The sequence below is a fragment of the Pseudomonas fluorescens genome (assembly GCF_002837185.1).
Taxonomy (GTDB): domain Bacteria; phylum Pseudomonadota; class Gammaproteobacteria; order Pseudomonadales; family Pseudomonadaceae; genus Aquipseudomonas; species Aquipseudomonas fluorescens_AM.
The window spans coordinates 1-41480 of record NZ_KZ478027.1; the positions used below are offsets into that span (position 1 = coordinate 1).

Here is a 41480-nt window from a genome sequence, read left to right on the forward strand (position 1 = left end):
ACGCCCTTGGGCATGCCGGTGGAACCGGAGGTGTAGATCACGTAGGCGAGGTTGTCACCGTCGAGCGCGACGTTCGGCGCGCTGTTGCTCAAGTGCGCCCATTGCTCGGTACGATCAATGGCCAGGGTCTCCAGCCCATCGGGAACCGGCAGTTGCGCCAGGGCGCGGGTATGGCTGAGCAGCAGTTGCGCGCGGCTGTCCTGCATCATGTACAGCAGGCGATCACGCGGGTATTCGATGTCCAGCGGCACGTACACGCCACCGGCCTTCAGCACCGCGAGGAACGCCACCATGATCTCGGCACTGCGCGGCATGGCAATCGCCACGCGCACTTCCGGGCCGACGCCACGGGCAATCAGTGCGTGGGCCAGGCGGTTGGCCTGGGTGTCGAGCTCAGCGTAACTGAGGGTTTGCGCATCGAACTTCACCGCCACCGCATCCGGAGTCTCCCGGGCACGGTCGGCGACCAACTCATGCACCAGCCGCTGGGACGGGTAGCCGGCATCGGTGCAGTTCCACAGTTGCAGGATGTGCTGCTGCTCGTCCTGATCCAACACGCGCAACTGGCCGATGGCTTGAGTCTGATCGGCCACCATCGCCTGCAACAGGTTCTGCCAATGCCCGGCCATGCGCGCGATGGTGGCGGGCGCAAACAGGTCGGTGGCATAGCTCAGGGAGGCATGCAGCGCCGTCGGGCTTTCTTCCACGTCCAGCGCCAGGTCGAACTGGGCCACGCCGTCATCCCAGCCCAGGACCTCGATGTGCAGGTCGGTCAGTTGCTGCAACTGACGCTCGGCGGACGTTACGCGGTGGTTGAACAGCACCTGGAACAACGGGCTCAGGCTGAGGCTGCGTTCCGGATGCAGTGCTTGCACCAACTGTTCGAACGGCAGGTCCTGATGGGCCTGGGCGTCCAGGGAGCGCTGGCGCACCTGGCGCAGCAGTTGCTCGACGCTCATCTGCCCGTGAAGGTCGGCCTTGAGCACTTGGGTGTTGACGAAGAAACCAATCAGACCCTCGGTTTCCAGGCGGTTGCGGTTGGCAACCGGCACGCCGACGCGCACGTCTTCCTGGCCACTGTAGCGATGCAACAGCGCCTGGTAGGACGCCAACAACACCATCGGCAAGGTGACGCCGGCGTTGCGGGCCAGGGTGCGCAGGCCTTCCAGCAGACCTGGCGCCAAGTCGATGCCCAGGCGCGCACCGCGATGGCTTGGCAACGCCGGGCGCGGGAAGTCGAACGGCAGCTCCAGCACCGGCTGCTCGCCGCCCAACTGTTCACGCCAATAGGCCAGTTGACGCGTTTGCTCGCCGGCCTCCATCCAGTTGCGCTGCCATACGGCATAGTCGGCGTACTGGATCGGCAACGCCGGCAGATCGGGGGTGTGACCCTGGCTGAACGCGGCGTACAGCTGCACCAGTTCTTCGACCATCAATTGCATCGACCAGCCATCGGAGACGATGTGGTGCTGCACCAGCACCAGCACGTGGTCGTCCTCGGCCAGGCGCAACAACGTGACCCGCAACAGCGGCCCGCGCAGTAAATCGAAGGGGCGTGCGACCTCGGCGGCGACGGTAGCCTTGAGGTCGGCATACTCGCAGGCGCCCCGGTCGATCTCGATCCGGCCGACCGCTTCGATGACCTGCACCGCGCCCGTGGCCTCCTGGCGCAGGTGAGTGCGCAGGCTTTCATGGCGGGCCAACAAGGTGTCGAAACTGCGCTGCAGTGCGACCTGGTCCAGTGGGCCCTGTAGACGCAAGGCACTGGGGATGTGGTAAGCGGCGCTGTGCGGGTCCAGTTGCCAGAGGAACCATTGACGCTCCTGGGCATAGGACAACGGCAAGGGGTGCGTACGGTCAGCCTTGAGCAGCGCCGGTGCGGTGCTGCCCTCCTCGCCCAGAGCGCGCACGAAATCGCCGAGCAAGGGCTGCTCGAACAGGGTCTTGAGCGCGACTTCCAGCGCCAGCGCCTGACGCACCCGCGACACCACCCGCGTGGCCAGCAGGGAGTGCCCACCCAGCTCGAAGAAATGATCGTCGAGGCCGACCTGCGGCACCTCCAGCACCTCGGCCCAGATCGCCGCGACCTGTTGTTCGCGCGCGGTCACGGGCGCCAGGTGCCCCTTGTGCAACTGCCCGGCATCGACCTTGGGCAAGGCCTTGCGGTCAAGCTTGCCGTTGGGAGTCAGCGGCAGGCGCTCGAGGACCAGCAAGTGCGACGGCACCATGTAATCCGGCAGCCGCTCGCGCAGCGCGGCTTTGCAGGCCTGTGAATCCACCGTCGTGGTGGTCACCAGGTAGGCGATCAAGCGGTCGTTGTCCGCCAGCACCACGGCTTCACGCACACCTGGGTACTCACGCAGGCAGGCTTCGATTTCACCCAGCTCGATACGGAAGCCGCGCACCTTGACCTGATGGTCGACGCGGCCGATGTACTCGACCACGCCGTCTGCGCGGTAACGCGCCAGGTCGCCGGTGCGGTACAGGCGTGCGCCAGGCGCGCCAAACGGGTCCGGTACAAAACGCTCGGCGGTGAGCGCCGGCCGCGCGTGATAACCACGCGCCAGGCCGACCCCGCCGATCAGCAGCTCGCCGGCCGCGCCCTGCGGGCAGGGGGTAAGCCCGGCATTGAGGATGAACAGCGAGGTATTGGCGATGGGCCGTCCGACAAAAGGCTGCGCCTCGTGCAAGCGATGGGCCGCCGACCAGATGGTGGTTTCCGTCGGCCCGTAGAGGTTCCACACCGGGCCTTGCAGATCGAGCAGGCGCCGGGCCAGGTCAGCCGGCAGCGCTTCGCCGCCGCACAGGCACTGGATACCGCGCAGCAGGTGCGCACGCGGGCTGTCGAGCAGCATGCGCCAGGTCGACGGCGTGGCCTGCAGCACGCTGGCTGCCTGGCCGTGGGCGAGGTCGAGGATGGCTTCCGGGTCGGAGGCCACGGCCTGCTCGCTCAACAGCACCGTCGCGCCGACACTCAGCGGCACATAAAGCTCCAGGGCGAAGATGTCGAATGAGAACGTGGTCAACGACAACAGGCGCGCAGCGCCGCCAATGGACAAGGTATCGGCCATGCCGCAGGTAAAGCTGCACAACGCCTGGTGCCGCACCATCACGCCTTTGGGCGTGCCGGTGGAGCCGGAGGTGTAGATGACGTAGGCCAGGTGCTGCGGCGTAATGTCTACCTGCGGATTGTGTGCGTCACCGTCGCAGTCGTCGGTCAGCAACACCTGCAGGTCTTGGGGCTGCAGGAGACGATCGCGCAAATGCGCCTGGGTCAGCAGCACCCGGGCATCGCTGTCTTCGAGCATGAACGCCAGGCGGTCCGCCGGGAACTGCGGATCAAGCGGCACATAGGCGCCGCCGGCCTTGAGGGTCGCCAGCAGGCCGACCACCATGTCCAGCGAGCGCTCCACATGCACCGCCACCAGCACATCGGGGCCGACGCCCGCCGCGATCAACCGGTGCGCCAGGCGATTGGCCCGGCGGTTGAGTTCGGCGTAGCTCAGGCTGACATCATTGAAGCGCAGTGCGATGGCATCCGGGCGGGCGAGCGCTTGCGCCTCGAACACCTGGTGCACGCACTGTTCGCGCGGGTAATCGGCTGGCGTGTGGTTCCACGCCTCCACCATCTGCTGCCACTGCGGCGCACTGAGCATCGCCAGCTCGTCGAGCGCCTGTGACTCATCGCGCACCACGGCGCGCAGCAGGTTATGCCAATGCCCGGCCAGGCGTTCCACGGTCGCCGGCTCGAACAGGTCGGTGGCGTACGTCAGCGACGCCCACAGGCCATCTTCGGACTCTTCGGTTTCCAGGTTCAGGTCGAACTGAGTGGTGTGGGCGGCCCAGTCCAGCGCCTGCAATGCCAGGCCCTGCACGTGCACGGGGCCAGCGCGCAGGCTGTCCTGATGGTTGAACATCACCTGGAACAGCGGGTTATGGCTCAGGCTGCGCTCGGGCTGCAAGGCTTCCACCAGTTGCTCGAATGGCAAGTCCTGATGCGCCTGGGCCTCGAGGGCGCGCTCCTTGACCTGGGCCAGCAACTGCGCGAAAGGCATTTGCCCGTGCAGCTCGGCCTGCATGACCTGGGTATTGACGAAGAAACCCACCAGCCGTTCGGTTTCCAGGCGCGTGCGGTTGGCGATCGGCACGCCGACACGGATCTCGGACTGACCGCTGTAGCGATGCAGCACGGTCTGGAACGAGGCCAGCAACAGCATGAACAAGGTCACGTCCTGACGCTGGGCCAACGCCTTGAGTTCGGCCACCAGCGGGCTGTCCAGATGGATCTTCTGGCGCGCGCCGCGATGGCTTTGCACCGCCGGGCGCGGATGGTCCAGAGGCAGCTCCAGCACCGGGTGTTCACTGCCCAGGCGCGCGCACCAGTAATCGAGCTGGCGCTGTTTTTCCCCGGCCGCCATCCAGTCACGCTGCCATTGGGCATAGTCGGCGTACTGGACCGGCAACGCCGGCAATGCGCAGTCGCCCTGGTAGAGCGCCACCAGCTCATCGACCATCACGTGCATCGACCAACCGTCGGAGATGATGTGATGCTGAGTGACCACCAGCACATGATGCTGCGCCGCCACTTCCAGCAATTTGATGCGCATCAGCGGGCCACTGCGCAGGTCGAAGGGGCGCTGGATTTCCTCGACCACCGCCTGTTCGATCGCCCTCACATCGACGCGCTGGCGCTCGATGGTCACTGCCAGCGCTGGATGGATGACTTGCAAGGTCTGCTCGCCCTGTTCCACAAAGGTGGTGCGCAGCGGCTCATGGCGTTGTACCAGGGCCTGGAACGCGTGTTCCAGCGCGGCGATGTCCAGCTGACCGCGCAGGTGCAGGGCGGTGGGAACGTGATAGGCCGCGCTGGCGGGGTCCAGTTGCCAGAGGAACCATTGGCGTTCCTGGGCGAAGGACAACGCCAGCGGCCCGCCGCGTTCAATAGCCACCAACGGCTGCGCCGTGCTCATCTGCAACGCCGCACAGGCGTCGGCAAACGCGTGCAGGGTCGGCTGTTCGAACAGCGTACGCAATGGCACTTCCAGGTTGAGCGCATGCCGTACCCGGGAGATCACCTGGGTGGCCAGCAACGAGTGGCCGCCGCGCTCGAAGAAGTGATCCTCCAGGCCGACCTGCTCAACCTGCAACACCGCCTGCCAGATCGCCGCCAACTGGCTCTGCAGCGCGGTTTGTGGCGAAACGTAGGCCTGGGTGTACGGGTTCAGGTCCGGCGCCGGCAGTGCGCGGCGGTCAAGCTTGCCGTTGTTGTTCAACGGCAAGGCATCGAGCACCACCCACTGCCCGGGCACCATGTACTCCGGCAGCGACTGACGCAAACGGGCCGCCAGGGCCTGTGTGTCCAAGGCGATGCCCTCAGCGGGCACCACGTATGCCACCAACTGCGTGCCCGTTGCGCTCGGCAGCGCCAGTGCTGCCGCTTCACGCACCTGCGGCAAGGCTTGCAGGCCGGCCTCGATTTCGCCGATTTCGATACGCAAGCCGCGAATCTTCACCTGATGGTCGATACGCCCGACGTACTCCAGCGCACCCGCCTCGTTGTAACGGGCCAGGTCGCCACTGCGGTAGAGCCGCGCACCGGGGACGGCGGAAAACGGGTCGGGCAGGAAGCGCTCGGCGGTCAGCGCCGGGCGGTCGAAATAGCGCTGGGCCAGGCCGGCTTCGGCGCCGATGCACAATTCGCCCACGCCATCGGTCGCCAGCAATTGGAAACTGCTGTCGAGCACGTAGAGCGAACGCCCTTCAATCGCGTGCCCGATCGGCACACCGAACGCGTCGCTGGCATCATGCAGTTGGCACGCGTGCACGCTGGACACCACTGTCGCCTCGGTCGGCCCATACGTGTTGACCAGCCGCACAGCGCCCAATCCGGCGGCATGCCAGGCGCGCAGGCCTTCGACGGACATCGCTTCACCGCCCACATGCACCTGGCGCAACTGGCCCAGGGCGCGACGGTCCATGGCGCATTCCTTGGCCAGCAGGTACCAGTAAGCGGCGGGCAAGTCGGCCAGGGTCACGCCCTGTTCGACGATCTCCCGCGCCAGTTGCCCGGCGTCCCACAGGTCATCGCCACGCATGATCAGCGCCGCGCCCACGCACAGCGGCGGGTAGCACTGTTCGACAAAGCCGTCGAAGCTGAAGGTCGCGAACTGCAGCACGCGGTCCTGTGCGCTCAACTGGCTGTACACCACGGCGCTGTCGCAGAACTGGCCGAGGGCGGCATGGTCGATGGCCACGCCTTTGGGCTGGCCAGTGGAGCCGGAGGTGTAGATCACGTACGCCAGGTCCGCCGCTGCGGCGTGATTCGGCGGATTGGTTGCCGGGCAGTCGGCCAACTCAACACCTGTGGCGCTGAACTCGACACGGGTCAGCCCGGCCGGCAACGGCACATCGGTCAGCAAGCCGGTTTCGCTGAGCAGCAGGTCCAGGCGACTGTCCGCGAGCATGTAGGCCAGGCGCTCGGTGGGGTATTTCGGGTCCAGCGGCACATAGGCCGCGCCGCTCTTGAGCACCGCCAGCAGGCTGACGATCAGTTGCGGACCGCGCCGCGACGCCAGGCCCACGCGCTGGCCGGGGCCGACGCCCAGTTCCAGCAGGCGGTGGGCCAGGCGGTTGGCTCGTGCGTTGAGCTGGGCGTAGCTCAAGCGTTCGCTGCCGGCCTGCACCGCCAGTGCGTCCGGCGTGGCCTGGGCCTGGGCAGCAATGCGCTCATGGGCGTGTTGATCACGTCGGGCGGTGGCGGGCAACTGGCTGAGGGCAAGCACATCGCGCTGCGCGGTGGCGTCAAGCAGGCGCAGATTGCCCAGGGGGATGTGAGCGTCGGCCAGCAGTTGCGCCAGCAGATGCTGCAGGTTGTCCCCCAGCCGCGTGACCTGAGACGCGCTGAACTGCGCACGGTCGTAGCTGAACTCCAGGCGCAGGCCGGTGCCCAGTTCGATACCAAGGGTCAATGGGTAATGGGTGCGCTCATGGTTATGCAGCGGCCCGAAGGTCAGGCCGGCCGGCGCGCCTTGTTTCAGGGCTTCGGCCACCGGGAAGTTTTCAAACACCAGCAGCGTATCGAACAGCGCGGCGCCTTGCTGGCCGGCCCAGCCTTGGATGTCGTAGAGCGGCACATGCTCGTGATCACGCAGGCTGAGGTTCTGCGCCTGCAACTGGCTGAGCCAACTGGCGGCCGACTGCGCCGGCGAGGCGGCGCTGATGATCGGCAAGGTATTGATGAACAGGCCCAACTGCTGCTCGATCCCCGGCAACGGCGCGGAACGCCCGGCCACGGTGGCGCCGAACGCCACGCAAGCCTGCCCGGTGTAGCGTTGCAGCAGCAGGCTCCAGGCACCCTGCAACAGGGTATTGAGGGTCACCTTGTGCTGGCGGGCGAACTCACCGAGGTTATGAGTGAAGTGACTGCCCAACACGACGTGATGCTCCGCAGTACCCGAACCTTCAACCGGCGCGCGCAGCGCTTGGGCCAATCGCGTCGGCGCCTGCAATGGCGCCAGCTCGGCTTTCCAGAATGCTTCGCCGTTGCCTTGCTGTTGCAGCCAGCCCAGGTAATCGCGAAATTGCCCGAGCGGTGCAGGCACGGTCTGGGCCGCATAATGAGCAAGCACTTCGCCGAGCAATTGAGCGTTGCTCCAGCCATCCATGAGGATGTGGTGGCTGGTGAAAATCAGGTGCCAGGTCGTTCCCGCACCACGCACCAGCCTCAAGCGAAACAGCGGCGCGGCGTTGAGTTCGAAGCCGCGCTCACGCTCGGCGTTGGCCAGGGCATCGAAATCGGCATGGGCGTCTTCAATCACTTGCAGTTGCAGGTCGACCTGGCGCTGGATCACCTGATGCGCGCTGTCCAGGCCCAGCCAATGGAAGCTGCTGCGCAGGATGTCGTGGCGGTCCAGCGCGGCCTGCCAGGCGCGCCCGAACGCGAGCAGATCGAGACCGTCGATGTCCAGCCGCAACTGGTTGATATAGGCCTGGGCCTCGGGCTCCAACAGCGTGTGGAACAGCATGCCCTGCTGCATCGGCGACAGCGGGTAAACATCCGCGATGGCCGGCCCGGCCACCGGCAATGCATCCAGTTGCGCTTGGGTGACGCGTGCCAGGGGGAAATCCGCTGGCGTGACCTGCCCGGCCGGCGTGGCACAGCAATGTTCGATCAGAGCCTTGAGTTCAGTGGCGTATTCATCCGCCAGGCGCTGGATGGTCGAGGTGTCGAACATCTCGCGACTGAAGCCCCACTGCAAGGCCAACTCACCGCCATACACCTGCCCTTCCACCGTCAGCCAGTTGGCCAGCGGCGCCTCAGGGTCCTGAGCCTGGCCACTGCCCTCGCCGGCCGGCACGAACAGCGCCGACTCATCGAACTGGCGGTCGAACTGGCCCAGGTAATTGAAGGTAATGCGTGGTGCCGCCAGCCCGGCCAGGGATTCGCGGACTTGCGGCGCGCCGAGGTAGCGCAGCAGGCCATAGCCCAGGCCCTTGTCGGGGACGGCGCGCAGTTGCTCCTTGACCGCCTTGATTGCGCCGGACAGCTCGCCATCGGCTTGCAGGCGCAGCGGAAACAGGCTGGTGAACCAGCCGACGGTGCGGGTCAGGTCGATGCCATCGAACAGGTCTTCGCGACCATGCCCCTCCAATTCGATCAGCGCGGCGGGTTGACCGCTCCAACGACTGACCACCCGCGCCAGGGCGGTGAGCAACAGGTCGTTGACCTGGGTGCGATAGGCCGCCGGCGCCTCTTGCAGCAACTGGCGCGTGTGCTCGGCATCGAGGCGCGTTTCCAGCTTGGCCCCCAGGCGATTTTGCAGGCCGCCCTCCGGGTGATCGCACGGCAACTCGGCATCGATCGATTGCGCCTGCCAGTACGACAGTTGGTGATCGAGGGCCTGCGCATGGGCTTGCAGCCGCTGCGCCCAGTGCTGGTAGGCACTGGTCTTTGCCGGCAACGTCTGTTCGCGATAAGCCTGTTGCAGGTCTTCCAGCAGGATGCGCCAGGACACCCCGTCCACCACCAGATGGTGCACCACCAACAGCAAACGCTGGGTACCGTCGGCCATGTCGACCAGAACCGCGCGCAGCAGCGGGCCCTGCTCCAGATCGAGGCTGCGCTGGGCCTCATCGCACAGCGCGGCCAAGTCGGCGTCGCTGCCGGCACGCGCCTGCCACAACACTGATGCGCCGACCTGCGCGGCGTGATGCTGCTGCCAACCCTCGGCCTGCGCCACGAAGCGCAGGCGCAGGGCATCGTGATGCTGGATCAATTGCATCACCGCCGCGTCGAGCCGGGCGGACTCCAGGGTGTCACGCGGGGTCAATAGCAATGACTGGTTCCAATGCTGACGCGCCGGGATCGCCTGAGCGAAAAAGCCCTGCTGCACCGGCGTCAGGATGACCTCACCGCTGACCGGGCCTTGATCGATAGCGCTCAGTTGATCGAAGCTCGCCACCATCGCCAGGCTGCGGATGCTCTGGTACTGGAACAGGTCGCGCGGGCTGAGGCGGATACCGGCCTGGCGGGCACGGCTGACCACCTGGATGGAAATGATCGAATCGCCGCCCAGTTCGAAAAAGTTGTCATCCAGGCCGACGGCCTCGATGCCTAACACGCTGCTCCAGATCGCGGCCAAGGCTTGTTGCAGGGCGTTTTGCGGAGCGGCGAACGCCTGCTGCGGCGCAGCGTCCGGCAGCGGCAGCGCCTTGCGGTCGAGCTTGCCGTTGGCGGTCACCGGCAGCTTGGCCAGCGTGATGAAATGGGTCGGCACCATGTATTCCGGCAGGCTGCCGAGCAGCCATGCCTTGAGGTCGCCAGGGGCATCGCCTTCAAGGACCAGATAAGCCACCAACTGCTTGCCGCCGTGTACCAGGACGACGGCTTCGCGCACCTGCGGGTGCTGCATCAGGCGCGTTTCGATCTCGCCCAGTTCGATGCGCAAACCGCGCAGCTTGACCTGGTGGTCGAGGCGGCCGAGGTATTCGATCACCCCGTCGGCGCGCTGACGCACACGGTCACCGGTCCGGTACAGGCGCTCGCCGGCCACGAATGGGCTCGGCACGAAGCGCTCGGCGGTCAGCGCCGGGCGGCGATGGTAACTGCGCGCCAGCCCGGTGCCGCCCAGGTACAGCTCGCCCGAGACACCGGCCGGTACCGGATTGAGCTGGGCATCGAGCACGTAGGTGCCGAGGTTGGCAATCGGCCGGCCAATGGGCACGCTGTCGGCGCCCTCGTCGATGCAGGTCCAGTGGGTCACATCGATGGCGGCTTCGGTCGGGCCGTAGAGGTTGTACAAGGCCGCATTCGCCAGCTTGGCGAACACCTGGCGCTGCGCGTCCAACGGCAACGCTTCGCCGCTGCAGACAATCCGCTTGAGGCTGGCGCAAGCGTCTACGCCTGGCTCATGGATGAACGCCTGCAACATGGACGGCACGAAGTGCACGGTGGTGATGGCGTGCCGCTCGATGGTCTCGATCAGACGTGCCGGCTCACGGTGCTCCCCCGGCGCGGCGACCACCAGGCGCGCGCCGGTCATCAGCGGCCAGAAAAACTCCCACACCGAAACGTCGAAGCTGAACGGCGTTTTCTGCAGCACCGCGTCGCTGCCATCGAGTGCATAGGCCTGCTGCATCCAGCACAGACGGTTGACCAGCGCACGATGGCTGTTACCCGCGCCCTTGGGCTTGCCGGTGGAGCCGGAGGTGTAGATCACATAGGCCAGGTTCAACCCATGAAGAGTGACGTTCGGGGACGCGGTGCTGTAGGCGTCGAGCCAGTCGGCCGGCTGATCCAGGGCAATCACCTGGATCCCTGCGGTCGGCAGTCGCGCCAACAGGTTTTGCTGGCTGAGCAGCAGCGTGATGCCGCTGTCTTCGATCATGTAGGCCAGGCGCTCCCCAGGGTATTCAGGGTCCAGCGGGACGTAGGCGCCGCCTGCCTTGAGGGTGGCCAACAGGCCCACGACCATGTCGATGGAACGCTCGGTACAGATACCCACCAGCCCGTCCGGGCCGACGCCTCGCTCGCGTAATGCATGGGCCAATTGGTTGGCGCGCGCGTCAAGCTGGGCATAGGTCAGGGCGACCTCACCGAATACCAGCGCTGGCGCATCCGGCGTGCGTTGGGCCTGGTCTTCAATCAGGTGATGGATCGCGCGTTCGGTTGGGTACGGCCGGGCTGTCTGGTTCCAGGCCTTGACCAGCCCCTGCTGCTCTTGAGCGCCCAGCATCGGCAGCTCGCCGATGCGCTGTTCACCGTCCGCCACCATCGCCTGCAACAAGCTGATCCAATGGCGGGCCATGCGCTGGATGGAAGGCGCGTCGAACAGGTCGTTGGCGTACGTCAGCGCGGCATGCAAGGTGCCTGATTTTTCATAGGTGTCGAGGGTAAGGTCGAACTGCGTGGTGCGACCTTGCCATTCCACCAGGGCCAGTTCCAGGCCGGAGGCGGTGCTGACGGAGGCGATATCCGCCACCAGCGGCTGATGGTTGTACATCACCTGGAACAGCGGCGTATGGCTCAGGCTACGCTCGACTTTCAAGGCTTCCACCAAGCGCTCGAAGGGCAATTCCTGATGAGCCTGGGCACCCAGGGCGTGTTCCTTGATGCTTTGCAGCAGTTCGGCGACACGGGTTTGCCCGGTCAGCTCGGTGCGCAGCACCTGGGTATTGACGAAGAAACCGATCAGCCCTTCGACTTCAGTGCGATTGCGGTTGGCGATGGGCACGCCGACGCGGATATCGCCCTGCCCCGTGTAGCGATGCAGCAGCACATTGAACGCGCCGAGCAGCAGCATGAACAAGGTGACGTTGTGCTTTTGCGCGCACGTGCGCAGTTGCGTGGCCAGCGCCGGGTCGACCTCGAAAGTGTGTCGCGTGCCCTGATAACTGGGCATGGCCGGTCGTGGACGGTCAGTCGGCAGCTCCAGCACCGGGTGTTCATCGCCCAGGCGCGCCTGCCAGTATTGCAGCTGGCGCGCCTGCTCGCCGGCTTCCAGCCAGCGGCGCTGCCAGAGGGCGTAGTCGCTGTACTGGATCGCCAGTGCAGGCAGTTGCGGCGCCTCGTTGCGTTCATGGGCATCGTAAAAACGGATGAACTCGTCAATCAACACATTCATCGACCAGCCGTCGGAGACGATGTGGTGCAAGGTCAGCAGCAACACGTGCTCGTGTGCATCGAGCCTGAGTAGCTGCACGCGCAGCAGCGGGCCGTGTTCCAGGTCGAACGGCAACAGCGACTGACGCGTTGCTGCCGCGTTGACTGCCTGCTCACGGTCACCAGGTGCCAAGGTGCTGAGGTCCAGGTGCTCGACTACCCGTGACGGTTCGATGGAGACCTGGACCAGACGCTCATCCGCCTGCCGCTGAAACACCGTGCGCAAGGTTTCGTGGCGCGCCACCAGGCTGGCGAACGCCTGATCCAGGGCGTCCAGGCTCAGCGCCCCCTTCAAGCGTACGGCGCCGGGCAAGTTATAGGCGCCGCTTTGCGGGTCCAACTGCCAGAGAAACCACATGCGTTGCTGCGCGTAGGACAGCGCCTGGCGATCCTCTGCCTCCACCCCCGCCGGAATCGGAAACCGGGAAAAATCCACGCCTTCTTTCTGCAGGGCCTGCAGGAACACTTGGCGTTTTTCCAGGGGCAACCCGATAAACCGGCGAGCAAGTTTCAAGGAGTCTTCAGCATTCATTTGTTGGAGTCCGGAGCAATAGGCAGGAAGCACAAAGGCACGTCGTCCCTATAAAACGAACCGCAAAGGGAAAAATTAGCGAGGAGTGAGGGGCTGAAGGCGAGGTGTCATCAAGGGTTACATCAATCTCAAGAAAGACCCACCAGACCGAGCTAGCATTGACGCACACCACTTTTTGCAACTACATTTAGTTACACGCAGGGAACGCCGTGTCCAAAAATGAAAAGCTGCTCGCCAAACTGCTCAACGAGCACATGGCATTCACCTGGTCTGAACTCGTAGTGCTGTTACGCCGACTGGGCTACACACAGATTGAAGGGGCTGGAAGCCGGGTCAAATTCGATATCGGCGACCCCAGTGCACTGATCACCCTGCACAAGCCTCACCCCGGCAACGAACTGAAACACTACATTCGGCGCCAAATCATCGAACAATTGAAATCAGGAGAACTGATTCAGTGAACAACCAGCTGAAACACAAAGGTTACATCGGCTCCATCGAAGCCAGCCTCGAAGACAACTGCCTGTTCGGCAAAATCCTGTTCATCAAGGCATTGGTGAGCTACGAAGGCAAAACCGTCGCCGAATTGGACGCAGCCTTCAGAGAGGCGGTGGACGATTACCTCGCAACCTGCCAGGCCCTGGGGCAAACACCGGAAAAGCCTTGCAAGGGCTCCTTCAACGTACGCGTCGGCCATGACCTGCACTTGGCTGCAGCCTTGGCGGCGAACCGTAAGAAAGTGACGTTGAACGACCTGACACGCCAAGCGCTGAATGAGTTTCTACAACATCATTGCCCGGCGATTGGCTGACTACCCAACCGCCGATACCCCAGCACAGCCGAAGCCAACACCACCAGCCCCGCCGCCAGCGCCACCCAGAACCCGCTGGCGGCGCCAGCGTGGTCAATCATCCAGCCCGAGCTTGCGGCGCCAATGGCCACGCCAATGCTCAGACCGGTGATCAGCCAGGTCATGCCTTCGGTGAGGCGGCTCGGTGGGACCACCTGCTCCACCAGCGCCATGGACACGATCAGGGTTGGGGCGAAGAACAGACCGGAGATAAAGATCGCCACGGCCAGACCCGGAATATCGGTCACCCACAGCAACGGCAATGTCGTCAACGCCGTGGCCACGCCGCAGAACAGAAACTGTCGGGGCAACGAGGCCTTGAGCTTGAGCGTGCCGAAAGCCAGGCCGGCCAGGCAGGAGCCGATGGCGTACACCGATAGCACGATACTCGCCGCTGCGGGTTGGCCCTGATGCTGGGCAAAGGCAACGCTGACCACATCCACCACACCGACAATCACCCCCATGGCCAGCAACAGGGTCATCAGGATCAGCACCGAAGGCGAGGCAATCAGCCAGCGCCCATGGTGGTCGTGGTGTGGATGCACCGGCGGTTCGGTCTCGCGCTGCAGCACGAAAGTGGTCACGCCCACCGCCAGCAACAGCGCCGCCACCAAAGGCCCGGCCTCGGCAAACAGCACCACGCTCAGACCGACCGAAATGGGCGGGCCGATGATAAAGCACACCTCATCGAGCACCGACTCCAGGGCGAAAGCGGTTTGCAGCCTGGGCTGACCGCGGTACAACTCGGTCCAGCGCGCCCGCACCATGGCCGACATGTTGGGCATGCAGCCGGCCAGCGCGGCGAACAGGAACAACGTCCAGTTCGGCGCCTGCAAACGCGTGCACAGCAGTACCATCAACAACGCGCCACCACCGATCAGCGCGGCGATAGGCAGCACCCTGCCCTGGCCGTATCGATCCACCAGACGTGATACCTGCGGTGCACAAAGTGCCGTGGCCAACGCGAATACCGCCGCCACCGCGCCCGCCAAGCCATAACCGCCATGCACCTGCGAGAGCATGGTGATCAGGCCGATACCCGTCATGGAGATCGGCATGCGTGCCAGCATGCCCGCCAGGACAAATGCGCGAGCGCCAGGCACCTGGAACAATGCGGCGTAGGGATTTGCCATTGATGAAGCGCCTTCTCTCCTTGGATGGGGCAACCTTGTATCACACCAGCCGCTTGATCTGCTTATGCCGCCATACCAACCGGTAATAGGCCGTCTGCAACACCAGCATCGCCAGGTAAGTCACCGGAAACGCCATCCACACCCCTTCCAGGCCAAAGTGCGCATTGAACAGGTACGCCACCGGCAATTCCACGCACAGCACACAGAAAATCGAGATGGCGACCGGCATCAACACCACGCCGCTGGCGCGCATGATGCCGCCGATCACGGCCTGGAAGCCAAACACCAGGATGCTCCACAGCATGATGTGCAACAGGTGCTCGGCGTTGACGCGCGCGGCGGCGTCGGTGATGAACAGACCCAGCAGCCAATGCGACAACCCATAGCCGAGCACGATCAGGCCACCGGTGAGAACGGTGTTGATCAACAGCCCGGTGCGCAGGATCGGCCCGATGCGCTCCAGGCGCCCGGCGCCAATGGCCTGCGCCCCCAGGATCGAGGCGGTGATGGCAATCGACAGCGCCGGAAACTGCACGTAATTGACGATCTGCGTCACCGCGCCGTACGCCGCCGTTGCCTGGGAACCATGGCCGTTGACCAGCGCCAGGATGACCAATTCGGACAACGACAGCACCACCATCTGCAAGCCGGTAGGCAAACCGATGCGCAGGACCTTGCCGAGGATCGCCCGGTCCAGGCGCAGGGCCGCGAGCATGTCGCGATCCGGCGCCATCACGTGGTGCTTGTGACGCAGGCGCAGCATCAGGAACAGCATCGCCAGGGCATTCCCCGCCAGCCCGGCGTACGCCGCACTCTGGATGCCCATGGGCGGCAGGCCGATCCAACCGCGGATCAGCGCCGGCGTCAGCAACAAGCCCACCAGCGTCGACACCATCAGCGCCAACAACGGCGAGACCGTGTCGCTGACGCCGCGCAGCAGCTGGGTATAAAGGATAAACACCAGCAGCAGCGGCATGATCAGCATCATCACCTGGGCATAATCCACCGCATCGTCCAGCACATCGACGGGGGTTCCCAAGGCCTGCAACGCAGGGCGCGCAAACAGCCCCCCCAGTACGGCCGCGAGCACGCCTATCAGTGCGCCAAGGGTCAGCGTGGCGCCGGTGATCACCTTGACCAGTCCCGTCTCCCGGGCGCCCCAGGCCTGGCCGATCAACACCGAGGCGCCGGCACCCAAGCCAATCACCAGGGCAATGAAGAAAAAGACGACGGGGAACATGCCCGACACCGCCGCCAGCGCGTGGGTACCGAGCATCTGCCCAACGTAGATGCCGTTGAGCGTACCGGAGAAGCTTTGCAGGAAGTTGGAGAGCACCATCGGTGCCAGAAAGAATAAATAAACCTGCCACAACGGTCGTTGCTGGGTGACTTGCATGATGATCCGGGGCCTTGAATGCCGGTAGTTTTCGTCAACTGCTTGAGTGTATTGGCGCCGGCGCCGATGGCTGCCTCCTGACTGACAGGAAACAGCCTTCAGCGATCAGTCGACGCTACTCGCCCGCAGAGGCGCAAAGATTACCAGCAAACGCGTCAGCGCAAGAATTGAATCACACGAACGACTTTTTCTGGAGCATATAGTCGATATTAGCCATATCAAAACGCTGGTCTTCGTAACCGACGCCCCCTTTACTGTTGGTGCCGATATCCAGCTCTCGCAGCAGTCCCGGGCGGTTGAGCAACTCAAACGCCACTTCACGTGCTTGCGGGCTGAATGTTCGGTCGGACGGGACGAGACCTGCCGCCTCTTTGAGCTCGTTGACGTTACTGTAATTGTCATCCCCGCCGGCGGTAAACTGTCTGAAATTGTCCTTCACCGCCTGAAGAAGTCCTTCGTCGCTGACAGTGCGGTACTGACTCGATGCATCACCCAGATCCTGCCGAGAGATAGCGCCGTCGAGCTTGCCACTGCGCCCCTGGTCCAGGGTCTTGAACAAATCACCTCGTTCCATCAATTCCTGAGCAACCAACATATCCGCCTGACTGACAGGCCGCCCGCCCTGGGTATACCCCGAAGCCGCAGCGCTCAGTGACGCGTCAGTGATTCCCCCCGACACGGGGTCTTGCAGGGCGCCGAAATGAGAAAGCACCTTGGCCGAGAACGATTCGTCACTGTCATTGGCATAGGGTCGACCACCGGCCATCAACGGGCTCCATTGCTGGTTACCTTGCGCGCCCATATAAGACGGCGGTTGCGATGCATACGCGCGCATCTGGGGCTGCTGCGACTGCCAGCCTTCCATGCCTCGCGGCCCACCGGATGCAGGTTGCGCGTTAAACTGGGGAGAAAATTGCTGATTTATTCTTTGCTGTTGCATTGCGCCGTTGTAACGCCCTGAAAACCCATTGCCGGGCTGTTGCATCGCGCCGTTGTAATTCCCTGAAAACCCGTTGCCCGGCTGTTGCATCGCGCCGTTGTAATTCCCTGAAAACCCGTTGCCTGGCTGTTGCATCGCGCCGTTATTCCCCACAGCGAACCGATTGCCTGACATTGGGGAATACCCACTTGCCTCTTGCTGAGACAACTGACCGATAGCGAGCTGCATATCCTCGCGGTTAATCAGGCCATCTTCCTGAGCGCCATTTTGAACACCATCAAACAGGCTTGCGAGGCCGGGCCGACCCAATATATCCCTGGCAAGCAACGTCATCTGGTCATCATAACCGCCGTTTCCCAATGGACGATTGGCCACATCAGCCAGTGAGTCTCGCGACGCGAAAGAAGTTCCAGGCGATGTGAAATACTCGAAGTTTTGACGCAGCAAATCTGCAACGGCCGAATGGGAATAATTGCTGGTCATTGCGCCGGGCATGTTCTCCATCGCATTGCGCCCATTCCCCGCTGACGAGAAATCGTAGTTCTGCGCGGGCGGAGGCGAATAGAACGGTTGGTTCAAGTAAGTATTCATCATGGCAACACCTCATGTCTTGGACGTGACAACGGCCTGACCAAACCAACAAGCGCTCGGTTCAGCTGCCTTTTGGTGGCAACTGAAAACAGTGCAGTTCCAAACAGACATAGGGTTTTCTCGCATCAGAATTGGACTACTCATCCCCCCCTGCGAGGGCCGGCGACGTGCAGGATCAAACGGATTGATCTGCGGCCCGATCGCCACCGCCGTTGCGCTGAACACGCAGCTCTAACAGCGTCTGGCGCATCTCGCGGTGGCGTTCGGTATTGAGCAGAAGCAATCCGCACAGCGGACATACGATACCCAGCGAATAGGCCAAGGTATGGGGATGGTACTGAAGGGTCGGTACCACCAGCATCAGACACATCACAAAATAGCCTGCCAGGACAATGCCCGCCCAATGCCGCCCGCATACCATCATGACATTGGAAAACACTGCAACAGTCGCCAACGCGGCCAGACTCCACCCTGACATCTGCGCGTTGAGCGACGGGTCGAGCCTGCGCAGACAGGTCGAATCATCCAATACCGTCACCAGGATGCCTGACACAATCGCCATGGCCGTTGTGCCGACAACCACTGCCAGGTAGCGGCGCAAAACGCTGGCGATTGAATCACGCGCTTTCAGTACGCTGGAAGCCATTCCCTTGATCCTGAACTCAATGAAAGTTCAGAGCGTAAAGAATCCCTATCCTTAAGGAATGTAGGGAAAATTCCATTTCACGGCGGGACACTTCCTGATATGGCTTCCAGCCCGCGCCTACTGCGGGGCAATCGGCAGCGCGCGTTTATGCGCTGTCTGGCCGTACGCCGCCTCGATAATCGCCCTCCCCCGCTCGCTAACCGGCTCGCCCATCAGGTACGCGTCGATCTCTGCGTACGAGCATCCATAGGCATCTTCATCGAGTTTCCCCGGTGCCAGTTCTTCAAGATCCGCAGTCGGCGGTTTTTGCACCAGGTTCGCCGGCGCGCCGAGGGCACTGGCAAGCAAGCGCACCTGGGATTTGGTCAGGCCGGACAACGGTGCCAGGTCGCAGGCGCCGTCGCCGAATTTAGTGAAGAAACCCATCAGCGCTTCGGCCGCCTGGTCGGTGCCGACCACCAGGCCATTGTGCAGGTTGGCAACCGCATACTGCGCGACCATGCGCGCGCGGGCCTTGACATTGCCCTTGATGAAATCGCGTTGTGCGGCACTGGCTTGTGGCGCGGCCAGGCTGGCCATCAGGCCGTCGACACTGGCGGCGATGTCCAATGTGTCGATATGGTCCGGCAGGATAAAATCCAGGGAGGCCTGGGCATCCTGTTCGTCGCCCTGGGTTTTATAGGGCAGGCGCATGGCGATAAAGCGTGCGGCGTAGCCTTCGTCGCGCAGTTGCTGCACTGCCAGCTGGCACAGGCGGCCTGCGAGCAAGGAGTCGACACCGCCGCTGATACCCAGCACCAGCGCCTTGCAGCCAGAAGCGCGCAACGAACGCTTGATGAAATCGATGCGCCGTTGAATTTCCCGAGGCTCGCCACCTGTGACCAGCGAGCGGTCGACGTTCAGCTCACGGGCGATCCGTTCTTGAGTGTGCATGTCATACCTCCACGCTACCAACGTTGAATACCTGTGCCGCGTATTGCAAAAACGACGGGTCTTCGCAGACGTTCTTGACCGGGTCATCGGAAAATTTCACGACCGGCTCACCGTGTACCCGCACCAGCTTCATTACGATGCTCAGTGGCTCCACGCCGTCCACATCACAGGCAAGGCTGGTGCCCATGCCAAAGCCGAACCGGGCCTTGCCGCGGATATGCCGCAGGATCGGCAGGCATTTTTCGAAATTCAGACCATCGGAGAACATAAGGTCTTTGGTCATGGGGTCGATACCGAGTTCCTTATATCTGGCCAGGACCTTGTCGGCCCACACGATGGGGTCGCCGGAGTCCTGGCGCAGACCGTCGTAGAGCTTGGCGAAGTACAGGTCGAAATCCTTGAGGAAGAAATCGGTGCTGATGCAATCGGTCAGGGCCATACCAAGCCGGCCACGGTACTCACGCACCCAGTTTTCCAGTGCGGCGTTCTGGCTTTCGCGCAAACGCCCCAGTTGCTGGTGCACCATCAGCCATTGATGGGCCATGGTGCCGATCAGCGGCAAGTCGAATTCATAGGCCAGGTGTGCGTTGCTGGTACCGAGGAACTGGCCGGGGAAGTCGCGGCGCATGATGTCCACCACTTCGCGCTGGGCCTTGAATGACAGGCGCCGGCGCGTGGAAAAGTCGGAGACGCGCAGGTCGGCGAGCTCATCACGGCTGAGGTTTTTCTCCAGCCAGTCGAACTTCTGGTAGAGCTTGCGGGTGACGTCTTCGAGGGTGACGTCGGGGTACTTGTCGCGGTTGCGCAGCTCGCTGACCAGCGCCAGTACCGGTTGCTCGAACATGATGCAGTGCAGCATCGGGCCGATCACCCGGATGTTCAATTGCCCGTCCACTTCACTGACGTGGATATAACGCAGGTTGAAGCGAAACAGCCCGAGGAAGCGCTCGTAATCCGGCGTGAGGTATTCGCGAAAGCGCGGGTTGAACAGGAAGCGCAGCTCGCCTTCACGCATCTGCAGGCCGGCAAGCTTTTCCAGCTCGGCGCGCAACGACGGGATCAGATGGCCGAGTTTTTCCCTGGAGCGGACGATGAAGTTGTATTCCACGTCCACATTGGGGTGCTGGTGCAGCACCGCCTGCATCATGGTGAAGGTGTAGTAATCGGTGTCGAGCAAGCCCTGGATCACCGGGGACTCGTTGTCATAGGCGCTTTCCATGGTGGATCTCCTTAACGCGTGGCCATCGCGGCCAGTTCTTCGCGGGTGCGGCTGATGGCAGCACCGGCCTTGAGCAACTCATTGACGGCCTGTGCACCGCCCTCCTCAGTGATGCCTCGACACGCCGGCAGGTGCAGCACCACCTGCAGCCCGGCCTTGAGCAGTTGCAAGGCGGTGGTCTTGACGCAATAGTCCAGGGCCAGACCACCGACAAGCACGCGGACGATACCCTGGGCCTTGAGGTATTCAATGACGCCGGTCGACAGTTTGTCGTGCAGATCGTGGTAGCAGGCGCCGTAGGGGTGCAGGTCGGGCTCGACGCCCTTCCAGACGAAGTAGTCGTAGTCATAGGGGCTGGGCAGTTCAGCCAGCAAGGTGAAGCCCTCGGTTCCCGGCACGCAGTGGCTGACCCAGGTGACATCGGCGTGAGCCAGGCCGGTGGGTTGCAGCATCTGGCTGTGCTGCGCGACCACCCAGGGCGCCTGCGGCGTGTGGGCGTCCTTGCTGCCGATGCGTCGCCCGGCGAGGCTGGCCATGTAGTTGAGTTCGGTGCCGATCAGATGGCCGCCGGCGACGGGCAATTCGTCGGGGCACAACGGCGTGAAACTCTTCTGGGCATCCACATCGAATGAAGCAATGGCGGTTTTCGCGAGGGTCATGGTGATTCTCCGGTGGCCTGGAAACAAAAGTACACGTCATGTACTTTCATGGCAACAGGTATTTTCATGACTGCCTCAGTTCGAGTACATGACATATCTGTCCGAAGCGTTAGACTAGGTGCCTACGTTGTAAGAAGGACGTCACATGCCATTGAGCCCCTACCTGCACACCGTCGACTTGTGCGTCGTGTGTTACTCCCGTGCCTGCGGGGAATTGAAGCTGTTGCTCAACAAGCGCGATGCCGAGCCCTTTGCCGGACACTGGGCATTGCCGGGTGTGGTGGTCAATGGCGATGTGCAGGACCTGAGCCTGCAGGATGCGGTGGAGCGGCTTCGCTCCAGTGACAAGGTCGGCCTCGATCTGGTCTGGAACGAACAGGTGGGCACCGTGGGCGATGCATTTCGCGACCCGCGCTGCTGGTCATCGTCCACTTACTACCTGGGGATCGTGGCCGAAGAAGTCGCGCTGGGCGGCCATCAGGCCTGGTATTCGTTGAATGCGGTAGCCGATGGCAGTATCAAGTTACCGTTTGATCACAACAGCCTTGTGGCGGCCGTGCAGGAGCGATTGTTTTCCAAATCGCTGTACAGCAGCCTGCCGTTGATGTTCCTGGGGCGTGAGTTCAGCGCACCGGAGGCGACTACGATTTTTTCTTTGGTGCTCGCCCGGCCGGTGCTCAAGACCAGTATCCGCCAGCGCTTGCTGAAACTGACCGAGGCCGGGTATCTGCGTGAAACCGGGCGCAAAAAGCAGGGTGAAGGCGGCCGGCCCCAGGCGACGGTGGACATGTTGAAGCCAGGAGAGATCTACTTCTTTGATCGCAGCTTTGCCGAATGACCTGAACAACGCATATCTACGGTGGGGCTGCTTGTCCGCTCCCACCGTGTTGATGGGTGCACGCCGCTAGTTCATCCAATTGCCGCCATCGACGTTGTAGGTCTGTGCGACGACATAGTCAGCTTCTTTCGACGCCAAAAAGATCGCCATGCCGGTCAGGTCTTCCGCCGTGCCCATGCGCCCGTAAGGCACCTCGTCCCCTACCCGTTTCTTCTTCTCGCCCGGCGCCAGGCCTTCATGCCTGGCGAACAGTGCATCCACCCCATCCCAGTGCTCACCGTCCACCACGCCCGGGGCGATGGCATTGACATTGATGCCCTGCCTGATCAGGTTCAACCCCGCCGATTGCGTCAGGCTGATCACCGCCGCCTTGGTCGCGCAATACACCGCCACCAGCGCCTCGCCGCGTCGTCCGGCCTGGCTGGCCATGTTGATGATCTTGCCGCCGTGGCCCTGGCGGATCATCTGCCGCGCGGCGGCCTGCAAGGTAAACAGCGTACCGGCGACGTTGATCGAAAACAGCCGTTCATAGCTGTCGCGAGTGATGTCGACGATGGGTGCCAGGTCGAAGAGTGCTGCGTTATTGATCAGAATATCCAGCTTGCCGGCACGGGCGACCACGGCGCCGATCGCCGCCTCGATGGAGGCCTGGTCGGTGACGTCCATTGCCACCGCGTAAGCCTGGGGGCCCAGTTCGCCAGCCGTCTGCTCGGCGCGCTGCAGGTTGATATCGGCAATGGCGACGGTCGCGCCTTCCCGGATATAGGCCTGGGCAAACGCGCGACCAATGCCGCGCGCCGATCCAGTGATCAGTGCGCTTTTACCTTCAAGTCGTTTCATGGCGATGTCCTCTGCAATCATGTCGGATTCCTGCCGGGACGATTACAGCAGTTGGAGCCGACCTCTCACAAACGCACCGCACACGCCCGACCGGTACTTTTTTAACCGACCTCAAGCGTGCAAAAAAGTATCAGTGCCAGATAGCACCGTGGGTAGCGCCGAGCCTGCCAAGGCGCGTATTTTGGCGGTTATCCAACATACAAGAGGCAGCCACATGCCCCTCCGCGCTCCCCTGTTCGAGCAACGCCGCGCCGAACGTGAAGTGATCCTGCCAGAGCCGCAGCACTGCTTTCGCTGGTTCGAGCATGACTATCCGATGGAGTTGGCGCGCTGGAATCACCACCCCGAATTCGAAATCCACCTGATCCGCCACGGCAGCGGCAAGCTGGTGGCCGGCGACTATATTGGTGCATTCGGTGCCGGGCATGTCGCGTTGATCGGTCCCGACCTGCCCCACGACTGGATTGGCGACCTGGCACCCGGCGAGTGCCAGCGCGGTCGTGACGTGGTGCTGCAATTTGACGGCGCCGCCCTTCTTGCCCTGCGCGAGGCCCTGCCGGAACTCGGCGACCTGCAGCCGCTGTTTGAACAGGCGCGACGCGGCCTTGAGTTCAAGCACGAAACAGCGGCGCAGGCGGCCCGGCTGATGGAAGCCATCGGCAACGCCCAGGGCCTGCACCGCCTGGTGCTGTTCCTGCAACTGCTCGACACCCTCAAGAACGCCCCGCCCCGACAGATCAAGGTCCTGGCCAGCCCGCGCTACGCCCCGACCCTGGACCCGCGCAGCGCCGACCGCATCAATCAGGCCTTCGACTACCTCATGCGTGAACTGAGCGGCGATGTGCGCCTGTCGGACATCGCCCGGCAACTGGAAATGAGCGAACCGGGCTTCTCGCGCTTTTTCAAACGCAATACCGGCCATGGTTTTATCGAGCTGATGCGCAAATTTCGCGTACAGCGCGCCTGCCGGTTATTGCTGCAAAGCGACAGGTCGGTGGCGGACATCTGTTTTGAAGTGGGCTACGCCAACCTGTCCAATTTCAACCGGCATTTTCGGATCGAGATGAACCAGACGCCGAGTGAATATCGGCGCGACACCGGCGCCACTTGGTCAGCCACCTCAAATAAATGACACCCAGGCATTTTCTGATCATAAGGACGGTTATTTCGGCCTTTTTCCAGCCGATTCAGGCGATTGACTAAAGTTGGTACAGCCTGTGCAAACGTTTGCGGAACGAACTTGGCCACCAGGTTCACCTCGCCCGAGCAATCGGGTTCAAACCGCGTACGAATAGGGATTTTCAATGCACCCCACCTCAACGCCTAGCGCTTGCTTCGGTGTTTCCTTGCTACTGGCCGCCGTTACGGGACTACTCAGTGCACCCATTTTGGCGCACGACCAACCTTCGGATGACTCGGCACAGGGCGAAACCCTCAGCCCCGAGGCCAGCCCGCCGGCGAAAAAAGGCGCTTACCTGTCCGAATGGTTCAACCAGGACCTGACGCTGATCGGCAGCAAGGACATCAGCTTCGGCCCCAAGCCCCAGGACGACGTCTACCTGGAATACGAGTATTTCGGCCGCAAGGGGCCGTTCGAGCTGTACGGCTACATCGACGTGCCAAAGATCCTCGGCATCGGTAACAGTAACGACAAAGGCGCGTGGGACCATGGCTCGCCCGTGTTCATGGAACACGAGCCACGTATCTCCATCGACTACCTGGCCGGTCGCAGCCTGGCGATCGGGCCGTTCAAGGAATGGTATGTGGCGTTCGACTGGATCTACGACCACGGCAGCAACAAAGAGAATCGCGCCAACACCCTGTACAGCGGCCTTGGCACCGACATCGACACCCACTCGCGGGTCAACCTGTCGGCTAACTTCTACGGGCGCTACCAGTGGGAAAACTACGGCGCCAGTAACGAGTATTCCTGGGACGGCTATCGCGCGCAGATGAAATACATCGTGCCCATCGGCAAGTTCGATAACGGTGCCTCGCTGACCTACATCGGCTTCACCAACTATGATTTCGGCTCGGACCTGCACAAGGACAACCCGGCGCGCACCGCCAATTCCCTGGTGGCAACCAACGTATTGCTCTACTCATTCACCCACCTGCGCTTCACCCTGGTCGGCCGTTACTTTCACAACGGCGGCAACTGGGAGGACGGCAGCGAGTTGAATTTCGGCGAAGGCAACTTTCGCGCCCGTTCCGACGGCTGGGGTTACTACGCCGGCGTGGGCTACCAATTCTGATCAAGGAGCTGCAGATGAAGACTTTTACCCGCCTCTCGATTGCTGCAGGCCTCGCCCTGCTGCCCCACGTGGTGCTGGCGGACAGCGCTGCGCCGATCAAACCCAAGGTGATGCTGATCACCATGTTCGCCCCCGAAGCGCAAACCTGGATCGAGCGCCTGGAACTCAAACAGGAGGTACGCGTGCCCGGCTTGTCCGCCGAGTACCCGGCGATTCGCTGCAACACCCAGGACGTGTGCCTGCTGGTGACCGGCATGGGCCAGACCAACGCCGCCGCCTCCACCCTGGCCCTGGCCCTGTCGCCCAAATTCGACCTGCGCCAGAGTTATTTCCTGATCGCCGGGATTGCCGGTATCAGCCCCCGGCACGGCACGATCGGCACGGCCGCCTGGGCGCATTACCTGGTGGAATTCGGGACACAATGGGAGCTGGATTCGCGGGATGCGCCCAAGGATTGGCCGACGGGTTATATCGGCATCAACACCAAGGGGCCCAATGAAAAACCGCCGCTGGACTACAAGACCGAAGTCTTCGAGCTCAACCCAAAGCTTCAGGCCAAGGCGTTTGCCTTGTCGCACAAGGTCGAGTTGACTGAAAGCAAAGAGTCCGCCGCCTGGCGCAAGCACTACCCCGCCGCCCCGGCCAATCAACCGCCCCAGGTCACACGCTGCGACACCCTGGCGGGCAACACCTGGTTCTCCGGCACCCGCCTGAGCGAACGCGCCGAGGTGTGGACCAAACTGCTCACGGACAACAAGGGCGAATACTGCACGACGCAGCAGGAAGACAACTCCACCTACGAAGCGCTGTTGCGCGCCAGTCGCGAAGGGCTGGTGGATATCCAGCGCCTGGCGGTGGTGCGCGCAGGCTCCGACTTTGATCGCCCGTACCCGGGCTACAGCGAAGTGGACAACCTGCTCAAGTACGCCGATCAGGGTGGGTTTGTACCGGCGCTGGAGAACCTGTACCGCACGGGGAATCCGCTGGTACAGGCGATCCTGAACAACTGGTCGGCTTGGGAAAAAGGCGTTCCAGAGGCCTGATACAGCTCAAAATGTGGGAGGAGGCTTGCTCCCGATAGCGGTGCATCAGTCAGTACGTGGTTGGCTGATCACCGCTATCGGGGGGCACGGGCCTGCTGATCAATCAGCTCAGGCGTTGGCAGACGATTTGGCGCATTCGCAACCCGTCGCCGCCGCGCAAGGTTCACCGTGCGCATGATGCTCGGCGCAGCCCTGGCAGCAATAGCCCTTACCGTCCTTCATTACCGCGTCGACGCCCAGTACGCATTTGCAGTGTGGGCAGGCACAGGTTTGATCCGGCATGGTCAGACTCCTTCTTCATGGTCGTCACGGCGCGGCGAATGCCACACCTTAAACAGTGACTCCAGGTGCGGCGCCAAGGTTCAGCGCCGTCAGTCAGCCTGGCGTGTATTGCTGCGATACATGAACACCAGGGCCAGGGCCAGGCACAGCATCGCCACGATCCGGCTGCCGGACAATTCGATCGCAGGGTTGCCCAGCCAGCCGAAATTGTCGATCAGCATGCCCATGCCCAATTGCCCCACGATCACCGCCACCGTGGCAACCGCCGTACCGACCACAGGCACCGCGCCGACCATCACCATCATGTACACCACGCCAAACAGGGCGCCGGTCAACTGCCACTTCGGCACCTCCAGCAGGCTGACCGCCTGGGCGGGCTCGAAGAAAAAAATCAGCAGCGCAGTGGTGAGCGCACCAACCGCAAAGGTCAGCAGGCTGCTGCGCAACACCCCGACGGTCTGGCCAAGACGGCCGTTGATGGCAGCCTGCACGCTCAATACCGCACCCGCGGCGACCACCACGACCAACAACAGAATCAGATTCATCGCCTTACCCTCGTGCAATCAGAACAAGTGCCGCCACAATCAACGCCAAGGCTATCCAGCGCTCCACATTGACTCGCTTGCGCGCCGTGCCGAACCAGCCGAAATGGTCGATCAGCACGCTCTTGCCTACCTGTCCGGACAGGATCGCAATCATCGTCATGGCCACGCCGATATGAGGCGTGGCCAGGGTCAGCACCACCACGTACATCGGCCCCAGGAAACCGCCGATCAACTGCCAGCGCGGCAGTTGCGTGAACCCCGGGCCCTTTTGCGGGCCGCTGAACAGCAACAGCAGAAACAGGATCGCCGAACCGACGCCAAAGATGCTCAACGTGGCCCACAAATGCCCGACCTGCACCCCCAACGGCCCGAGCAAACCGGCCTCCACCGACAGGCCCATGCCTGCCAGGATGACCAACGGCAGCAATAGCAGCCGAAGAATGTTGCGCTTCGGCCTGGACTGTGCCGTATCTGCGATGGAACTTGCCTGCATACATCACCCGCGCTTGAAGAAGAAAACAGGGGCGCATTATCCGGTGGTCGAGCTGTGCGATAAATGGCAGCATGCAGACAACACCTTTGCGAATAACGCACAGCATGGAGCCACGATGCAGGGTTTGAACGAGTTGAGTTTCAAGGCGCTGCGCCTGTTCGTCGCGGTATTGGACCATGGCAGCTTTTCTGAGGTGGCCCGCCGCGAAGGCCTCGCGCCCTCGTCCATCTCCCGGCAGATCCAGCTCATGGAGCATGCCCTCGGCCAGCAGTTGCTGTACCGCCACACCCGCGCCGTCAGCCCCACCGAAGCCGGACGCCTGCTCGGGCGCCACGCCAGGCTGGTGCTCGAACAACTGGAGACGGCGAGCCAGGCCCTGCAGGAGCAGGACAGCGAGCCCAGCGGACTGGTGCGCATCAATGCGCCCATGGTGTTCGGCCAGCGTCACCTTTCGCCGTGGCTGGGAGAACTGTGCCGGCGCTATCCGAAGCTGCAACTGGACATCCAGCAAACCGACACCTTCGTCGACCCGCTGCAGGACGGCACCGACCTGCTGTTTCGCATCGGCGTACTCAACGATTCCAGCATGCAGGCGCGGATCTTCGCACCGCAACGCTTTCGCCTCGCCGCCAGCCCCGCCTACCTGGCGCGGCACGGTACGCCGCGTCATCCCGACGAACTGGCCAATCACCAATGCCTGGCCTACAAGGGCATCAAAGGCCAGGAGCGCTGGTTCTTCCTTCGCGACCAGGGCGACTGGAACGCCTACAGCGTCAAAGGCCCGATCACCGGCAACCACGCCGACACCCTGACCCACGCCGCCGAACAGGGCCTGGGGCTGGTGGTGTTTCCGTCCTGGCTGATCGGCGAAGGCCTGCGCGCCGGCACCTTGCAGGCGGTGCTGACGGAATACGAGGTGGCAACCACCCTGGAGCCCCAGCAAATCGCAGCGTTATGGCCGGGCAGCCGCAGGCTGTCGCTCAAGGTGCGGACGGTGATCGATTATTTTGTGGAGTGTTTCGGGACGGTGCCGTATTGGGATCGGTGAGTGAACGAGCGGCTTGAGCACGTGGTTCAGCCGTTTTTAATAGCTCACGTAGTTTTGGCTATATTTGGCCAAAGCACGGGCGCGCAATGGCGTAGCTTGTTCCCATCGGTAAGTCCAAAGCGCGGCGAATCGGCGCGATGAAATGCCGCCGATGTTTATGTGAGCGCGGCGACATTCTGGTCTAGGTCATGGCCCAGCAGCACACAGGTCACTCAGAACACCCACTGCCCAATCAACCACGCATTCGCCCCGCTGATTACCGCAAATAAAAACCACGCCAGCATCCGTGTGGGCAGGCGGTTTACGAACGGCCCCATCAGTTGCTTGTCGCCGGTCATGCGGATCAGCGGGTATAGCGCGAAGGGCAACTGCAGGCTGAGGACCACCTGGCTCAGAATCAGCAGCTTGCCGATGGCGTCGTCGCCCATCAGCCACACCCCGAGAAATGCCGGGATCAGCGCCAGCCCACGGGTGATCAGGCGACGTTGCCAGCACGGGATGCGCAGGTTCAGGTAACCCTCCATGATCACCTGCCCGGCGATCGTGCCGGTAAAGGTCGAGCTTTGGCCCGAGGCCAGCAAGGCGATGCCGAACAGGATGCTGGCAAACGCGCCGCCCACCAGCGGGTCGAGCAGATGATAGGCGTCCTGGATCTCCACCACGTCGGTATGGCCGGTCTTGTAGAACGCTGCAGCCGCCAGCACCAGGATGGCCGCGTTGACCAGCAGGGCCAGGGCCAGCGAGCCAATGGTGTCGATGCGGGCCAGCTTGACCGCATCCTGTTTGCTGGCCAGGTCCTTGCCGATCAGGCGGGTCTGCACAATGGAAGTGTGCAGGTAGAGGTTGTGCGGCATCACGGTCGCACCGAGGATGCCGATGGCCAGGTACAGCGGCGCGGCATCGCTGATGGCGGACAGGGATGGGGTGAATCCACTGAACACGTCCGGCCAGTAGGGTTTGATCAACACCAGTTCGATGAAAAAACACACGCCGATGGTTGCAACCAGCGCCAGCATGATTGCTTCCAGGCGGCGGAAACCACGGTTCTGCAGGGCCAGGATCAACAGCGTATCAAAGGCGGTGATGACGATACCGGTGGTCAGCGACACACCGAGCAGCAGGTGAAACGCCAGGGCGCAGCCGAGCACTTCGGCGAGGTCGGTGGCGATGATGGAGATTTCCGCCAACGCCCACTGGGTGCGCGCCGAGCGCTTGCTGTAGCGCTCGCGGCACAGTTGCGCCAGGTCCTTGCCGGTCGCGATACCCAGCCGCGAGCACAGGCACTGCACCGCCATCCCCGCCAGGCTCGCCAGCAACACTACAAATAACAGGCTGTAGCCATAGCGCGACCCGGCTTCGATGGCGGTGGCCCAGTTGCCGGGGTCCATGTAGCCGATGGAGATCAACAGGCCGGGGCCGGCGAACATCAGCACGCGCTTGAAAAACGACGCCTTGGGGTCGACGGCAACGGAGCCGGCCACTTCCGGCGGGCAGAAGGGGGCGGTAGCAATTTTCGGCAGGCTGAATTTCACGCGGTATCCCAGGCAAACACACAAGTCAGGACGCCAGCTTAGCAGTCCGATGCGACCGTGCGCATCACCGTCTCCCGGGGCAAGTCAAACGTTTCAACCACTTGCACCACCAGGTCCAGCTCCTGATTCAACGCCTCACGTTCCAGACGCTGGCGAATTACGCCGACCACCAGCACCGCCAGGGTTGTGATCGAATAAGCCGGCCCGGAGAATGCCCGTACGCCGCTGACCAGCAACATCGCGGCCGCCACCGCCTGGCCCACCACCGGAATTGCCGAGGCGGCACCGCGTCGCACAATAAACCCGGTAAGCCCGGCCAATGCCGTGCCGCTCAAGGCGGCGGTGGCCGAACCGCCAACGTTGAACCGCGTGAACAGGCCTTTCTCTTTCTGCATCGCGGCCTGGAGTTCGGCGTCGAACGCCTGGCGGTCGGCGGCGTTGAGTTTGCCCTGGTACTGCTCGATCAGTGTTTGCGCAACCTGCGCTTCGATATCCGCAAGGGCAACGCTGGCAAGGGCATCGTCGAACTTGATGCCCAAGCGTTGCGCCACCGCTTCGGCGATCTGGCGATAGGCCACGCCGTGACCACGGCCCAGGTTCATAAAACTGTCGCCGCCCATGCGCTGCAACTCGATGGCGAGCTTGCGCGGTTCGCGCACACTGGCATCAATCGAGGCGCTGTGCTTTTGTGCCATCAACTGCGCGAGAAACTTCAACTCATCCGGCCGCGCCTGCGCCAGGATCGGAAACAAGTCCGCGTCGTCTTCGGCAAAGCGCACTTCACGGCTGCGCAGGTCGGCGCGGATCAGGCCCCGGCGCTCCTGCAACAGGTCGGTGTACTGCACCACTGTTTTCAATTGCGGCCAGTAGGCGGCATGGTCGAAGCTGGCCAAGTGAACATTGGTGACCTTGGCTTTCAGGGCCGGCGTCACTGCAATGGCATAGCGGCCGATGCAACGCTCGGTGTCCGGCTTCATTGCCAGTGCCCAGTCCTTACTGGAATGGCAATTGATCACCCGCCCCTTGAGCGATGCCGTCACCGCCTCCCAAGGGCTCGACGTACAGATCGCCCCGCCCATCAGCAACAGATTGTTCAACGGCAGTTCATGCGCGACTTCAGGGCTGGCCAGCATGCTCTTGACCACGATCCGCGCACCCAGGGAGTGACCGATAAGATTGATTTGCCGCACCTGCAGCGATTCGGCATGCAGGTACCTCGCCAGCTCGGGCAACAAGGTCCTGGCCACTTCATCGACACGCGCCTCGACACTTTTGTAATGGTCGAGAAAGTAAGCAATCGCCTTGCCCACCCCCACCGTCGCCGCGCCCAGGCCACCCCCGCCAAGCATCGAGGCGATCACCTCCCTGAAGGGTGCAAACAGGTTTTCCAGAAAGTGCCCGGCCGGCCAGAACAACATCAGGTTGGTCGAGCCTTCAATGCCCGCCAGTTGCGCCTTGAAGCCAGCCAACTGTTGCTGGCTGAAAAATGCCGAATAACCGTGAACATAGAGATTGAGCACATCCCCCTGAGGCTCGCCGCAGAGGACGAACGTAGGCTTGCGGGTGCGGTGCATTTCATCCCACTGGTGCTGCATGGGCCGGTGACTCCTGGTGGCAAGGGGCGGCCATGGTAACAAAGCGCACATCAAGCCGAGATGAAAACACCGTGCATCGCCATGCAGATTTTGTTCAGCACGCGAAGTTATCAGCGCCCTGTTAAACCGGGTAGCCCAGGCATACGTTGACCTTCGCATCAAAAATACAAGTTTCAAAATGTAAAAACGCGTTCTAATAGCGCCCTCGCCTATCAAGGCGTCAGCAGTTGATTCAAGTAGACAATGGAGTTCGCAATGCCCCATGAAGGCAACCTGTTACAAGCAGCCGTGGTGTTCCTGTTCGCCGCCGTGCTGGCCGTGCCATTGGCCAAGCGCCTGCAACTGGGCGCGGTGCTGGGCTACCTATTCGCCGGCGTGATCATCGGCCCCTCGGTATTGGGCCTGATCGGCAACCCGCAAAGCGTGGCGCAGTTCTCCGAATTGGGCGTGGTGCTGCTGCTGTTCATCATCGGCCTGGAGCTTTCGCCCAAACGCTTATGGGTGATGCGCAAGGCGGTATTCGGTGTCGGCCTGGCCCAGGTGCTGCTCACCGGGCTGGTCATGGGCGTAGTGGCGCTGTGGCTGTTTGGCCAGTCATGGAATAGCGCGATTGTGCTGGGTCTGGGCCTGGCACTGTCCTCCACCGCGTTCGGCCTGCAAAGCCTGGCCGAGCGCAAGGAACTCAACCAACCCCATGGGCGCCTGGCCTTTGCGATCCTGTTGTTCCAGGACATCGCGGCAATCCCCTTGATCGCCATGGTGCCGCTGCTGGCCGGCAGCGATCATCCGGCCAGCGAAGCCCAAGGCGTGCAGCACGTCTTGCAGATTCTGGGCAGCATTGCCGTGGTGATCATCGGCGGGCGCTACCTGTTGCGCCCGGTGTTTCGCATTGTTGCCAAGACCGGCCTGCGCGAAGTGTCCACCGCCACCGCGCTGCTGGTGGTGATCGGCACCGCCTGGTTGATGGAGCTGGTGGGGGTGTCGATGGCCCTCGGCGCTTTTCTCGCCGGGCTGCTGCTGGCGGACTCCGAATACCGTCACGAACTGGAATCCCAGATCGAACCCTTCAAGGGCCTGCTGCTGGGTCTGTTTTTTATCAGCGTGGGCATGGGCGCCAACCTCAGCCTGCTGCTCAGCACACCGCTGGTGGTGATCGGGCTGACCTTGCTGTTGATCGGGCTGAAACTGCCGCTGCTGTACGCCGTAGGGCGCATGGCGGGTGAGCTCAATCGTGAAAGCGCCCTGCGCCTGGGTGTGGTGCTGGCGGCCGGTGGTGAGTTTGCCTTCGTGGTGTTCAAGATTGGTCGCGACCAAGGCCTGTTCGAGCCGCACCTGTATGACGTGCTGGTGCTCACCATCACCCTGTCCATGGCCGTGACACCGCTGCTGCTGTTGGTGTGCCCAAAGCTGTTCAGGCCCAAGGTCAAGCCGGTGGACGTACCCGAGGAATACCGCGCCATCGAAGGCGATGCACCGCGCGTCGTGATTGCCGGCATGGGCCGGATGGGCCAGATCGTCGCGCGCATCCTGCGTGCGCAGAACGTCTCGTTCATCGCCCTGGACACCTCGGTGGAAACCATCGAACTGACCCGCAGCTTCGGCGGCATGCCGGTGTTCTACGGCGACCCGCAGCGCCCGGAAATCCTGCATGCGGCCAAGGTCGACCAGGCGGAGTTCTTCGTGATCGCCATGGATGACCCGGAGATCAACATCAAGACCGCCGAACTGGTGCGCAACCTCTACCCGCACATGAAGATCATCGCCCGCGCGCGTAACCGCCAGCACGTACACCGCCTGGTGGATCTGGACGCCTCACCGGTGCGTGAAACCTTTTACTCCAGCCTGGAGATGAGCCGCCGCACCCTGGTGGGCCTCGGTTTGAGCCAGGCCCAGGCCGATGCACGCATCGACCGTTTCAGGGCCCATGACCAGCAGGTCCTCGCCGCACAGCATGCGGTGTACGACGATGCGGCCAAAGTCATGCAGACCGCCCAGGAAGCCCGTACCGAACTGGCGCGCCTGTTTGAGATGGACAGGCTTCAAGAAGAGTCCGACAAGGTGTGAGGCTGCAGGTGAACGATCTTGCGATTTTTCTGACAGAATACGCCGCAATTTCGTTCATCTCTGGAGCGCTTCATGGCCACGTTCACCAAGACCGCACTGCTGCTGGCCCTCGCGCTTACCGCCGGCAGCGTATGGGCAGCCTCCAAGGCGACCACGCAAACCATCTCCACCCTGGGCGGCAAGTTCACCTTCAACCTGCCCAAGGCCTACACCGCCGACGCCCTGCCCGCTGGTAAAGCCGATGATGGCACCGCCGATACCCAGGGCACCCTGTATGCCAACGCCACCACGAAAAGTGTGGTGATCGTCGCCGAAACCGTGCGTAACGATGGGGTAGCCATCAAGGATAACGACCCGCAGTTCCTCGATGGCGCCGTTGCCGACTTCGTCAAGAACCAGAGCGCCGCCCTGCCCGACTTCAAGAAGCAAAACGAGAAAAAACTCACCTACAAGGGCCTCGGCCTGCGGCAGGTCGACAGCACCGCCACCCAGGGCGGCGGCAAGACGTTGAGCTCCACCTTTCTCGGCGGTTCGGGCAATCAGTTGCTGGTGATCCAGGCGATTTCGCGGGCGGATGATGTGAAGGGGCATGCCGCGCTGGTGAAGCAGATTACCGGCGGCAAGTAAGCCAATTTCCCAAGCAACACAACACCAATGTGGGAGGGGGCTTGCCCCCGATAGCGGTGAATCAGTCGATACATCCGTGACTGAAATACCGCCATCGGGGGCAAGCCCCCTCCCACATTTTCAACTGCGTTTCACTGCATACTTTTCTCTAGCCAGGCTTTCAGGTCCTGGACTTCGGCCTCGCTGATCGTATGGTTCATCCCCGGATACCCATGAAATTCCGGCTTCAATCCCAACCCCTCGAGCACCTCATTCGCCCGCGTTCCCGAGGCATAAGGCAGTGCCTGGTCCAATGTGCCATGGCCGATAAAGATGGCCAGCTTGCCCAACGCCGCATCCGGCTTTAGCTGGGCCTTGAGTACCGGCAACACACTGCCGCTCAGGGCCGCGATGCCACGCATCAACTCGGGCCTGCGCAAACCCACCTCATAGGACATGATCGCCCCCTGGCTGAACCCGACCAGGAACACACGATCACTCATGGTGTGGTACTTGGCGGTGGCCTTGACCACAAAGTCTTCAATCAGCCTGGCGCTGCTGTGCAGATCGGCCGTCACTCCATCGTAATCCCCGTCACCGGGGGTCTTGGTGAACCAGCGATAGCCACGTGGCTCCACCGGCATCGGCGCACGCACCGACAGGTAGGTCCAGGTGGAAGGCAGCGCATCCTTGATGCCGAACAGGTCTTCCTCGTTGCTGCCAAAGCCATGCAGGAAAATCACCAGCGGTTGGTTGCGTGCATCGCCCTGGGTTTGCTCCAGGTACGACAGCGGCAAGTCGGTGTGCAGTACCGAATCCGCCTGGGCGACACCGGCCAGCAAGGTCAGGGTGAGAGCGAGCAATTTGAGCATAGGAACGGTCCCTCAGGGTTTGCGCAACAAATAGGTGTCCATGATCCAGCCATTGGCGAGCCGCGCAGCCTTGCGCACCCGTTGGATGTCTTGCGCCACGTCAGCCACTTTGCCGCTGATCAGGATTTCGTCCGGCGTGCCCAGGTAGGCGCCCCAGTAGATATCCAGGTCCTGATCCGCCACGCTGCGGTAGGAATCTTCGGCATCGAGCATCACCACCAGGGTGTCGGCATCACTCGCCTGCCCCGCCGCCAGGCGCCGCCCGGTGGTGATTTCGACGGACTTGCCGATCCGGTTCAACGGCACTTTATGCCGGGCCGCCAAGGCCTGCACGCTGGTAATGCCGGGGATCACCTCGAACTCGAACTCACAGCGGCCGTCGGCCAGGATCGCCTGCAGGATGCGAATGGTGCTGTCGTACAACGCCGGGTCACCCCAGGCCAGAAACGCGCCCACTTCGCCGTCGGCCATTTCCTCGTTGATCATACGCTCGAAGGTGTGCTGCTTGTCGCGGTTGAGGTCCCGCACGGCGGTGGTGTAGTCAATATCACCGCGCGTGCGCTCAGGGCATTGAGCCTCGACGAAGCGATAGCCGGGCTCGGTGATGTAGGTCTCGCAGATTTCACGCCGCAGGTCGATCAGCTTGTCCTTGCTCTGGCCCTTGTCCATCAGGAAAAACACGTCGGTGCGGTTCAGCGCCTTTACGGCCTGCATCGTGATGTAGTCGGGGTTGCCGGCGCCGATGCCGATGATCAGGATGCGTTTCATGGGTTGCTCTCATTGCGGGGCGTGGATTTTGCCATGACCTGGGCCTCAGGCGTGAGTTTCCAGGCGCAGGCGCCAGCGCGCATTGAAGCGCAACTCGGTACAAGACAGCGGCTCAACGTCGATCAGATAGAACATCGAGAACGGACACCGCATGACGTACAGCAGCGCGGCGCGGATAACGAACGGATGGGTGATGGCCAGCACGTGACCGGGTTGGCTCTCGAGGGACTTGATCCATTGCCCGACCCGCGCGCACAGCTGATCCACCGACTCGCCGCCATGCGGTGCACGGGCGCCGTCGGTGAGCCAGGCGTTCAATTCATCGCTGTTCAGGTGGCGCACAGCCTGGCCTTTCCAGTGCCCAAGGTCCAGGTCGCGCAGGGCCTGTTCGATGTTCGGCTGCGCGCCGAACAACGCCGCCGTCTGCCGGGTACGCGCCTCCGGCCCGCACACCAGGCGCGCAGCCTTGGGGTAACGACCTGCCAGAGACCGTTCCGCGCCTTGCCAGTCCATGAGCAGCGACTCGTCATCGGCAAAGCATGCCTGTTTCTGCGCCGCCGTGGCCGCATGGCAGATCAGGGTCAAACGGGTAGCCTGCACGCAATACACTCCGCCGGGATGAGGCTGCCAAGCCTGGCGCAGTTAACGCGTCGATGCAACGCCCGACCACCGTACCAATCAGGCCAATGCCGCCCCGGCGGGCGCCGTCACCGGGCTGCCGCTGGCCACGAAGTCCTCTTTGCGCAGCAGCACCAGCGCAATCAACGACACCACCCCGGTCGCCACATAAAAGTACCAGGGCGAGGTAATGTCGCCGGTCACCTTGATCAGCCAGGTGGAAATCAACGGCGCGCTGCCGCCAAACACCGCAACCGGCACGTTGTACGCCACGGCGATCCCAGTGGAGCGGATGCGCGTGGGCAGCAGTTCGCTCATCAGCGCATAGGTGGACGAAGCATACAGGCCGAACAGAATCGCCACCGCCATCAACGGCGCGAAGAAGGTTGCCGGCGTGGCGGTCGGTGCCATCTTGAACAGCCAGAACATCGCCAGGGTCGCCAGCGTGCCGATCACCATCAGGAACGGCTTACGCCCATATTTATCGGTGAAGGCGCCGCCGAACGGCATGACGAACGCCGCAGAAAAACTGGCGACGAACACATAGAGCAACGTGGTGCCGCTGTCGAACTTGAGGATCTTGGCCATGTAAGTCGAGGCAAAGGTCAGCACCAGATAAAAGATCGAGCTGTGCAGGGTGATGATGAAGAACACCAGGGCAACCGCGCGTTTCCATTGCCAGACTTCGCGCAGGGGTGCGCGAGAAGTTTGCCCGGCGCGTTGCAGGGCAAGGAACTCGGGGCTGTCTTCGAGCTTGAGGCGGATGTACATGGAAATGAAGCCCAAGGGCGCGGCGATCAGGAACGGCACGCGCCAGGCCCATTCCTGCATCGTGTCGGCGCCCAGCACCCAGGTCATGCCGTTGGCCACGGCGCCGCCCAGCAACAGGCCAAGCACGGCGGTAACCATCAACCAGCAGGTGGCAAAGCCGCGTCGGCCGGGGCCGGCGTATTCGGAAATGAAACTGGTAACCGTGCCGATCTCACCGCCCGCGGAGAAGCCTTGCACGCAGCGCACCAGGATCAACAGGATCGGGGCGACGATGCCCAGGGTTGCGTAAGTGGGCAGCAAACCGAGCATCACCGTGGAGCCGGTCATCATCACCAGCGCCATGATCAGGGTTTTACGCCGGCCGATCTTGTCCGCCAGCGGGCCGAAGAACAGCCCGCCCAGGGGCCGGATGAAGAAGCTCAGGGCAAACGCGGCAAAGCTGGCCAGCAGGCTGGTGGTAGGGTCGTCGGAGACGAAGAACGCCTGGCCGATATAGACGGCAAGAAAGCCGTAGACGCCGTAGTCGTACCACTCGATCAAGTGGCCGGAGGTGGCACCGAGAAACGCACGGCGGCGTTTGCGGACAGTGTCTTGCGCGTGATTGCCCATCGAGGGGACTCCTTGTCTGTTTATCGATCCGTGCTAGAGCGCGGCGATACTCGCCGCTTTGAGCCATTGTCGCAAGTCGGTCTTGAGGATTTTGCCGTAGCTGTTTTTGGGCAATTCGCTGCGCCACACATATTTTTTTGGTTTCTTGAACGATGCCATGCGCGCCAGGAACCATGCCGTCAGCTCGGCTTCGTCGAGGGACTGGCCACTGCGCGTCACCACAAATGCCACCACCGACTCGCCCCATTGCGGGTCCGGCTCGCCCACCACGCACACTTCAAACACCTCGGGATGCTGGGCCAGCACTTCCTCGACTTCGCGCGGGTATACATTGCTGCCGCCGCTGATGATCACGTCCTTGGAGCGATCCGTGAGGGTCAGGTAGCCGGCGGGGTCGAGAAAACCGATATCTCCGGTCAGCAACCAGCCATCAACCAAGGCCTGGCGCGTGGCCTCGGGGTTACGCCAATAGCCCTGCATCACCGTGGCGCCACGTACGGCAATTTCGCCGCGCGTTCCCGTGGGCAGCGATTGGTGCTCGGTATCGAGAATGCGGATTTCCACGCAGGCTTGCGCATGGCCAACGGACGCGGCCAGGGTCGCCCAGTCGGGGCGCTGGCGGTCGGCAATCAGCCCACGGGGCAGCACGCTGATGGTCATCGGGCTCTCGCCCTGGCCGTAGATCTGCACCAGGCGGGCGCCGAAGGTGTCGACGGCGTCGCGCAAGTCGGCCAGGTACATCGGGCCACCGCCGTAGACCATGGTCTTGATGCCTTCGCCACTGTAACCCTGGCGTCGCGCCTGCTCGACCATGCGCTTGACCATGGTCGGCGCGGCAAACAGCGAAACACCGCCCAGCTCGGCCGCCAGGCCAAACAGCTCGGCGGCGTCAAACCCGTTGGACGCCGGCACCACATGCCGCGCGCCGCAGCGTACGTGAATAAAGTTATAGAGCCCGGCGCCATGAGACATCGGCGCGGCATACAGCGCCGCATCGTCGGCGCTCACCGGGTCGACATCGGTGGCGTAACACAACGACATGGCGATCAGGTTGCCATGGGACAGCATCACCCCCTTGGAACGCCCGGTGGTGCCTGAGGTGTAGAACAGCCAGGCGAGGTCGTCGGCCTGGCGCGGCACCGGTTGCTCCAGGGTTGGCCAGCCCCGGTCCGGCGCCAGCGCATGGCCATCGAGCTCTGCGCAGCACAGGGGCAGGTCATGCGACGAAAACACCCGGCCGCCATCGGTAAAGATCAAGCGGGCCTGGGCGTTATCGGCGATCCACGCCGCCTCGGTCGGGTGCAGCTTGGCATTGATCGGCACCGCCACCGCCCCCATCCACCAGATGGCATAGAGCAGCTCCAGGTAGTCGCAGCTGTTTTTCATCAGCACCGCCACCGCATCCCCTGGCTGCACGCCGTGCTGGTCTACCAGGTGCGCGGCGCGCTGGCGCACATGGGCGGCGAAGGTGGCGTAGTCGGCCACTTGCCGCGAGCCGTCGAACAACGCCGGACGTTGCGGGTTGCGACGCTGGGTGTCGTGCAACCAGTTGGCAATGTTCATGGCTCAATACCGGCGCGCGTGCAGGACCGAGGCGTAGTTGGCCACCGCCATTCCACCCATGTTGAACACCAGCCCGAACTCCGCGTTGGGCACCGCCAGGCCGATTGGCTCGCCGGTCAATTGCCGGAACGCCAGGGCATGCATCGAGACACCGGTCGCGCCGACGGGATGGCCCTTGGCCTTGAGCCCACCGGAAAGGTTCACCGGCAAGCGCCCGCCCGCACGCACCACACCGCTGTCAAGCACACGGTGCCCCTCGCCTTTGGGCGCCAGGCCCATGGCTTCGTAGATCAGCAGTTCGGCGATGGTGAAGCAATCATGCACCTCGGCGAAACTCAGATCGGCCAGGGTCACATTCGCCCCGCGCAGCGCCGCATGAATCGCCCGCTGCGGGCCTTCAAACGCAAGGATGTCGCGCTGGGCAATGGGCAAGGTGTCGTTGACCTGGGTCATCGCGCGAATCTGCACATCGCGGCGAAACGCCCGCGCCCGCTTGGGTGAAGCCAGGATGATCGCCGCAGCACCGTCGCTGATCAGCGAGCAATCGGTGAGGCGCAGCGACTCGGCCACGAACGGGTTGCTCTGGGACACGTTGTTGCAGTGCTCGAAATTCATCTCGCGGTGCATCTGCGCCAACGGGTTAGCCATGGCATTGGAGTGGTTCTTGGTGGCAATCGCCGCCATCGAGCCCAGCGGGCTGTGGTAGCGCTCGGCGTATTGGCGCGCGGCGCGGCCGAACAGCTGCGGGAAACTCAGGCCGGCTTCGGCGGCATCGTTCTGGTAACCGGCACCGGCCAGCGCCTGGGTGACGGCGGCCGTGGAGGTGTGGGTCATTTTTTCGGCACCCACCACCAGCACCAACTCCGCGCTGCCGGAAAGAATCGCATTGACCCCGGCCTGAATCGCCGCCGAACCGGAAGCACAAGCGTTTTCACAGCGCGTGGCCGGCTTGAAGCGCAGCCCGGGGTCGGCCTGCAGCAGCAATGACGCGGCAAAGCCGTCGGGCACCAGCCCGGCATTGAAGTGGCCGAGGAACAGCGCGTCGATTTGCGACGCCTCGAGGTCGGCGTCGCTGAGGGCCTCACGCGTGACCTGAACAATCAGATCCTCCAGCGTGGTGCCTTCCAGACGACCAAAACGCGAATGACCAGCGGCAACGATAGACACGCAATCAACAGGCATAATCAATTTCTTCTGTTCTTCAACCGGACTTTCCTTACAATGACCCAGCTCTGGCCGCACGCCAATTCGTGTAACTACTTACATGGATAAGTAGTTTTACATGGATAAGTATTCGCCAGTGAGTTGAACAACGAGGCAGGATGCCCATGACCGTGTTTACCCAGCCATTGCAAGACCTCGAACGCCTGGCGTTCAAACTGTCCCCCGCTCCGCAGTTGGTGACCAGCAACCGCGTAATACTCGACTGCAACGACGCCTTCCTGAAACTGTTCGGCTATGCCCGCGAGACGTTGGTCAATCAGTTGACCTTGCTGATCTACCCGTCCCAGGCCGACTACCACGCCATCGGCAAGCGCAGCCATGACTGGTTGCTCGACAGCGACAACGGTTTTTATTCCGACGAGCGCTTCATGCAGCATCGCAACGGCGAGGTGTTCTGGGCCAAATCCCATGGCTACACCCTCACGCCCAGGGACCCGTTCAAGCTGATGATCTGGCACTTCGAACGCCTGGACCGCTGTCACCAGGGCACCGGAGACCTGACGCCGCGGGAGCGGGAGATTGCCATGCACATCGTGAACGGGCTCAAATCCAAGGAAATCGCCCTGCGCCTGGGGATTTCCCACCGCACGGTGGAAGTGCATCGGGCGCGGTTGATGAGGAAGTTGCAGGCCAAGACAGTGGTGGAGTTGGTGTCGAAGATTATTATGGTGGCGTGAGGGGGGCTTGCCCTCGTGACGGCCGAACAGCCAACGCGTATCTACCTGACGCTCCGAGGTCCAAATGTGGGAGGGGGCTTGCCCCCGATGGCGGCCGAACAGCCAACGCGTATCTACCTGACACTCCGAGGTCCAAATGTGGGAGGGGGCTTGCCCCCGATGGCGGCCGAACAGCCAA

At 62.7% G+C, this 41480-nt stretch carries 30 protein-coding genes; 10 read left to right on the forward strand and 20 right to left on the reverse strand.

All coding sequences use genetic code 11. The annotated features are described in order from the left end of the window. Positions 1-12692 (reverse strand): non-ribosomal peptide synthetase (locus CIB54_RS24980; protein ID WP_101221259.1); only part of this gene is annotated, 12692 nt, incomplete at its 3' end. 209 nt (positions 12693-12901) lie between these two features. On the opposite strand from CIB54_RS24980, the gene CIB54_RS24985 reads away from it, so the two are divergent. Both CIB54_RS24985 and CIB54_RS24990 read left to right on the forward strand, forming a co-directional pair. Beyond that, complete coding sequence (locus CIB54_RS24985; RefSeq protein WP_101221260.1) at positions 12902-13153, forward strand: type II toxin-antitoxin system HicA family toxin; 252 nt, start codon at positions 12902-12904, stop codon at positions 13151-13153. Continuing rightward, entirely contained in the window at positions 13150-13503 is a 354-nt protein-coding gene (locus CIB54_RS24990; protein ID WP_065950953.1) for a type II toxin-antitoxin system HicB family antitoxin, read from the forward strand. Before CIB54_RS24985 ends, CIB54_RS24990 begins: the two co-directional genes overlap by 4 nt. On the opposite strand, the gene CIB54_RS24995 is transcribed toward CIB54_RS24990, so the two are convergent. The 7 genes from CIB54_RS24995 to CIB54_RS25025 all read right to left on the reverse strand — a co-directional run bounded on the left by CIB54_RS24995 (position 13482) and on the right by CIB54_RS25025 (position 21059). Further along, the gene (locus CIB54_RS24995) at positions 13482-14675 is read right to left on the reverse strand and encodes an MFS transporter (protein WP_065950954.1); all 1194 of its coding nucleotides are present in this window, start codon (positions 14673-14675) and stop codon (positions 13482-13484) included. The two genes, CIB54_RS24990 and CIB54_RS24995, sit on opposite strands and share 22 nt — an antisense overlap. A 40-nt stretch (positions 14676-14715) precedes the next feature. Then, positions 14716-16071 (reverse strand): MATE family efflux transporter, encoded by a 1356-nt coding sequence (locus CIB54_RS25000; RefSeq protein WP_065950955.1) that lies wholly within the window; start codon positions 16069-16071, stop codon positions 14716-14718. A 172-nt stretch (positions 16072-16243) separates the two neighbouring features. Beyond that, positions 16244-17605, reverse strand: coding sequence for a hypothetical protein (locus tag CIB54_RS27525; protein ID WP_175413279.1), 1362 nt, complete (start codon positions 17603-17605; stop codon positions 16244-16246). Between the two features lie 172 nt (positions 17606-17777). Beyond that, a complete protein-coding gene (locus CIB54_RS25010; protein WP_101221261.1) occupies positions 17778-18248 on the reverse strand; it encodes a hypothetical protein in 471 nt (156 codons plus the stop codon). 117 nt (positions 18249-18365) lie between these two features. Then, complete coding sequence (gene nadE, locus CIB54_RS25015; protein WP_101221262.1) at positions 18366-19181, reverse strand: ammonia-dependent NAD(+) synthetase; 816 nt, start codon at positions 19179-19181, stop codon at positions 18366-18368. Position 19182: 1 nt separating this feature from the next. After that, complete coding sequence (pncB, locus tag CIB54_RS25020) at positions 19183-20400, reverse strand: nicotinate phosphoribosyltransferase (protein ID WP_065950958.1); 1218 nt, start codon at positions 20398-20400, stop codon at positions 19183-19185. An 11-nt stretch (positions 20401-20411) separates the two neighbouring features. Then, positions 20412-21059, reverse strand: coding sequence for an isochorismatase family protein (locus CIB54_RS25025; RefSeq protein WP_101221263.1), 648 nt, complete (start codon positions 21057-21059; stop codon positions 20412-20414). A 145-nt stretch (positions 21060-21204) separates the two neighbouring features. Between CIB54_RS25025 and CIB54_RS25030 the strand changes: the two genes are divergently transcribed. Continuing rightward, positions 21205-21897 (forward strand): NUDIX hydrolase, encoded by a 693-nt coding sequence (locus tag CIB54_RS25030; protein WP_065950960.1) that lies wholly within the window; start codon positions 21205-21207, stop codon positions 21895-21897. Positions 21898-21963: 66 nt separating this feature from the next. Here the strand turns inward: CIB54_RS25030 and CIB54_RS25035 are convergent, their stop codons facing one another. Next, positions 21964-22737 carry an L-iditol 2-dehydrogenase gene (locus CIB54_RS25035; RefSeq protein WP_065951029.1) on the reverse strand — a complete coding sequence of 258 codons (774 nt, stop codon included), beginning with the start codon at positions 22735-22737 and terminating at the stop codon, positions 21964-21966. Positions 22738-22951: 214 nt separating this feature from the next. Between CIB54_RS25035 and CIB54_RS25040 the strand changes: the two genes are divergently transcribed. The 3 genes from CIB54_RS25040 (at position 22952) to CIB54_RS25050 (ending at position 26035) form a co-directional block, all read left to right on the forward strand. Beyond that, positions 22952-23869: a helix-turn-helix domain-containing protein gene (locus CIB54_RS25040; protein ID WP_101221264.1), complete on the forward strand. Its 918-nt coding sequence runs from the start codon at positions 22952-22954 to the stop codon at positions 23867-23869. Between the two features lie 172 nt (positions 23870-24041). Further along, positions 24042-24992 carry a nucleoside-specific channel-forming protein Tsx gene (locus tag CIB54_RS25045; RefSeq protein WP_101221265.1) on the forward strand — a complete coding sequence of 317 codons (951 nt, stop codon included), beginning with the start codon at positions 24042-24044 and terminating at the stop codon, positions 24990-24992. 14 nt (positions 24993-25006) lie between these two features. After that, positions 25007-26035, forward strand: a complete 1029-nt coding sequence (locus CIB54_RS25050) for a purine-nucleoside phosphorylase (RefSeq protein ID WP_101221266.1) — start codon at positions 25007-25009, stop codon at positions 26033-26035. Between the two features lie 108 nt (positions 26036-26143). Here the strand turns inward: CIB54_RS25050 and CIB54_RS25055 are convergent, their stop codons facing one another. The 3 genes from CIB54_RS25055 to CIB54_RS25065 all read right to left on the reverse strand — a co-directional run bounded on the left by CIB54_RS25055 (position 26144) and on the right by CIB54_RS25065 (position 27355). Further along, complete coding sequence (locus tag CIB54_RS25055) at positions 26144-26317, reverse strand: metallothionein (RefSeq protein ID WP_083217968.1); 174 nt, start codon at positions 26315-26317, stop codon at positions 26144-26146. A gap of 89 nt (positions 26318-26406) precedes the next feature. Next, a complete protein-coding gene (locus tag CIB54_RS25060) occupies positions 26407-26862 on the reverse strand; it encodes a DMT family transporter (protein WP_065950964.1) in 456 nt (151 codons plus the stop codon). 4 nt (positions 26863-26866) lie between these two features. Next, on the reverse strand, positions 26867-27355 hold the full coding sequence (locus CIB54_RS25065; RefSeq protein ID WP_065950965.1) for a DMT family transporter: 489 nt from the start codon (positions 27353-27355) through the stop codon (positions 26867-26869). A gap of 115 nt (positions 27356-27470) precedes the next feature. Between CIB54_RS25065 and CIB54_RS25070 the strand changes: the two genes are divergently transcribed. Further along, positions 27471-28403: a LysR family transcriptional regulator gene (locus CIB54_RS25070; protein ID WP_101221267.1), complete on the forward strand. Its 933-nt coding sequence runs from the start codon at positions 27471-27473 to the stop codon at positions 28401-28403. A 212-nt stretch (positions 28404-28615) separates the two neighbouring features. Here CIB54_RS25070 and CIB54_RS25075 read toward each other — a convergent pair whose 3' ends face one another. Next, the gene (locus tag CIB54_RS25075; protein WP_101221268.1) at positions 28616-29935 is read right to left on the reverse strand and encodes an Nramp family divalent metal transporter; all 1320 of its coding nucleotides are present in this window, start codon (positions 29933-29935) and stop codon (positions 28616-28618) included. Positions 29936-29973: 38 nt separating this feature from the next. Beyond that, positions 29974-31530 (reverse strand): DUF726 domain-containing protein, encoded by a 1557-nt coding sequence (locus CIB54_RS25080; RefSeq protein ID WP_101221269.1) that lies wholly within the window; start codon positions 31528-31530, stop codon positions 29974-29976. 255 nt (positions 31531-31785) lie between these two features. Between CIB54_RS25080 and CIB54_RS25085 the strand changes: the two genes are divergently transcribed. Further along, complete coding sequence (locus tag CIB54_RS25085; RefSeq protein WP_065950969.1) at positions 31786-33594, forward strand: monovalent cation:proton antiporter-2 (CPA2) family protein; 1809 nt, start codon at positions 31786-31788, stop codon at positions 33592-33594. A gap of 72 nt (positions 33595-33666) precedes the next feature. Continuing rightward, a complete protein-coding gene (locus CIB54_RS25090; protein WP_101221270.1) occupies positions 33667-34221 on the forward strand; it encodes a DcrB/PsbP domain-containing protein in 555 nt (184 codons plus the stop codon). Positions 34222-34352: 131 nt separating this feature from the next. On the opposite strand, the gene CIB54_RS25095 is transcribed toward CIB54_RS25090, so the two are convergent. The 6 genes from CIB54_RS25095 to CIB54_RS25120 all read right to left on the reverse strand — a co-directional run bounded on the left by CIB54_RS25095 (position 34353) and on the right by CIB54_RS25120 (position 40583). Beyond that, positions 34353-35072, reverse strand: a complete 720-nt coding sequence (locus tag CIB54_RS25095) for an alpha/beta hydrolase (RefSeq protein WP_101221271.1) — start codon at positions 35070-35072, stop codon at positions 34353-34355. 12 nt (positions 35073-35084) lie between these two features. After that, positions 35085-35840: a precorrin-6A synthase (deacetylating) gene (gene cobF / locus CIB54_RS25100; RefSeq protein ID WP_101221272.1), complete on the reverse strand. Its 756-nt coding sequence runs from the start codon at positions 35838-35840 to the stop codon at positions 35085-35087. A gap of 45 nt (positions 35841-35885) precedes the next feature. Continuing rightward, positions 35886-36440, reverse strand: coding sequence for a histidine phosphatase family protein (locus CIB54_RS25105; protein WP_101221273.1), 555 nt, complete (start codon positions 36438-36440; stop codon positions 35886-35888). 78 nt (positions 36441-36518) lie between these two features. Further along, positions 36519-37838 carry an MFS transporter gene (locus tag CIB54_RS25110; RefSeq protein WP_065950974.1) on the reverse strand — a complete coding sequence of 440 codons (1320 nt, stop codon included), beginning with the start codon at positions 37836-37838 and terminating at the stop codon, positions 36519-36521. 33 nt (positions 37839-37871) lie between these two features. Next, positions 37872-39401, reverse strand: coding sequence for a class I adenylate-forming enzyme family protein (locus tag CIB54_RS25115; protein WP_101221274.1), 1530 nt, complete (start codon positions 39399-39401; stop codon positions 37872-37874). A gap of 3 nt (positions 39402-39404) precedes the next feature. Continuing rightward, positions 39405-40583 (reverse strand): acetyl-CoA acetyltransferase, encoded by a 1179-nt coding sequence (locus tag CIB54_RS25120; RefSeq protein WP_065950976.1) that lies wholly within the window; start codon positions 40581-40583, stop codon positions 39405-39407. A 146-nt stretch (positions 40584-40729) separates the two neighbouring features. Between CIB54_RS25120 and CIB54_RS25125 the strand changes: the two genes are divergently transcribed. Next, the gene (locus CIB54_RS25125) at positions 40730-41302 is read left to right on the forward strand and encodes a LuxR C-terminal-related transcriptional regulator (RefSeq protein ID WP_065950977.1); all 573 of its coding nucleotides are present in this window, start codon (positions 40730-40732) and stop codon (positions 41300-41302) included. Positions 41303-41480 lie beyond the last annotated feature (178 nt).

Bases quoted from the DNA above. Each gene is read 5' to 3' on its own strand.
- CIB54_RS24995 (WP_065950954.1), bottom strand. From the start codon at position 14,675: ATGGCAAATCCCTACGCCGCATTGTTCCAGGTGCCTGGCGCTCGCGCA.
- CIB54_RS25000 (WP_065950955.1), bottom strand. From the start codon at position 16,071: ATGCAAGTCACCCAGCAACGACCGTTGTGGCAGGTTTATTTATTCTTT.
- CIB54_RS27525 (WP_175413279.1), bottom strand. From the start codon at position 17,605: ATGATGAATACTTACTTGAACCAACCGTTCTATTCGCCTCCGCCCGCG.
- CIB54_RS25010 (WP_101221261.1), bottom strand. From the start codon at position 18,248: ATGGCTTCCAGCGTACTGAAAGCGCGTGATTCAATCGCCAGCGTTTTG.
- nadE (WP_101221262.1), bottom strand. From the start codon at position 19,181: ATGCACACTCAAGAACGGATCGCCCGTGAGCTGAACGTCGACCGCTCG.
- pncB (WP_065950958.1), bottom strand. From the start codon at position 20,400: ATGGAAAGCGCCTATGACAACGAGTCCCCGGTGATCCAGGGCTTGCTC.
- CIB54_RS25025 (WP_101221263.1), bottom strand. From the start codon at position 21,059: ATGACCCTCGCGAAAACCGCCATTGCTTCATTCGATGTGGATGCCCAG.
- CIB54_RS25030 (WP_065950960.1), top strand. From the start codon at position 21,205: ATGCCATTGAGCCCCTACCTGCACACCGTCGACTTGTGCGTCGTGTGT.
- CIB54_RS25035 (WP_065951029.1), bottom strand. From the start codon at position 22,737: ATGAAACGACTTGAAGGTAAAAGCGCACTGATCACTGGATCGGCGCGC.
- CIB54_RS25040 (WP_101221264.1), top strand. From the start codon at position 22,952: ATGCCCCTCCGCGCTCCCCTGTTCGAGCAACGCCGCGCCGAACGTGAA.
- CIB54_RS25045 (WP_101221265.1), top strand. From the start codon at position 24,042: ATGCACCCCACCTCAACGCCTAGCGCTTGCTTCGGTGTTTCCTTGCTA.
- CIB54_RS25050 (WP_101221266.1), top strand. From the start codon at position 25,007: ATGAAGACTTTTACCCGCCTCTCGATTGCTGCAGGCCTCGCCCTGCTG.
- CIB54_RS25055 (WP_083217968.1), bottom strand. From the start codon at position 26,317: ATGCCGGATCAAACCTGTGCCTGCCCACACTGCAAATGCGTACTGGGC.
- CIB54_RS25060 (WP_065950964.1), bottom strand. From the start codon at position 26,862: ATGAATCTGATTCTGTTGTTGGTCGTGGTGGTCGCCGCGGGTGCGGTA.
- CIB54_RS25065 (WP_065950965.1), bottom strand. From the start codon at position 27,355: ATGCAGGCAAGTTCCATCGCAGATACGGCACAGTCCAGGCCGAAGCGC.
- CIB54_RS25070 (WP_101221267.1), top strand. From the start codon at position 27,471: ATGCAGGGTTTGAACGAGTTGAGTTTCAAGGCGCTGCGCCTGTTCGTC.
- CIB54_RS25080 (WP_101221269.1), bottom strand. From the start codon at position 31,530: ATGCAGCACCAGTGGGATGAAATGCACCGCACCCGCAAGCCTACGTTC.
- CIB54_RS25085 (WP_065950969.1), top strand. From the start codon at position 31,786: ATGCCCCATGAAGGCAACCTGTTACAAGCAGCCGTGGTGTTCCTGTTC.
- CIB54_RS25090 (WP_101221270.1), top strand. From the start codon at position 33,667: ATGGCCACGTTCACCAAGACCGCACTGCTGCTGGCCCTCGCGCTTACC.
- CIB54_RS25095 (WP_101221271.1), bottom strand. From the start codon at position 35,072: ATGCTCAAATTGCTCGCTCTCACCCTGACCTTGCTGGCCGGTGTCGCC.
- cobF (WP_101221272.1), bottom strand. From the start codon at position 35,840: ATGAAACGCATCCTGATCATCGGCATCGGCGCCGGCAACCCCGACTAC.
- CIB54_RS25110 (WP_065950974.1), bottom strand. From the start codon at position 37,838: ATGGGCAATCACGCGCAAGACACTGTCCGCAAACGCCGCCGTGCGTTT.
- CIB54_RS25115 (WP_101221274.1), bottom strand. From the start codon at position 39,401: ATGAACATTGCCAACTGGTTGCACGACACCCAGCGTCGCAACCCGCAA.
- CIB54_RS25120 (WP_065950976.1), bottom strand. From the start codon at position 40,583: ATGCCTGTTGATTGCGTGTCTATCGTTGCCGCTGGTCATTCGCGTTTT.
- CIB54_RS25125 (WP_065950977.1), top strand. From the start codon at position 40,730: ATGACCGTGTTTACCCAGCCATTGCAAGACCTCGAACGCCTGGCGTTC.